We start from the raw sequence: 56418 nt of genomic DNA, 5'->3' as shown, positions 1-56418 counted from the left end.
GCTTGTTTTCCCGTTCCATTCAAGAGATGACACAGGGGCAAAGTCAAGGGAAAGCGTGGAATTATAGCCCTACATCAGCTGTCTCAGCCCCAGACAGCCTGCGCCAGAGCAATCCACATTGCCAGCGTCAGAGCGGAGGCTGCCGTTGCCAGTACCATCGAGGTCGAAGACAGTCCCTGCCCGACACCGAATCGCGTGGCAATCAAATAGGAATTGACGCCGGACGGCAGTGCCGCAGCTGTAATGGCCACCTTAGCACTCAATGGCGGCAGACCGAGGAACCAAGCCATCACAAAGACCACGGCAGGCATCAGCAGCAGTTTGAAAGACGCATTGACACCAGCAGCGATAACATTGCCGGAAATGCCGAATTTCTTCAGCCCCATTCCCATAGCGAACAAAGCCAGAGGCCCCGAAACATCGGCGAGCATCGAAATCAACTGCATCGGCAATTGCGGGATGGAAAAGCCGGAGAGCCGCACCAGCCAGCCGGTAAGAATACCAATCACCAGCGGATTACGCAGCAAGGCGGAGAAGAACTTGATGACCGTATCAGCTTTACCGGTTTCCCCGCTGATAACGCCGTCTTTACGCAATGCCCATTCATTCAACATCAGGGATGCAGCCATCATCAGCGGCATATGAATGGAGATAATCAGCGAGATGATCACCAGCCCCTCTTGTCCGTAGACGCCAAGCATCAACGGCATACCAAGAAAGACCAGATTAGAGAAAGCGCCGGTCACACCGGCAACCACGCCTGCCCGCCGGTCGCGGCCGAACATCAGGCGGATACCGCAATGTGCAGCCGTCCAGGCCACAATCACACCGGTAAAATAGACCAGCCATAATGCCCACGGGTTTCCTGTGCTAAAATCGGCTGTCAGCATCGTGCGGAATAGCAGCAGCGGTGTAGACACCACAAAAACAAAATCAGCGAGACCGTCGCCGGTCGTATCACTCAGAATTTTAAGCTTAGCGAATATGTAACCAAGCATAATGATGCTGAAGATGATTGTAATTGTGGCCGCGAGACCCATATTTCACCATACTTATCTGTAATGCCGCATGAAAACTGCGCTATACATCATCTGTGATTCTCGTAGTGATGTATAAATAAAGTGCGGATACGCCGGTGACTGCATCACCGGCCCGCTCTGATTATTTGTTTTACGCATTACCAAACTCTTACTGATTTCTTCATAAATTTGCGCAATATGAAAAATCAACCGGAGCATTTGAGCCTAAAGCCTGATGTTTCGACACCTGACCGGTTTTTCTGAAACTGCTTTCAGAGACGGTAAGAACAGTTTTTAAGAATAGATTCTGACGGTCTCAAATACGGGATCAGCTCAGGTTCTGTGTAAAATCGCTCATCGCGCTTATCTTTTGCTGTTGCAAAATAGTATAAGACGGAGAGCTTCATATTCTCAGGGTCTTACTCAGAGGGGGAATATATCTTTCCCTTTTGAGCGAAAAACGCTAGACACGCCCTGATTAAACAACGATGCCTGCTGGTTCGGGCCTGATACAAGGATTATCAAATTGTCCTCAACATTTGACAAAGTAGCTGATATTATTGCTGAAACCAGCGAAATTGACCGCGCTTCCATCACTCCTGAAAGCCACACAATCGACGATCTGGGCATCGACAGCCTCGATTTCCTCGATATCGTTTTCGCGATTGATAAAGCTTTCGGCATCAAAATTCCTCTGGAACAGTGGACTCAGGAAGTTAACGAAGGCAAAGCTGATACCGAAGCTTACTTCGTTCTCAAGAATCTCTGCGCCAAAATCGACGAACTCGTCGCTGCCAAGCAGGCTTAATTTAAGTTAAATTGACGCGCAGTGTGGTAAAAAACCATGCCGCGCGTCTTTTTACAGGCAGTGGCTTATATAATTGTGATTACAATCACAAAACATTGATCGCCGCTTGATGCGGCTTTTGTCATTGATAAGTATGTTTCAGGGATAAATCTGTCCCTGTCATAATTACACCACTGTAAGATTCTGCCTTCGGGTAAGTTACGACCGGAAATCAAGCGAGCAGCTCATGCACAGCAAAAAAGTTCTCATCACCGGCATCGGCCTCATCACCTCTCTGGGTGAAGGTGTGGATGCCCATTGGTCTGCCCTCACATCAGCAGGGACGCAGCCGAAGCTCGATACAGAGAATTTCGCTCCTTACACAGTTCACCCGTTGGGCGAAGTTGACTGGTCTCAGCAAATTCCGAAGCGCTCCGACCAGCGCCAGATGGAAACATGGCAGCGTCTCGGCACCTATGCGGCAGGTCTTGCCCTGCAGGATGCCGGTATCAAAGAAAATGAAGCGCTTTGCTCGACGATGGATATGATTGTGAGCGCCGGTGGCGGCGAACGCGATATCAGCGTCGACACACAAATTCTCGATGCAGGCCGCGGCAACAATCAACCGGGTCTGATGCTCAACGAAAAGCTTTCCACAGAACTGCGTCCGACGCTGTTTCTGGCGCAGCTTTCCAATCTGCTTGCCGGTAATATTTCGATTGTTCATAAAGTTACCGGATCATCACGCACATTCATGGGTGAAGAAGGCTCCGGCATCTCCGCTGTGGAAACTGCAGCGGCCCGCATCCGTACCGGTCAGAGCACCCATGCGCTCGTTGGCGGTTCATACAATGCGGAACATTTCGACATGTTGCTCGGCCATGAGCTCGGCGGTTTCCTGAAGTCTGACGGCTGGGCTCCGGTCTGGGCACGTGAAGGCTCGCAGGGCGGTGGCATGATCACCGGTTCCGGCGGCATCTTCCTCGTTCTCGAAGAAGCAGAACATGCCAAAGCCCGTGGTGCCCGCGCCTATGGTGAGATTGCATCTATCTCCAGCGGCCAAATCCGTCGCGGCAAAGAAGACCTTACCGCAACTGTTTCCGCGTTGATTGAAGACAACAGTTTTGTTGTGTCTGGTGCATCCGGTGCCCATCAGCCGACAGCTGCAGAAAAGGCAGCTTTAAGCGCTAAAGGCGCCAGCTATCGTGGCGTATCCGGCCTGTTCGGCCATATGCGTGAAGCACAGTTCCCGCTGGCACTCGCACTCGCCGCGCTCAGCGTCTGGAAAGGCGAAGCTTTTGCTCCGCTTTCCGGTGATGAAACAGCACGCAGCGGTGCGCTTGACCGCGCCACAGCACTCACTGTCGGAGCCACCCGCTCCGAGGGTGCAGCCATTATTGTAAAAGCCTGATCGGAGGTCTCCATGTCAAAATTTACCGATCATCTCGGCCGCCCGTTGGTTGCCATTACCGGTGCCGGTGTTGTTTCCCCGCTGGGAACCGGCAAGGAAGATAACTGGAACGCCCTGACCGGCGGTCAGTCCGGTATTCACGAAATCAACCGCTTCCCGACCGAAAATCTCAAGACCCGCATTGCCGGTACAGTAGATTTCCTGCCGGAAAGCACAATCGGCGCATCTGCTCTGTCTGAAAAACTGGCACGTCTTGCCGGTGAAGAAGCCATTGCCCAGTCTGGTCTGTCGGTCACAGACTTCGGCGGCCCGCTGTTTCTGGCGGCGCCACCGGTTGAACTCGATTGGAAAAGCCGCTTTGCTCTGGATGCACTGGTGAAAAATCAGGGTGAACCAAGCTATCAGCTGCTGCTCGAAGCCTGCCGCAACAATCCACGTATGGACGAATTCAACACCACACAGTTTGGCTACATCGCCGAGCGTCTGGCAGATATTTTCGGTACACGCGGCCTGCCGGTGACGATGTCCACCGCTTGCGCATCGGGTGCGACCGCTATTCAGTCCGGCGTTGAAGCTATTCGCCGTGGTGAAAGCGACCGTGTTCTGGCCATTGGTACAGACGGTTCTGTTTCCGCTGAAGCGCTGATCCGCTTCTCGTTGCTCTCCGCTCTCTCCACGCAGAATGACCAGCCGCACAAGGCTTCCAAGCCTTTCAGCAAAGACCGTGACGGTTTTGCGATGGCTGAAGGTTCCGGCGCTCTGGTAATGGAATCGCTGGAAAGCGCCATTGCCCGCGGCGCAAAAATTCTCGGTATTCTCAAAGGCTGCGGCGAAAAAGCGGATGATTTCCACCGCACCCGTTCAAGCCCTGACGCTTCACCGGCTATTGCTACTGTGCGCGCAGCCTTGGATGATGCCGGTCTGACCATTGACGATATCAGCTATGTCAACGCGCATGGTACCTCAACCCCAGAAAACGACAAGATGGAGTATCACACTCTGTCCTCCGTCTTCGGTGAACGCATCAGCTCAATTCCGGTCTCTTCCAACAAGTCGATGATCGGTCATACACTGACGGCTGCCGGTGCAATTGAAGCCGTGTTCTCGCTGCTGACCATTCAGACAGGCACACTGCCGCCGACCATCAATTACGACAATCCTGATCCGGCTATCGCGCTCGACGTGGTGCCGAATGTGAAACGGGATGCCAATGTCACTGCCATTCTGTCGAACTCGTTCGGCTTTGGCGGTCAGAATGCCAGCCTCGTGGTTGCAGCGCATCAATAAGCGCGCAACTCCGTACAGGCACTCAAATTTAATAAGGATAGAACTCAAACATGCGCGCATTACAGCTCCTCGATGACCGCCGCTTGGAAATCACCGACATTCCGGCTCCTGAAAAGCCGGGCTTTGGTGAAGTTACCGTCAATATCAAAGCGGTTGCCCTCAACCATATCGACGTATGGGGCTGGCGCGGCATGGCTTTTGCCAAACGCAAAATGCCGCTGGTGATCGGCGCGGAAGCATCGGGCGTCGTCACCGCAATCGGTGAAGGCGTATCCAATGTGCTGCCGGGTCAGCTGGTGTCGATCTACGGCGCCCGCACCTGTGGTCTGTGTAAAGCCTGTCGCGAAGGCCGCGACAATCTTTGCGAACATGTTTCCGGCGTTCATGGTTTCCACCTTGACGGTTTCGCCTGTGAAGCTGTTAATCTGCCTGCACGTCTGCTGGTCGCAGCACCTCCGGGTGTTGATGCAATCGGTGCGGCTGTTGCTCCGGTAACTTTTGGTACCGTAGAACACATGCTCTTCGACAATGCCAAACTGCAGCCGGGTGAAAGCATCCTCATTCAGGCCGGTGGCTCTGGTATTGGTACCGCTGCTATTCAGCTGGCCAAGAGAATGGGTTGCACCGTCTACACCACTGTCGGCTCCAACGATAAAATCGAAAAAGCGAAAGCCCTCGGTGCAGATCATGTGATCAACTACCGCGAAGACCGCTTTGAAGGCGTAATGCGTAAGCTCACCAAGAAAAAAGGCGTCGACGTGGTATTCGAGCATGTTGGTGCGGATACATGGGCTGGCTCGATGCTGTCGCTGAAGTGCGGCGGCCGTCTGGTCACTTGCGGTTCTACCTCCGGTGTTTCAACAAACATGAACCTGATGATGCTGTTCCAGCAGCAGCTCAAACTGCTCGGCTCCTTCGGTTGCCGCATGGAAAACATGGCCGATGCCATGCAGAAAATGGCGCAGGGTCAGGTCTCTCCGGTGATTGATACTGTGGTTGGTTTTGATCAGATCGACACTGTTTTGAAGCGCATGGAAAGCCGTGACGTCTTCGGAAAAATCATTCTGACAATTGACTGATCTTCAGTTTATCAATGCGGATTATCTTGCAGCGCCCTGTGTTTTGATGCACAGGACGCTGTAACTTTTTAAAGCGAAAGCTCTCTTGATGTTCAAACTGAAACTCCTTGCGTTCAAATATTGGCAGAAGCTGAAAATTGCCAATTACTGGCTGTGGGCGCAGGCAGTCTTCATTCTGCTGGCATTTTTACGTTTACTGCCTGCCAAAGCCGCTATCCGTTTTTCCGCGTGGGTTGCCCGCAAAATCGGCCCGCTGTCGTCGCGTCATAAAGTGGCAACACGCAATCTCGCCAATGCCTATCCGGAAAAATCTCCTCAGGAGATTGAGGAAATCGCGCTGGAAATGTGGGACAGCATGGCGCGCCTGCTGGCTGAATATGTGTTTCTCGATGCGATCTTCGACTTTGATCCGGACGCGAAAGAAAAAGGTCTGATCGAAGTCGAGGGCGAAGAGATTTTCCGTCGCCTGCTCGATGAGAAAAAGCCGCATATTTTCTTCACCGCCCATACCGGTAATTTTGAATTGCTGCCGATTTGCGCGGCAACTTTCGGTCTCAATGTTACAGCTCTCTTCCGCCCGCCGAATAATCCGTTTATCGCCCGCAAAGTGCTGAAAGCCCGCCGTACCAATATGGGGCATCTGGTGCCGTCCAAAGCCGGTGCTGCATGGTCGCTCGCTGCGGTGCTCGGTCAGGATGACAATGTGGGCATGCTGGTTGACCAGAAATTCGCCCGAGGCGTGCCAAGCACATTCTTCAATCAGCCGGTTAAGACCAATCCGCTTTTGGCCAAACTCGCCCGTCAATATGATTGCGATGTGTATCCGGCCCGTTGTATCCGCCTGCCCGGCGGTCGCTATCGTCTGGAGTTGTCGGAACGCATGGAATTACCACGCGATGCAAGCGGTCAGGTTGATATTGCCGCCACAGCTCAATTGCTCAATGATACAGTTGAGGGCTGGGTGCGCGAATATCCGGGTCAATGGATGTGGTTCCACAAACGCTGGGGCTAATCTGTGCTGTTTTAACAGGCGCGGCTTCACGTAAACTTGTATGCTGACGCCGGACATGCTAACCGCCTGCAAACGGAACAGAGCCTCGCTCAAGGCTTAGAAACAAGGATCTCCTCATGTCCCGCCCGATTATCATTGCACCTTCTATTCTCGCCTCTGACTTTTCCAAGCTTGGTCAGGAAATCAAAGATGTTGTGACCGCCGGTGCGGACTGGATTCATATTGATGTGATGGACGGCCATTTCGTACCGAACATCACTTTCGGTCCGGACGTGGTAAAGGCAATCCGCCCGCATACAGATGCTTTCTTTGATACGCATCTGATGATTGCACCCGCTGACCCTTATCTGGAAGCATTTGCCAAAGCCGGTTCAGACCAGATCACAGTTCATGCAGAAGCAGGCCCCCACCTGCATCGCTCACTGCAAGCAATCAAAGGTCTTGGCAAAAAAACCGGTGTTGCAATCAATCCTGCAACATCTGCCTCCTGTCTTGAATATATCCTTGATGATATTGATCTCATTCTGGTTATGACAATCAATCCGGGTTTTGGCGGACAAAAGCTTATCCCTTCAATTATTGAAAAGATCAAAGCCGTTCGTGCCATGATCGGTGAGCGTCCAATTGATATTCAGGTAGACGGCGGCGTGACGGTTGAGACGATCGGTTCCCTTGCCAAAGCAGGTGCAAACTCTTTCGTCGCCGGTACCGCTATCTACAAAGCAGGCAATGTTGATGGTTACCGCACCAATATAGACGCCTTGCGCAAAGCTGCCGAACAAGGCCGCGCTTAATTGAATTCTGACAGGCGGATAGCAATATCCGCCTGAAATTTTTAAAACGACCGGTTCACCGGTTCTCCCGTCTAATACACTTTAGGAAACGCACATGATCCCGCGCTATTCCCGCCCTGAAATGGTTGCCATCTGGTCGCCGGAAACCAAGTTCCGCATCTGGTTTGAGATTGAAGCTCACGCCTGTGATGCGCTGGCTGAAATCGGCGTTATCCCGAAAGAATCCGCAAAAACCATTTGGGAAAAAGGCGGCGCGGCTAAGTTTGATGTTGCCCGTATTGATGAGATCGAAGCCGTCACCAAACATGACGTCATCGCATTCCTCACCCATCTGGCCGAATTTGTTGGTCCTGACAGCCGTTTCATCCATCAGGGCATGACTTCGTCGGACGTTCTCGACACCTGCTTCAACGTACAGCTGATGCGCGCAAGCGATCTGTTGCTCGCCGATCTCGACAAACTGCTGGCAGCGCTGAAAACCCGCGCTTACGAGCATAAAGACACCATCACCATCGGCCGCAGCCATGGTATCCACGCTGAACCGATCACTTTCGGCGTTAAAATGGCACTGGCCTATGCAGAATTCGAACGCTGCCGCGCCCGTCTGGTTGCAGCCCGTGAAGAAATCGCAACCTGCGCCATCTCCGGTGCGGTCGGCACATTCGCCAATATTGACCCGCGCGTTGAAGAACATGTTGCCAAGTCGCTCGGCATGAAAGCCGAACCGGTTTCCACACAGGTTATCCCGCGCGACCGTCATGCGATGTATTTCTCGGTTCTGGCGGTTATCGCTTCTTCGGTTGAGCGTCTGGCTGTTGAAATTCGTCATCTGCAGCGCACAGAGGTGCTGGAAGCGGAAGAGTATTTCTCACCGGGTCAGAAGGGTTCATCGGCAATGCCGCATAAGCGCAATCCTGTGCTGACAGAAAACCTGACCGGTCTTGCCCGCATGGTTCGCTCCATGGCGCTACCTGCAATGGAAAACGTGGCTCTGTGGCATGAGCGCGATATTTCGCACTCCTCCGTTGAGCGCATGATCGGCCCTGATGCAACGATCACGCTCGACTTCGCCCTCGCCCGCCTGACCGGCGTGATCGAAAAGCTGCTTGTTTATCCTGAAAACATGATGAACAACCTGAACAAGTTCCGTGGTCTGGTGCATTCGCAGCGCGTGCTGCTGGCTCTCACGCAGGCTGGTGTATCCCGTGAAGATTCCTACCGCCTAGTTCAGCGCAATGCGATGAAGGTATGGGAACAGGGCAAAGACTTCCTCGAAGAACTGCTGGCCGATGCGGAAGTCCGCGCAGCACTCTCCGAAGAGCAGATCCGCGAGAAGTTCGACCTCGGCTATCATACCAAACACGTTGATACGATTTTCAACCGCGTGTTTAACACGCAAGTGAAATAATCCCGTGTTTAACATGCAAAAATAGAAATGCGTGTTTAAGTAAGATTACGCGTTTTAAACCAATAAAAAAGCCCCGTCTGAAGTTTCAGGCGGGGCTTTTGTCTTATACTTTATTGATGCGGATCTCATTCCCCCACGGATCATCAACAACACGGGTTTTCACGTCCCGCGTATCATTGATCTGCACAAAAGACAGACCGCTGCGATCAAGATCACGTTTGCCAGCACTATTACTCTGCCAGATATTATTGGCAATGTGGTGATGATAGCCGCCGGAAGACAGAAACACAGCTTTTGATCCGTATTTTGCGACTGTGTCGAATGCCAGTTCATCATGCCACCAGTCATCCGCGGGCTGAATTTGCCCGACACGCAGATGCACATGACCGACAACTGTGCCTTCCGGTGCTTTTGTCCATTCAGACGGCGCATTGTTAAGCTCCTGCAAAAGACCATTCACGTCCATTGCATCAGTTACCATATGCACCTGATCGCCGTTCCACTGCCATGTATCCGGCGCACGATCGGTATAAATCTCAATACCATTGCCATCCGGATCAGTCAGGTAAACGGCTTCACTCACCGCATGGTCGGATGCACCGGCAACCGGCAGCTGTTTATCAATTGCGCGTCTGATCCAGCGCGCCAGATCAGCACGTTCCGGTAGCAAAAATGCGGTATGAAACAGACCGGCACTGCGCGGATCATCCTGTTTCAGTGCCGAAGATTGTTCAATTTCCAGCAATTCCCGTCCGCCTGCGCCAAGAACAATCGAAGAGCCGCGACGTGCCATTTCACGCAGGCCGACAATTTCCTCGTAGTATTGCGCCAGCGTTTCAGCATCACGCGATTTCAGACCGACACGTTCAACATAGGCAGGACGTGTAACTGCAAACGGTAATTTGCTCATAATTCTTATTCCTATTCCTGTAGCCGCATCAAATTTGCCGGCAATAACAGGGTAGCGGTTACTTTCAGATAACCTATAAATCGCGCGTCGCCAGATAAGTTGCAATACATAGAGCTGCAAACACGCTGTTCATATTTTAAGATACAATGGCCGAATTAAACACAAAACTGTCCACGGAGAATAAACAGTCTGCACATGGTCTTTAAATCAGCACCCTGAAGAATAATATGAAAGACAACAAAAATTGCGCCTTCTCTACAACTGAGATGCGCAGAACCAATATTGAATAAACGCTTCAGGCAGAGTAAATCAGGCATATGAAAGTTAAAGACGCAGATATCCTCATCATCCCCGGTTACACCAATTCCGGCCCTGACCACTGGCAGACACGCTGGGAGCATAAACTCTCCACCGCCCGCCGTGTGCAGCAGGCTGAATGGTCAAAACCTGTTCGCGAAGACTGGGTTGCCTCCCTCATCAAGCATGTTGAGGAAGCCACCAAGCCGGTCGTGCTGGTCGCGCATTCGCTGGGTGTGCCAACAGCTGTGCATGCTATTCCGCATATTAAAGACAAGGTTGTCGGTGGCTTTTTCGTTGCTCCGCCGGATGTACTGGATGAAACCATCCGCCCGAAACACCTGATGACTTTCGGCCCCTATCCGCGTGAGCGTCTGCCTTTTCCGGCCATTACCATTGCCAGCCGCAACGATCCGTTCTCGAAATTTGAGTCGGCGGAAGATATTGCAGCGGCTTGGGGTTCACTGCTGATTGATGCCGGTGAAGCCGGACATATCAATGCAGAATCCGGACACGGCCCTTGGCCGGAAGGCACCATGGTCTTCACACAGTTTTTGTCCAAACTCTGAAACAAAAAAGCCGTTCATACTCTGAACGGCTTTTTTATTATCTCGTCACTCATCCCACGCTTTCAGCATCGCTGCCGCACCTGCAACCAGATAGCCGCTATCAGATGCAAGGGTAATAAAGCGATAGCCCAAGGCGTGATAGCGTTTGGCAAAAGCACTGTTGGGAGCATAAATACCAGCCAGCTTATTATGCGCTGCGGCGCGTCGGGCAATATGCGTGAGCGGCTCGACAATATCTTCCGAATGTGGATTGGCTTCTAAACCATTGCTCCATGCGATTGAGAAATCCGCAGGCCCGACAAACACGCCATCAATACCGTCAACAGCGAGAATCGCATCCAGAGCTTCATAGGCTGCTCGGGTCTCAATCATGGCAAAGCTCAGTGTCTGCTGATTGGCAGCGGTCAGATAAGCATTCGATCCGGGCTGACCGTATCCGTCTCTGCCGCGCAGAGGCCCCCATGAGCGCTCACCAAGCGGCGGATATTTCATAGCACCGGCAAATGCTTTTGCCTCTTCTGCTGAATTAATCATCGGTGCAATCACGGCATGAGCACCAAAATCCAGAGCGCGGCTGGCCGTATCGAACCGGCCGACCGGTATGCGCACAATCACTGGCTTTCCCGATGCTTTGACGGTACCGATCCCCTGACAAATCCCCTGCTCTGTATGGGAACCATGCTGCATATCCAGCGTGATTGCATCAAAACCCAGCGCGCTGATGCTTTCCAGCAAGAGCGGGTCAGAAATTGTACTCCACGCGGAGCGGATGGTTTCGCCAGAGCGCAAACGCTCAGCCAGAGAAAGTGATGTTGTCATGAATGCACCTTGTATGTGTCTTATATTTCAGATCGTTCCCGAAACCCGATCTTAAAGCGCAATAAAAACAACGTCCATGCCTTCCTGTTCATTGCCAAATAAAAAACCGCACGGAATGTTCCGTGCGGCTTGTCAAAGATTCTATGCAGGCTGCTTATTCAGCGCTGACCTGTTTTGCTGCTTCTTCAAGGAAATTCAGCAATTGCAGACGCAGTTCATCATCGCTCACATTGACAGATGCCGCGCTGAAATCACCGGAAACCTTACGGATAACGTCTTCATCGCCGGCCTCTTCAAAGTCTGCACGCACGACTTCTGTCGCATAAGCTTGTGCGTCTGCACCGGTTTTACCGAGTTTTTCTGCAGCCCAGAGACCGAGCAACTTGTTGCGTCGTGCAATCGCACGGAAACGCAAATCTTCGTCATGGGCAAATTTATTCTCGAAAGTATTACGACGTTCGTCCATTCCGCTCATAAGATCCCTCACATAACAGTTATTTTGGCCGATCATGGCTGCAGTTTTAGCTTTTGTCAGCAGCAAAATCACACCAAAGTGTATTAGTACATCAGGCATATAGGGTTGACACAATGGCACAACCAGAGGCCACGCACAGAAAAAGCATAAAACAATCGCTGAAAAACAACATCGCGGCATAAAGGATGATTGTTTAAATGCATCATTTGCGCTAGGGAACGCAGACATTGCGGCTGCAGTGGCCGCTTCCTGAAACATCGGGATGAGACGGGACGTCTCAAAACGGTCTCAGCAAACCCCAGAGGTTCCTAAACCCCATGAATCGACGCCGCCGTATTTACGAAGGCAAGGCCAAGATCCTTTACGAAGGACCGGAGCCAGGCACTCTCATTCAGTTTTTCAAAGATGACGCCACCGCTTTCAATGCTAAGAAGCATGAAGTGATTGATGGCAAGGGAGTGCTGAACAATCGCATCTCCGAATACATCTTTACACAGTTGAACAAGATCGGCATTCCGACCCACTTCATCCGCCGCGTCAACATGCGCGAGCAGCTGATTAAAGAAGTCGAAATCATTCCGCTTGAAGTTGTCGTGCGCAATGTTGCTGCCGGCTCGCTTGCCAAGCGTCTGGGGATTGAAGAAGGCACCGTTCTGCCGCGTTCAATCATTGAATTTTATTACAAAGCCGATGCGCTCGATGACCCGATGGTCTCTGAAGAGCACATCACTGCATTTGGCTGGGCCAGCCCTGCGGAGCTCGATGATATTATGGCACTTGCCATTCGTATCAACGACTTCCTCACCGGTCTGTTCCTCGGCGTCGGCATTCAGCTGGTCGATTTCAAAATCGAATGCGGCCGTCTGTTCGAAGGCGACATGATGCGCGTGGTTCTGGCCGATGAAATTTCGCCGGACTCAGCTCGCCTCTGGGACGTTGCGACCAATGAGAAAATGGATAAAGACCGTTTCCGCCGCGATATGGGTGGTCTGGTTGAAGCCTATCAAGAAGTGGCACGTCGTCTCGGCATTATGAACGAGAACGAGCCGCCGCGTCCTTCCGGCCCGACACTGGTCAAGTAAGTCAATTTCAGCCCGGGAAGTCTGCCGCTTTCCGGGCTGTGTGTTTCAGGCAGTATCTCAACCGGATACTGCACATTTCCTCTTCTAAAATACAGGATAACAAAGTGATTAAGGCACGCGTCACCGTCACACTGAAAAACGGCGTTCTTGACCCTCAGGGTAAAGCTATTGTCGGCGCTCTCGGCAGCCTCGGCTTTGATGGCGTCAACTCTGTCCGTCAGGGCAAGGTTTTTGATGTTGTTCTTGAGACCACAGACAAAGCACAGGCTGAAACAGAGCTGAAAGCTATGTGCGAAAAGCTTCTCGCCAATACGGTTATCGAAGATTACAGCTTCGACATCGCCTGATCTCTTTATTTTGGCGTTAATAAGCGCCATATTTTAAAGAGATATTGCAGCAGTTCAGGGCAGAATGCCTTACCGCTTTTGCCTGAAATGCGTTGGATTTAAAGAGAGTAATCTGCATTATGAAATCAGCAGTTATCCTTCTTCCGGGTCTGAACCGCGACCGCGATATGATCGCCGCGCTGACCAAAATCGGTGGCAAGGCTCCGCAGACCGTGTGGCAGACCGATACCGAAATTCCTGATGTTGACCTGATCGTCATTCCGGGCGGCTTTTCCTATGGCGACTATCTGCGCTGCGGCGCGATTGCTGCCCGTATGCCGGTTATGCAGGCTCTGCGCAAAAAAGCGGAAGCCGGTGTGCGCGTGATTGGCGTCTGCAACGGCTTCCAGATTCTGCTTGAAGCTGGCTTGCTGCCGGGTGCGCTGATGCGCAACACTTCGCTGAAGTTTGTCTGCCGTGAAGTGAAGCTCGAAGTTGCCAACAATCAGAGCATTTTCACCCGCGGTTACGAACAAGGCCAGATCATCCGCTGCCCTGTTGCCCATCATGACGGCAACTATTTTGCGGAAAGCGATGTTCTGAAGTCCATTGAAGACAATGGTCAGGTTGTATTCCGTTATGCGGAAGGCACCAATCCGAATGGCTCGATGAATGACATTGCAGGCATTACCAATGCTGCAGGCAATGTGCTTGGCATGATGCCGCATCCGGAAAACCTGATCGAACAGGCGCATGGCGGCACTGACGGCCGTGCATTATTTGCATCCGCTCTGGATCGCCTTGCATCGTAGAATGAAACTTGCCCGCTTGCAGCATTAATGCTGCGCGGGCATTTTCTGCATGACATGACAACAGCATAACGGGAGGAAGTACTATGAAGCTCTATAATAAGCCTTTATCACCTTACTGCGCCTTTATCCGCATTATTGCTGAGGTCAAAGACCTGCCGCTAAAACTGGTCGACGCACCTGCGGGACCACCGCTGCCGGAAGAGTTTCGGGAAATTTCACCGATGCGCCGTATTCCGGTTCTGATCACCGGCTCGGGCGAAACCCTGTTTGAAGCTTCCGTTATTGCTGAATATCTGGAAGAGCGTTTTCCTGAAAAACCGATGCTGCCTGCCGATCCGAAAGACCGTGCACAGATTCGCATCATCATGCGCCTGCTCGATCTGGATGTGCTGCCGTCGATCATTCCGGTTTTGCTGGCTGGCCCTGCCAATCCGTTTCCTGCTGAAAAAACCGCCAAGATTTTCGACCACGTACGTCATGCACTGAAAACCGTTGAAGACCGTATTTCTTCAGGCCCTTATGCGCTTGGTGAACAGGTTACTCTGGCCGATGCATGGCTGGCACCTACCCGTTATCTGCTGGAAAGTCTGCGTCGCTTCCCGAGCTTTGAAGCTATTCTGGAAGATTGCCCGAAGATTGAAGGCTATCAGACCAATGCACAGGGCATTCCGGAAATCGCATCCGTACTAGGTGAAATGCACGACGCCAGAAAAGCGATAGCGAAAGCTGCAAGCTGATCAAACCAATCCGCAGAGCCTGCTCAAGACAGTCAGGCTCTGCCCAACTATAATTCTCATATCATTCCTCTGCGGAGCTTAGTCTTTAATGAAATTGGCGCATGGTATTGTAATGGCTTTGTCCGCAGTTGCTTTAAGCGGATGTCTCGCGTCTAAAAAAGCACCGCCTCCGGCAACAGGTAATGTTAGTCATACAGCCTTGGCAACCATGGAACGCGTGGCGCTTGGTGCTAAGCAATGCTGGTTTAAATCCGGCGATTCTGAGTTTCGTCAATATACCCTTGCACCGGAACTGGTTTCCTATACCGGCCGCCCGCGTATTCTCGTAGTTCCGGCAAAGAACCCGAATGACCGGCCTTTGCTGGTTGTGCAGGCAGAAGGCAATCCGGGACGTATGGAGCGTTTCGGCCCGTTAATGCAAAGTCCGCTTGCGGAACGCATCGAGCGCGATACAGCGCGCTGGGCGTCCGGCCAGCGAAGCTGCTAACGAAAACAAAGTCAGCGAAGCTGCTAATATTTTAAATAAGCATCACACCAATCACATATCCGAGCTCCGGCTCATAGATCAAAGAAGACAGCGACACCGATATGGACAGCAAAAAGTCAATCCGTAATGATTACCCGATCACACCGGAACTGATTGCCGCACACGGCCTCAAGCCCGATGAATACCAGCGCATTCTTGACCTGATCGGTCGTGAGCCAAGCTTTACGGAGCTGGGTATTTTCTCGGCAATGTGGAACGAGCATTGCTCGTATAAATCCTCCAAAAAATGGCTGCGCACGCTGCCAACAACCGGCCCGCGCGTTATTCAGGGTCCGGGTGAAAATGCCGGTGTTGTCGATATTGATGACGGCGATTGCGTTGTTTTCAAAATGGAAAGTCACAACCACCCGTCTTACATCGAGCCTTATCAGGGCGCGGCAACCGGCGTTGGCGGCATCCTGCGTGACGTGTTCACCATGGGCGCCCGTCCTGTTGCGGCCATGAATGCACTGCGTTTTGGTGCACCTGAGCATCCAAAAACCCGCCACCTCGTTTCCGGTGTTGTCTCCGGCGTTGGCGGTTACGGCAATGCATTCGGCGTGCCGACTGTTGGCGGTGAAGTGGAATTCGACGCCCGTTATAACGGCAACATCCTCGTCAATGCTTTTGCAGCCGGTCTCGCAAAATCCGATGCGATTTTCTATTCCAAAGCGGAAGGTGTTGGCCTGCCGGTCGTTTATCTCGGCGCTAAAACCGGTCGTGACGGTGTTGGCGGTGCGACAATGGCATCGGCTGAATTTGATGAATCGATCGATGAAAAGCGCCCGACCGTTCAGGTTGGTGATCCGTTCACTGAAAAATGCCTGCTTGAAGCCTGCCTTGAGCTGATGGCTTCCGGTGCGGTTATCGCCATTCAGGATATGGGCGCTGCCGGTCTCACCTGCTCCGCCGTTGAAATGGGCGCCAAAGGCGATCTAGGCATTGAACTGAACCTCGACACTGTACCGGTGCGCGAAGAGCAGATGTCTGCCTATGAAATGATGCTCTCGGAAAGTCAGGAACGCATGCTGATGGTGCTGCGTCCTGAACAAGAAGCAGAAGCACAGGCGATCTTCAAAAAATGGGGCCTGGATTTTGCAATCGTTGGTAAAACCACTGACGACCTGCGTTTCCGCGTCTTCCATCAGGGTGAACAGGTTGCCGATCTGCCGATTAAAGAACTCGGTGATGAGGCTCCGGAATATGATCGTCCGTGGACACCGGCTGTTGCGCCAAAAGCGCTTGCTGCCGATGATGTACCTTCTGCCGATATTGCAGACAGCCTGATCAAGCTGCTCAACTCCGCCAATGGTTCATCCCGCCGCTGGGTCTATGAACAATATGACACGCTGATTCAGGGGAACTCCCTGCAATTGCCGGGTGGCGATGCCGGTGTGATCCGCGTTGACGGCCATGAAACCAAAGCTCTGGCTTTCTCGTCCGATGTAACACCGCGTTATGTAGAAGCAGATCCGTTTGAAGGCGGCAAGCAGGCTGTTGCCGAATGCTGGCGCAACCTGACAGCAACCGGTGCAACACCGCTTGCTTCAACCGACAACCTCAATTTCGGCAATCCTGAGCGTCCTGAGATCATGAGTCAGCTGGTTCATGCGATCAAGGGTATCGGCGAAGCCTGCCGCGTGCTGGAATTCCCGATCGTTTCCGGTAACGTCTCGCTCTACAACGAAACCAATGGTCAGGGCATTCTGCCAACACCGACAATCGGCGGCGTTGGTCTGATCAAAGACTGGTCGAAAATGGCACGCATCCGTTTTGCGGGTGAAGGCGAAGCCATTCTGCTCGCCGGCGCACCGGAAGGCTGGGGCACACATATTGCACAGTCTGCCTATATGCGTGACGTTCACAACCGCATCGACGGCCCTGCTCCCCATGTTGATCTGGCGCATGAAAAAGCGACCGGTGACTTCGTTCGCGGTCTGATCGAAGATGGTCTGGTGACAGCTGTTCACGATTGCTCATCGGGTGGTCTGGCGCAGGCAGTTGCTGAAATGGCCATCAAAGGCGAAATCGGCGCAACCATCAATGAACCAGCGGCACATAATCCGGTTCTCTCTTTCTTCGGTGAAGATCAGGGACGCTATGTCCTGACAGTGACCGAAGGCAATCTGTCGCAGGTACAGAGCCGCGCAGAAAAAGCCGGTATTTCAACACCTTTGATCGGTCGTACCGGCGGTAAATCTGTTATTCTCGGTTCAGCAAAGCCTGTATCTGTTGAACAGTTGCATCAGGCCTATGAATCATGGTTCCCTGACTATATGAACGGCGAAATCTAATACTAAATTTTAGTACCCGTTAATAACGGAGCCTGCGTCTTGAAACACCGAGACGCAGGCTCCAATTTAAATACGTATCCCCAAACGGTAAAACCATTTTGGACAAGATACGCGCTCAAACAAAAACAGAGCGGGCGCGGCTGAACACATTGACCGCGATACGCTCTGATCAGAAAAAATGCTCTCGGAGGATTTTAATATGGCTATGGCACCTGGTGATATTGAAGACATGATCAAGGCAGGCATTCCCGGCGCTGTTGTCAGCATCCGCGACCTTGCCGGAGACGGTGATCATTACGCTGCCGAAGTCGTAGCGGAAGCCTTTCGCGGTAAGACCCGCGTTCAGCAGCATCAGATGGTTTATGACGCGCTCGGCGGCAATATGGGCGGCGTTTTGCACGCACTCGCTCTGCAGACCCGCGCACCGGAATAAGAAAACTGCTTCGCGTTCTGGAAAATCACTTCCGTTTCGTTCATAAAGCAGTAAAATCTAAGACAAATTTACTTCAAGTCTAAACCGGCGGAATTTGTCCCGCCGGTAATGAAAGGATCCTTCCATGAGCGGCATCACTGCGCTTATCGATAATGAAGTCAAAAACAACGATGTTGTACTTTTTCTGAAAGGCACACCGGATTTCCCGCAATGCGGTTTCTCCGGTCAGGTTGTTCAGGTTCTGGACTATATCGGCGTTGACTACAAAGGTATCAATGTTCTGGCGTCCGACGAAATGCGTCAGGGCATCAAGGAATATTCCAACTGGCCGACTATTCCTCAGCTTTACGTAAAAGGTGAGTTCATCGGCGGCTGCGATATCGTGCGTGAAATGTTTCAGGCCGGTGAATTGCAGGCTCTGCTGACTGAAAAAGGCATTGCTACCAAAGCAGCCTGATCAAAGATCAGAACGTCACAAAATCGTGATACTAAAAAACGGCAGAGTTTCTGCCGTTTTTTTTCATTTAAACTATTAAATAGAATTTATCATTCCGGCCAGATTGCGCTCTGCGCAAATCCCTATATGTTGGAATATACCGGTTTATAAGACTGCTTCGCAGAAAATCCGGGTTTACAGCCCACGGATACAGCGGACAGTTTGTCCGGATCAAACATTTTCAAACAGTATTTATCTGCAGCGCCGCCTTTACAAGGGTGCGTCGTAAAACTGCGAATAAATGCCTCCCTGATTTTTCAGGCAACAAGATTGCGAACGCCCCTGCAGCTATTTTGAGGCTGCACGGCTTTCGCCCCCGTTCCGTTCAGCTGATTGCGGGCTGTTTCTGCCCGTGCGCTGTTCAAATATTCCTGTTTCGTTATCACTCCGGCATTTTGCCTGTGTACGGAACATCGCTTCAGCCTCCGGCTCAGACAATATCGCAGCAGATATTGCCATAATCATTCCGCCGGTTCCTGATCCGCAATCGATTTATCCGACCGCATTTCCGGCCGGACAAGGCATGTCAAAGATGAAAAGTGAACTCCCCGCAGGTGTAGCATCTGCATCCGGCAAACAGGCTGCTGACGGATTTAAACTATCCAAAGTAGAATTTATTGCCCTTATTGCGGCGCTGATGGCCATCAATGCTCTGGCAATTGATGTCATGCTGCCCGCTCTGTCCGAAATCGGCTCTTCCCTTGGTGTTCTCACACCAAACCACCACCAATATGTCGTAACAGTTTATCTGTTCGGCTTTGCAATCTCGCAGCTGTTCTACGGCCCAATCAGTGATCGTTTTGGCCGCAAAAAACCGCTATTGATCGGTATTGGTATTTATATCACCACTGCCCTTGCCTGCGTCTGGGTGCCGGAATTCAATATGTTGCTGGCCTTGCGCTTTCTGCAGGGTATTGGTGCTGCAGCAACCCGCGTGATGACTGTTTCTATTGTCCGCGACCGCTATTCCGGTCGTGCAATGGCGGAAATCATGTCGCTGGCAATGATGGTTTTCATGATTGTGCCGGTGATTGCACCAGCGACCGGTGAAGTCATTCTGTTCTTCTCCGAATGGCATATGATTTTCGGTTTCATGGCCTTTTTTGCCTGTGCGATCGGTTTCTGGGCTTATGCCCGTATGCCGGAAACCCTTGCACCGGAAAACCGCCGCCCTTTCACAGCCAAGTCCGTTATCAATGGTTTTGGCATCGTGATCGGTAACCGCGTGGCATTCTGCTACACGCTGGCTGCATCCTTTATGCTCGGCTCGCTGTTCGGTTTTATCAACTCAGCCCAGCAGATTTATGTCGACATTTATGATCTGGGTCGCGGCTTTCCGCTGGCATTTGCAGCGGTTGCAGCATTCATGGCGCTGTCGGCCTTCCTCAACTCACGGATGGTCGGTCGCTTCGGTATGCGTCGTATTTCGCAAACCCTGCTGATTACATTTATCAGCCTCAGCCTGTTGCTGTTCCTGCTTTCGGTATTTTTTGATGGTCCCGTACCGTTTCCGATCTATATCGTGATCTTCGCACTGATCATGTTCTGCTTCGGCTCAATCGGCGGTAACTTCAATGCTTTGGCAATGGAGCCGCTTGGTCAGGTTGCAGGTACAGCTTCTTCTGTTCTTGGCTTTGTACAGTCACTGACCGGTGCAGCCATCGGCATGCTGATAGGTCAGTCCTTCAATGGTACAACCGTGCCGATGGCGCTCGGCTATTTTATTGTCGGTGCTATCGCGATGGTGTTTGTGCTGATTGCGGAACAGGGCAAACTGTTCCGTGCGGTTTCTCCGTCACCACAGCATGTGATTGAGAAATGATACGAATAAAAAAGCCCGCTCTTCAGCGGGCTTTTTAGTGTCTCATATTACTTCTGCCACAGCGCCTGCTTGATCGCCTGCCAGCTATCTGCATCCGGTGCGATAATCAAACCACCATCCACATGACCCGGCTTATAGGCACTACCGTCAAGCCGTGCGGTATAGCCACCCGCTTCCTGATGGATCAGATTGCCCGGCAGATGATCCCAAGGCATCAGCTTGTTATAAACCGCGAAATGCGCAGAACCGGTGGCAATCACGCGATATTCATGCGCTGCACAGCGATAGCCGAGATGCGAGAGAAATTTCGCCTGATTACCGGCAACCAGCGTACGATCCGGCTCCGGCAAATATTGCCACGACACACAACCAGTCATTTGGTTCAATGGCGGCGCATCAGCAACGCGCACTTTGTGTTCACTGCCATCGGCACGGCGGACATAACTGCCTGCCCCTTTAACACCGATCAGCCAGTCACGCCCCATCGGATCATAGATGATACCGGCAACGGTTTCACCCTTGATATTGACCGAGAGCATGACACCAAACAGCGGCACACCGGATGCGAAATTGAACGTACCATCCACCGGATCAATGGTGAAAGCCAGATCAGCCGTGCTCAATCCGTTCAGTAAAGCCGGATTTTCACTGCAAGCCTCTTCACCCACGATCACGGCATCAGCAAAACGCTCACGCAGAGCAGCTGTAATAACCTTCTCCGAATTGACATCGGCCTCAGTTACCAGATCAGCAGCCGAGGTTTTCTGGCGAATTTCACTGCTGTCCAGCCGGCGAAATCGCGGCAGAATTTCCGTATCAGCGGTCGAGCCGAGCAAATCAGCCAGCCAGTTAATCTCGTGATGATCAAACATAGTCTGCTTCCGTTATTCTTCTGAGGGAGATGTGAGTTCCGGCGCCATCAGCGACGCAAAATCAAAAATCTTACGATCCAGCAAATGGCTCGGGCGCACATTGGCCAGTGCGCGGATCATCGTATCTTTACGACCCGGCATACGCTTTTCGATATCGGTCAGCATGGCCTTCATCATATTACGCTGCAAGCCGTCCTGACTGCCGCACAGATCACAAGGAATGATCGGGAATTCCATAGCTGTGGCAAATTTTGCCAGATCATCTTCCGCTGCATAGGCCAACGGGCGCAAGACCAGCAAATCGCCCTCATCATTCAGCAGTTTCGGCGGCATCGATGCCAGACGGCCACCGTGGAACAGGTTCATGAAGAAGGTCTCGAGAATATCTTCGCGGTGGTGGCCAAGCACCAGCGCCGAACAGCCCTCTTCTCGTGCAACACGGTACAGGTTGCCACGGCGCAAACGCGAACAAAGCGCGCAATAAGTCTGGGTTTCCGGCACCTTATCCGTCACGATCGAATAAGTGTCCTGATATTCAATACGATGGGTAATCTGATTTTTGGTCAGGTAATCCGGCAAAATATGTTTCGGAAAATTCGGCTGTCCCTGATCGAGATTGCAGGCAATCAGATCGACCGGCAACACACCGCGCCATTTCAGATCAAGCAGCAGCGCCAAGAGGCCGTATGAATCCTTGCCGCCGGAAAGCGCCACCAGCCAGCGATCCCCAGGACGCACCATGGCGAAATCATCCATCGCCTGACGGGTCTGGCGCAACAAACGCTTACGCAACTTGTTGAAGCCCACCGAGGACGGCACATTACGGAACAGCGGGTGACAACCGTCTCCGCCCATATCCTCATCACTCATGGATGCATAATCATCCAGTTCCTGACTGATATCGGAAACCGGCATAGGCTTGGCCAATTTGTCCTGCAAATCTGAAGCTGTATCGCCGTTCAGGGCTGTGTCGTGAATATTCATAGATATCTCTGCTGCAAAAACTGCTGTTAGAGCAACCTTTGTGTGTCACAAGTCTGGCACACGGCGCTCGATAGCATCGAATAAAGCGAACCGTCCCTGTTCGCAACAAAGAAGCGGCTTTTCAGCCGCCTCTTCAATCAGAAATCGTTATTTCCTAAACCTGTTATATTTTTTCATCACTTCAACCAGCCGGTCATGCGGAAGCGCGTAAGAGATATTATCGTCCCGCCCCTTCATTGTTTCAGCCGCAATCATCGTATTGATAATCGCTTCTTCTGTAGCCAAGGCAGTGGCATGAATAAGCGGGTCCATTTTATGATTGGAAACCATCTCCAACTGGCTATTGGCTTCACGGCTATAAGCATCAGGATTGGCCGTTGAGAAGGCAATGAAAATATCCCCGCTGCCATTGGCGCCAAAACCACCGACACGACCCAGCCCGACAGAGACACGGCGGGTCAGCCGCTTAAGCTGATGCGGCAGCAGCGGAGCGTCCGTTGCCACGACAACAATAATCGAACCGCTCTCCTCACGCGTCCACGAGGTATCCTGCATCAGCTCGGTGATTTCCTCACCAACCGGCACACCGGCAATCATTAGATCCTGCCGTCTGCCGAAATTGCCCTGCACCAACACACCAACAGTATAATCGCCTTCATCTTCATTCAACTTGCGCGATGAAGTACCGGTACCACCTTTAAAGTGAAACAGGTTCATGCCGGTGCCGCCGCCGACATTCCCCTCGGCAATTTTGCCGCCCGCAGCATTATCCAGCGCGGCATAGACATGCTCTTTCTTCACATGCATACCGTTGATATCGTTCAGAATACCGTCCCATGTTTCCGCAACCACCGGCAATAACCAGTACAGGTCCTTGAAATGAGGCCCTGTCAGATCATTATCAATCAGCCAAGACACCACGGAATCCCGTACCACACCCACACTATGCGTATTGGTGATCGCTATCGGCCCTTCTAGGAAACCGCTCTCCTCAAGCCATGTTGTACCGGTCATCTCGCCATTACCATTGAAAGATGTCCAGCCGGCAAAAACCGGATTAAAAGTCTTTCCGCGCGGCAAAATAGCCGTGACACCAGTTCGCGCAGGGCCCTTGCCGGTTTCAAGCTTACCCTCACCCTCGATAATCGTCGAATAACCAACGGTCACGCCTTCAACATCGGTAATGGCATTATTCGGACCTGTTGTTCCTGTAAACGGAATACCGAGATCACGTGCGCGCGGTTTATGCGATGTGCTTGTCATTAAAAATTTCCATATTCTGCAATCAAACAACTTCGCAAAAGGCAGGAGCCACCTCAGCACGAAACTGCTTCAGACAAAACAGCGTTTTGTCCTGATTTTCGAGAACCCTCCGTGGCGGTATATCGTCATGCTCCCCGATACCGCCGCGGGCATATAAGCACCGCAAATTTATCCGCGCAATTGCTTTCATCCCGCCGTTACCGGCAGGTTATGTCATCATCAGAATTTTGGGGAGAAGATAAATCAGGGCAGAGGTACATCCGCCAGCGTAATTAGAGCGCCGTGTGCCAGACTTGGCACACAAAGGTCGCTCTAACACTTTAAAATGAGAGCATAATTTCATCTTAAACTGATTCAAGTTTAGAGAATTATGCTCTAATTTACGCGCATACAAAAATGCCCTGCCGCTCACTTATTTTGGCGCGCAGGGCTTTTGATTGGGGTTCATCCCATTTTGCCGGTAGTCATTCGCCGACAAGATTTCAAATATCCGCCATGAAGGCAGTTTATTTGCAGTAGAGATAAATTGTTGCTCTTTCAGTAAAACCACACTTCAACTTTCATTTGTGACAGTTTGGTTCCAAACCGCAGATATAGCATTCAGCCATATTTTCAGAACCGTACCACTTTCATCAAATCCGTAACTGCATCATCGGTTGCCGAAGCATTCAGACAGGTAAGTTGCGTTATTGACCATTCTATTCAAACTATTTTTCAGATAGCTTTCATAAAAATCCGGTAGTTTCAGAAAAAACATTAGTTTCCGACGATATAATATCGTCATGCATGGTCAGGTGGACTCATCCTTATATTCCTCCTGTTTGCGCGCAGAACAGAATAGTTCCTGTCTGGCTTATGCCCGTCTTCAGCATGTCGGGACTTGTAGTCCCTTTCCTCCGCTGGAGCTGAAGACAATTTCAGTGTGCTCTCCGCAAGCCCGACCGTCAACTCACAGCTTTTCACATTATATTACACCATTATTTGATGAGCTTAGATGAGAAACACCCGCACTCTGACGTGTATTTCAGAATCTGACTGGACTTAGGTTCATATTTTGTTCTATAAATCAGATCAAAGCAAAGAGTAGTCTGCATGAGTCCTCTTACAGGTCAGTGCACATCATTCTTCTGTAAATCCGGCCAATATTGAGTTTAAGCAGAGCCCACCTATATAAATGTCTGAGTTTCGGCTGCGGACAGAGTAATCTCTGCTTGTCTGATTTAACCGGCCAAATGTTATGCATCCAACGCAGGCACAATGCTGATGAGCGATCAAAAATTTATCTCCATTCGCGGCGCCCGCGAACATAATCTGAAAAATATTGATATTGACCTGCCCCGTGACAAGCTGATTGTCATGACCGGCCTGTCCGGCTCGGGCAAGTCGTCGCTTGCTTTCGATACAATCTATGCGGAAGGTCAGCGTCGTTATGTCGAGAGTCTTTCAGCCTATGCGCGCCAGTTTCTGGAAATGATGCAAAAGCCGGATGTCGACCAGATTGATGGTCTGTCTCCTGCCATTTCTATTGAACAGAAAACCACCAGCCGCAACCCGCGCTCAACGGTCGGTACTGTCACCGAGATTTACGATTATCTGCGCCTGCTCTATGCGCGTGTCGGTATTCCTTACTCCCCTGCAACCGGCCTGCCGATTGAGAGCCAGACTGTCAGCCAGATGGTTGACCGCGTAATGGCTTTTGAAGAAGGCACACGGCTCTATATCATGGCGCCGATTGTGCGTGGCCGTAAGGGTGAATACCGCAAAGAACTGGCCGAACTGCAGAAAAAAGGCTTCCAGCGCGTCAAAATTGACGGCGAATTCTATGAAATCGCCGATGCACCGGCACTGGACAAAAAATACAAGCACGACATTGATGTTGTGGTTGACCGCGTTGTGGTGCGCCCTGACCTCGCTTCGCGTCTGGCCGACAGTCTGGAAACCTGCTTGCAACTCGCAGAAGGTCTGGCGATTGCCGAATTTGCAGACAAGCCGCTGCCCCCGGAAGCAACAGCAGCAGACAGTGTCAATAAATCCAAGAACGAGACCCATGAGCGTGTGTTATTCTCGGAAAAATTCGCCTGCCCTGTCTCCGGTTTTACAATTGCCGAGATCGAACCGCGCCTGTTCTCCTTTAACAACCCGTTTGGTGCCTGCCCGACCTGTGATGGTCTGGGTTCACAACAGGCAATTGATCCCAACCTGATTGTGCCGGATGAAACTCTGCGCATGAAAGACGGTGCAATTGCGCCTTGGGCAAAGTCCTCATCACCATATTACAATCAGACATTGGAAGCCTTGGGTAAAGCCTATGGTTTCAAGCTGACCGATAAATGGCAGGATCTGAGCGAAGACGCTAAGAAGGCTGTGCTTCATGGCACGAAGGGCAAAGAAATTACCTTTGTCTATAAGGACGGCTCACGTTCTTACGAAACCACCAAGACATTTGAAGGCGTTATCCCTAATCTGCAGCGCCGCTGGAAAGAAACCGACTCCAACTGGTCGCGTGAAGAGATCGAACGCTATATGTCGGCCACCCCTTGTCCGGCTTGCGCAGGCTATCGCCTGAAACCGGAAGCACTGGCCGTTAAAGTCGGCAAGATGCATATCGGCCAGCTGACCGAAATGTCGATCCGCAATGCTGACCAATGGTTCAGCACGATTGATCAGCAGTTCAATGATAAGCAGAATGAAATCGCTGCCCGTATTCTGAAAGAAATCCGTGAGCGCCTGCGCTTCCTCAACGATGTCGGGCTGGATTATCTCTCGCTGTCGCGTAACTCCGGCACACTGTCCGGTGGTGAAAGCCAGCGTATTCGTCTCGCCTCGCAGATCGGCTCCGGCCTCACCGGCGTACTCTATGTGCTTGACGAACCATCCATCGGTTTGCACCAGCGCGACAATGCCCGCCTGCTCGACACGCTGCGTCATCTGCGCGATCTCGGCAATACTGTGATCGTGGTTGAGCATGATGAAGATGCCATCCTCACTGCAGACTATGTGGTCGATATCGGCCCTGCGGCAGGTATTCATGGTGGTCAGGTTATTGCTGAAGGCAAACCAGCGGAGATCATGAGTAACCCGAACTCGCTCACCGGCAAATATCTCTCCGGCGCAATGCAGGTTATGGTTCCTGCAGAACGCCGTAAGATCACAAAATCCAAGCGTATTAAAGTTGTCGGCGCCCGTGCCAATAATCTTAAAAACGTAACCGGTGAAATTCCGCTCGGCACCTTTACCGCAGTAACCGGCGTGTCCGGCGGTGGCAAGTCCACATTCCTGATTGAAACCCTGTTCAAAGCCGCATCGCGCAAGATTATGGGTTCGCGCGAACATCCGGCAGAACATGACCGGATTGAAGGTCTGGAACTACTGGATAAAGTGATTGATATTGATCAGTCACCGATTGGCCGCACCCCGCGTTCCAATCCGGCCACTTATACCGGTGCCTTCACACCAATCCGCGACTGGTTCGCCGGTCTGCCGGAAGCCAAAGCACGCGGCTATCAGCCAGGACGCTTCTCTTTCAACGTCAAAGGCGGACGCTGCGAAGCCTGTCAGGGTGACGGTGTTATCAAGATTGAAATGCACTTCCTGCCGGATGTTTATGTGACTTGCGATGTCTGTAACGGTAAACGCTATAATCGCGAAACATTGGAAGTTCTGTTTAAAGGCAAAAGCATCGCTGATGTTCTTGATATGACGGTTGAAGAAGGCGTGGAGTTTTTCTCTGCTGTACCGAGTATCCGTGACAAGATGGAAACCCTGCATCGTGTCGGCCTCGGCTATATCAAAATCGGCCAGCAGGCGACCACCCTCTCCGGAGGTGAAGCCCAGCGCGTTAAGCTCGCCAAAGAACTCTCCCGCCGCGCAACCGGCAAGACATTGTATATTCTTGATGAGCCGACAACCGGTTTGCATTTCCACGACGTTGCCAAGCTTCTGGAAGTGCTGCACGAACTGGTTGATCAGGGCAATACGGTTGCCGTGATTGAGCACAATCTCGAGGTCATCAAAACCGCGGACTGGGTGCTGGATCTGGGACCTGAAGGCGGTGACGGTGGCGGTGAAATCGTTGCAGTCGGTCGTCCGGAAGATATCGTTGCCGAGCCGCGCTCCTATACCGGTCATTTCCTCAAAGAGTTGCTGGAACGCCGTCCGGACGGAAAAACATTGGCTGCGGAATAAAAGGCAGCGCAATACATGCATACGAAAACGCCGCGTAACAATTTACGCGGCGTTTTTATTAGAAACGCAGGAATAGAAGCGGGGTCGACAACACCTCTGCAGTCTCCCCAAAAAATCAGGTGCTAATCAGCTAAACGCGCCCAGATTTGAGGTATCAATGCTGGCATATCCTCGGCAATCATGCCCTTTGGTGCGGCTTCCGCATAATAATTCGCCGTTTCCGCATGAATCCAGACAGCGGCACATGCCGCTTCAAATGCTGGCATTCCCTGCGCCGACAAGCTGGCAATAATACCGGTCAGCACATCGCCGGAACCGGCCGTAGCCAGCAATGCATTGCCATTGATGTTAATCGCAGCACGGCCATCCGGTGCTGCAATCACTGTATCTGCGCCCTTGTAAATCACCACAGCATTGCTCAGAGAGGAAGCCTGTCTCGCACGGGTGACTTTATCGGCCTGCATATTCACAACAGCGCCGAACAAGCGGTGAAACTCCCCCTCATGCGGCGTGACGATCAGTGAAGGTTTAGAGGTTTTTGCAGCATCAAATAATCTTTGTGGCTGATCTTTAAACGCAGTCAAACCGTCCGCGTCCAGCACCAGCGCGCCAAGATCACCACTTTGCAACATTGACAAGGTAAGCTCAGATGCGCGTTGTAAATCGCCAAATGCAGGGCCCAGAACGGCTGCCCGCACTTGACGTTGCTTGAAAAACTCCACCACAGTTGCATCATCCTGCAATGGTCGCAACATCACACTCGTCAGTTGTGCAGCATGTACAGGCAGAGCTTCATCAGGCGCAATAACAGTTACCAGTCCTGCACCTGCACGCGCAGCCGCCGCCGCACTCAGCCGTGCTGCACCTGTAGCCGTCAACCCGCCTGAGAACACAGCCACATGCCCGCGACTGAATTTATGACTGTTCACATCAGCCCAAGGCAGCAGCTTTTCCCATAGTTCAGTATCGTTTTCATAAAGCTGCGGATGAATGTCCTGCAAAACGGAAGTTTCAATGCCAATATTATAAAGGCTGAGCCAGCCGCAATGCTCCCGCCCCGGCTGCAACAAATGGCCGGGCTTTTTGCGGAAAAAGCTGACTGTCAGGTCGGCCTTAACAGCTGTTCCCATGATTTGTCCGCTGTCACCTGAAATACCGCTGGGCAAATCGACTGCACAAACCGGCGTACCGGATTGATTGAGCTGATTAATACAGTCCGCAATCTCACCCGTAATATTGCGTGACAATCCGGCACCGTAAAAAGCATCAATCACCAGATCAAATTGCTTTGGATCGAATACCGACAAAGGCAGTATTTCACCCCCCTCTGTGGTGTAGGCATGCTGTGCTTGCCACGCATCAGTAATATCGTACGGAGGTAAATCACTAAAGCAATAAACATGCTTGCCACCCTGCCGGTAGTGTCGGGCGACAACATAACCATCACCGCCATTATTGCCATGCCCGCAGAGAACGGCAATCCGCAGAGCATCCGGCCAAAAGCTGCTGGCTTGCTGATAAACCGCCTCGCCCGCATTACACATCAGCGCATAACTGTCTGTACCAGCTGCAATCGTCAGCTGATCAGCACGAGACATCTGATCCGGCGTTAACAGCTCCATGATTACCCCTCACAAGCCAATCTCAAGGCAACTGCCTAATATTTAGGCAGCTTGAATAAATATTAATCAGAAACAAAATCTTGCCCGCTTAATCTCACACCATATGCGGCTTCGCCAGATGAATGTTTAAAAAATAAGCATATCTAAAACACAAATATTTGAACATTTAGGATTGATCGCATTTTATTAAAACGAGCCATATTCAATTGTATCAATGACTTAATAGCAGCAGCGATTAAGAGCACCGGACTAGCACTGCTAAAAATACAAAATTCTCACTTTATTTCACACCAGATCAACACTTTGGCATGATTTATGCTTATAGTCATTCAACACGTGTGTAATATCGGATTAAAGCATTTCCAGCAAAAGTGCGAAGCGGTTTTGCGTCGGATAATGCGTAAAACAAACAGTTACAGCGGTTCCAACGCTTTAGTCTTAACTGGAACCGCTGTAAAAACTCAGGAGGCAGCATTCTGATGAAAAAAATCGAAGCTATCATTAAGCCGTTCAAACTTGATGAAGTCAAAGAAGCACTTCAGGACGTCGGCCTGCAAGGTATCACTGTTCTTGAAGCCAAAGGCTTTGGCCGTCAGAAAGGCCATACCGAGCTTTACCGCGGTGCGGAATATGTTGTTGATTTTCTGCCTAAGGTAAAAATCGAAGTCGTGCTTGCTGATGATGCTGTGGATGCCGCTGTTGAAGCCATCCGCAAAGCCGCGCAAACCGGCCGTATCGGCGATGGTAAAATCTTCATCTCCAATATTGAAGAAGTGATCCGTATCCGCACCGGTGAAACCGGTCCTGACGCCATTTAAAGCGTACGCGTAAAAGTGTGAAACGGTTTTCGGATAAGATACGCGTAGAAACAAATAGATAGAGCATTTTCTATATTTGAAAATAAAATGAAAATGCTCTGACCTTATAAATTTCGCCGGTTTTCCGGCCAGACACAATCTGCTTAACGTCGTTCAATAGGAAACACGCATATGACGACTGCTCACGATATTCTGAAACTGATCTCTGACAACGACGTTAAATTCGTTGACCTGCGCTTTACCGATCCTAAAGGCAAGCTGCACCACGTCACTATGGATGTGGGTATGGTTGATGAAGAAATGTTTGCTGACGGCGTGATGTTCGACGCATCCTCCATCGGCGGCTGGAAAGCCATCAATGAATCCGACATGGTTCTGATGCCGGATCCGGCTTCTGCGCATATGGATCCGTTCTTTGCAGCTTCCACACTGGTTCTGCTCTGCGACATTCTTGATCCGGTTACCGGTGAGACCTACAACCGCGATCCGCGCGGCACTGCCAAAAAAGCAGAAGCCTATGTGAAATCACTCGGTATCGGCGATACTGTTTTCATCGGCCCTGAAGCTGAATTCTTCATCTTCGACGATGTGAAATATAAGAACGATCCTTACAACACAGGCTTCAAGCTGGATTCCAATGAGCTGCCATCGAATGATGACACCGATTACGAAACCGGCAATATGGGCCACCGCCCGCGCGTAAAAGGTGGTTATTTCCCTGTACCTCCAATCGATAGCTGTCAGGATATGCGCTCGGAAATGCTCACAGTACTGTCCGAAATGGGCGTAACTGTTGAAAAGCATCACCATGAAGTTGCTGCTGCCCAGCATGAACTCGGCGTTAAATTCGACACACTCGTCGCCAATGCCGACAAGATGCAGCTCTTCAAATACGTGGTTCACCAGACTGCAAACGCCTATGGCAAAACTGCAACCTTCATGCCTAAGCCGATCTTCGGCGACAACGGCTCGGGTATGCATGTTCACGTCTCCATCTGGAAAGACGGCAAACCAACTTTCGCCGGTAACGAATATGCCGGTCTGTCGGAAAGCTGCCTGTTCTTCATCGGCGGCGTGATCAAACATGCCAAAGCACTGAATGCCTTCTGCAACCCGTCAACCAACTCCTATAAGCGTCTGGTTCCGGGCTATGAAGCACCTGTTCTGCTGGCCTATTCCGCCCGTAACCGTTCAGCTTCCTGCCGCATTCCGCTTGGCAATTCGCCAAAAGCAAAACGTCTGGAAGTCCGCTTCCCGGATCCGACAGCAAACCCTTACTACTGCTTTGCCGCTATCCTGATGGCCGGTCTTGACGGCATCAAGAACAAGATCCATCCGGGTCAGGCAATGGATAAAGATCTCTATGATCTGCCAGCTAAAGAACTGAAAAAAATCCCGACTGTTTGCGGTAGCTTGCGTGAAGCGCTGCAGAGCCTCGACAAAGACCGCGCCTTCCTTAAAGCAGGCGATGTGTTCAGCGACGATCAGATCGACAGCTTCATTGAGCTGAAAATGCAGGAAGTCATGCGCTTTGAAATGGCTCCGCATCCGATCGAATTCGACATGTACTATTCCTGCTAAGTTTCCAGCAGAAAAAGAACCCCGCCAATAGCGGGGTTTTTTATTGCAAAATTCCAAGTGAATCTAATTACCAGGCAATCCATGTAAGGCACTGGTTATTTTATATTTCACATAATAAAAAGCCGCTTCAGAAAATACTGAAGCGGCTTTCTTTTAATGTTTTCAAGGCGTGTTATACAGCGCTTTGGCGATCATAACAGCAGCGCGGATTTCCTTCTCGCGCCATGCACGGCGTGCCTGCGCCTCTTCATCCTCGCCCCACTGTTCAATTGTCCAGTCTTCATCGACATGGGCAGCTTTCCATGCGGCATCCAGATCAACGGCACCTTTAAACAGCGCCAGACCGGTTACAGCCGAACCGCACAGCGTTGTCATCACATGCAATGTGGCGAGTGCAATCGGGTCTGTCACCATACGCAGATGCGCACCAAAGGCGGCCAGTGCTTCACGCGGCTGCGCGATATGCATCAGCCCTTCGGTCACTTCAAAATTAGCGCCAAGTGTTGCCGCCCAATCCAGCAGCGGATCCCAGTTTTCGCGCTGACGCTCAACCAGTTCCTTCGGACTGTCTGCACGGTAGCACAGCAGATCAGTACCGGCGAAACGCAGAATTTCTTCCTGCACCGCCTGCATTTCTGCCGCCACACCATCAATTGCCGTATTCACCAGACGCGTAGCCGGCATATCCTTCGGATCAATATGTGTATCCTGACGGGCGAATTCATCTGCCAAAATTTGTGCGGCAGCCTCAGTCGGCACCACCAGTTTGTTACGCAGCGGCGTATTCACCAGCTTACCGTCTAACAGTACGGCAAAGCCGCTCGCTTCATAGGCACCTACTGATACATCCTTGTAAAAACGCTTTGGCAGCGGTGTCAGCATCTGTTTCTGTGCCCGGATAACCGGATCAGGATCAGACAGCATCGATTCATGATCGAGCCGCGCCTGTTCGATATCTTCAAGAATATTGCGCATAAAATTTCCTAAATATTCCGGCTCAAAACTCTTCCGCATAATCAGCGGGCAAGCTGAACCAACAAATCCGACGGATGATGCAAAATCGCACTGGCACCCGCTTCACTCAATCTCTCAGGCTTATGATAGCCCCAGTTCACACCAATTGCGGTGGCACCGGCGCTGCCTGCCATCATCATATCGTAAGTCGTGTCACCGATTACAAAGGTCTGCGACACATCGCAACCCGTCTCGTGGCAACATTCCAGCACCATTGCCGGATGCGGCTTGGACGGGCAATCATCTGCGCAACGTGATACAAGAAAATGCGGTTCAAAGCCATGGCGCTCCATCACCGAGACCACACCACGACGGGATTTGCCTGTGACCATACCCAGCAAAATATCATCTTGCTGCGCCAAACCGTCAATTAAATCCGCAATACCATCATACAAAGGTTCATCAAAATCCGCTTCCAGCCGGATTTTGCGAAATTGCAGCTTATATTGCTCGGTCAGATGATCGACCTCAGCACCCATCGGAATGCCGGAGACCTGAGAAATCGCCAGATTAAGCGTCAGCCCGATTATTTCCTGTGTTTCATTGAGTTCCGGAATACGCAAACCCGCATTGGCAAAAGTCTCAGCCATACACCGGTGAATCACGCCGCCGCTATTGACCAGCGTTCCGTCACAATCAAACAGCACCAGTTTCATGTTGTCGCTTTTTCCTGCAATGTTTTTGCCAGCTCGGCATTTTGCGCATCAAATTGCTGTGCAGCTTTTCGCACTGCAATACGTTGCGCATAATTGGCAATGAATAATCCGCCCGCGATCAGACCTAGTGCCGCGAATAATTTCCAGCTCATCGGCTCGCCAAGCACCAAGCCACTCATAATAACGCCGAAAGCCGGAATAAGCAGAGCGAAATTTGAAAGCGCCGAAGCCGGATAGCGGCGGATCATCCAGAACCACAGTGGATAGGTAAAGGCAACAATAAAGGCCGCCTGAAAGATGAAGGCAACATAAGTCAGTATCGTCGGATTGCGCACCACGTCGCCCATCAGCGGGCCAAAAGCAATCGGCACGATAGCGGCAATAACCAGCTGATAGAGCAATGTCTTTTCCGGTGCTGCGTCACTCAGTGTGGTCTTCTTGATCACCAGCGTTGTCGCTGCCCAGAAAATACTGGCCACAAGGCAAAGCAGATCGCCATAGATCGCATTCTCGCCCGGCATGGATAATTCATCGGACAGAACCAGCACCACGCCGCCAAAGGCGATAATCATCCCCACAATCGTCAGCGGGCGAATACGCTCTCCGAGCAGAAAATGCGCCCCGATCGCCACCCAGAACGGCATTGTATTGATCATCAGCGTCGAACGCCCCGCACTGGTAAAATCCAGTCCGGCAAAAATCAGCACAAATTCGAGACCGAACAGAAGACCAATCGCCAGCCCTGGTATCAGCGTTTTATCACGCTGAAACAAGGTGATGCCGCGATACTGACACCAGAGAAAAACCAGCAGGCCACCAACAAAAGAACGCGCCGCCGCCATATACATCGGATTGAAGCCCTGATTGCCGATTTTAATAGCAACCTGATTCATCCCCCAACTCACACAGATGAATAACATCAGCGCCACGCCCATTGTATCAATGGTTGCGCGGCGCTCATACCCTGTTGCCACCTGCGCCGTTACCGGCACTGCGTTCCCTGCGACCTTACCCATTTCATCCCCGTATCAAGCGCAATCCGGCCGGTTTACCGGCTCTGTTATTGAAGCTTAGCTTTCTCAGTCCTGTTCAGCATCCGCGTCGAAACCAAGCAGGTTCCACGACTGCACCATATGCGGCGGAATTGGTGCAGAAACATCAATCATGCCGCCACCCGGATTAGGAATACGGATACGACGCGCATGAAGATGCAAACGGTTCTGAACGCCGCCTGGGAAATCCCAGTTGATATCAGCTTCAAAATACTTCGGATCACCAATGATCGGGTGCCCGATATGCAGCGCATGCACACGCAACTGGTGGGTACGGCCGGTGTAAGGCTCCATCTCCAGCCATGACAGGTTCTGACCGGCTGTTTCCAGCACACGATAGAATGATACCGCGTGATCGGAATCCGGCTCACCATGCTGGCAAACGCGCATACGGTCGCCATCCGGTGTGCTGTCTTTCACCAGCCATGTGGAGATTTTATTCTCACGCTTGCGCGGCACACCTTTAACCAGAGCCCAATAGGTCTTCTTGGTATCGCGCTCACGGAATGCCTTGGTCAGCGCCTGTGCAGCACCACGGGTTTTCGCCACTACCAGAACACCGGATGTATCACGGTCAAGACGATGTACCAGACGCGGTTTTTCGCCTTTTTTATTGCGCCATGCTTCCAGCATCGAATCGACACTGCGCACCACGCCGGAACCACCCTGCACGGCCAGACCGGAAGGCTTATTGAACACATAGACTTTCTCATTCTCAAAAATCAGCATTTTCTTGAGAACATCACCATCATTCTGATTACGGATAGTCTTACCGGTCAGCGGCGTATTATCTTCTTTTTCATCAAGGCCAAGCGGCGGAATACGCACAGACTGACCGACCTGCAAGCGGCTGTCCGCTTTCACACGGCCACCATCGACACGGATCTGGCCGGAACGCAGCAATTTCTGCAAATGTCCGAAGCCAAGCCCCGGAAAATGGATTTTAAACCAGCGATCAAGGCGCATGCCTGTTTCGTCTGCATCTACAGTTTTAAGTTCTACGCCAGCCATATTTATTTAATTCCGCTAAAATTCGAGAGGCACATCACAGCGGCAAAATCTGATGCCAGCCATACAGCCTGTATAATCTGAAATAAGCTCCTAGAGCATTTCGTCGCCAAATGGAAACATTAGATGACATTACAACCGTGCAGAACATCTTTTCTGTAACAGCGTGTCCTGCCTGCAAGTAAAACCGACAAACACACAGTTTTTGATTCAATGCAGGAATTTATCGCCACAAACGCTTAAAAACACAGGATTTTCACCGATTGTTAAACGCAATTAAATTTCCTGACCACAAGCAAAAATTCAGCTTTATCAGTCAGTTACTGTAAACTATCACAGTAGGTTACAAATAGTTGTAATTTATGGTCAGTTTCGCACTTAAATTGCCACTTATGGACACCAATTTTCATTGCAGTTTCCGGCAATCAGGATCATGTTCCCGCTGCCGCTAAACATTTGTTTTTCTGACCGCAATCTGACTGGCGGATATAATTCGGTCAGGCATTATACCGGAGTGGCCCGTGTCTATTGTGCGCATTTACTGGAGATCCCTGCAATATCTCTCTGCGGAGAGAACAGCGACAGCACTTATCGTGCTGGCGAATATTGCGCTTGGCGTGATCACCATTTTTGAGCCTGTCCTTTTTGGTCGGGTCATTGATGCGATTTCACAAAAAACCGTGATCATTCCGACACTCGCTCTCTGGGCGGCTCTCGGCGTGTTCAACATTATCGCCGTGGTGCTGGTCGCCCGTGGTGCCGACCGGTTGGCACATAAGCGCCGCCTTGGTGTTCTGACCAAGAGCTATGAAGGTATCATCACCATGCCCTTAGCTTGGCATCAGCAGCGCGGCACGTCCAACGCATTACACACACTGATCCGTGCGACCGACACGCTGTTTACGCTGTGGCTGGAATTCATGCGCAACCACCTGACCACTGTTGTGGCGCTGGCTGTGCTGATCCCGACTGCGCTGAGCATGGATGCACGCCTGACGCTCGTCCTGATGGTGCTGGGTGCAATTTATGTGATGATCGGCCAGCTGGTTATTCAGAAAACCAAAGATGGTCAGGCAGCCGTTGAGCGCCACCATCACAAAGTCTTTGAGCATATCAGCGATACAATCAGCAATATTTCCGTACTGCAGAGCTATAACCGTATCAATGCGGAAGCCTCAGCGCTGCGTGACTACGCAGCAACTCTGGAAAAAACCCAGCGTCCGGTGCTGAACTGGTGGGCTCTCGCCAGCGGCCTGAACCGCATGGCCTCCACCATTTCCATGGTGATTGTACTGCTGATCGGTGCCTATCTGGTATCAAAAGGCCAGCTGCGCGTTGGTGAAGTGATTACCTTTATCGGCTTTGCGCAGCTGATGATCGGTCGTCTTGACCAGATCAGCAACTTCATCAACCAGACCGCCTCCTCCCGCGCGAAACTTGAAGAATTCTTCGCTATGGAAGATGCTGTGGCAACCCATGAAGAACCGGAAGCTGCCAATGACCTGAAAAACGTGCAGGGTGAAGTTGTCTTCGACAAAGTGACCTATGAGTTCCGCAATTCCGGTCAGGGCATCTACGACATTTCCTTTACAGCCAAGGCTGGTCAGACTGTGGCTATTGTCGGCCCGACAGGTGCCGGTAAGACCACACTGATCAACCTGTTGCAGCGCGTATATGATCCTGTTGCCGGTCAGATTTCCATTGACGGTACAGACACACGCAATGTCAGCCGCTCGTCGCTGCGTAAAGCTATGGCAACGGTGTTTCAGGATGCCGGTATGTTCAACCGCTCGATTGAGGATAATATCCGTATCGGTGCGGATGATGCGACCAATGAAGAAGTTCATGCTGCTGCAAAAGCTGCCGCTGCCCATGAGTTTATTCTGGCGAAAAGCGAAGGTTATGACACGGTTGCCGGTGAGCGTGGTTCACAGCTTTCCGGCGGTGAGCGTCAGCGTCTGGCGATTGCCCGTGCGATCCTTAAAGATGCGCCTATTCTGGTGCTCGATGAGGCAACCTCCGCGCTCGACGTGGAAACCGAAGGCATGGTCAAGCAGGCTATTGATGACCTGAGTTCTGACCGCACAACCTTTATCATTGCTCACCGTCTTTCCACCGTGCGCAATGCTGATCTGGTGCTATTCCTTGATAAAGGTCACATCGTTGAAAGCGGCAGCTTCAATGAACTCGCAGCCAAGGGCGGTCGCTTTGCCTCGCTGCTGCGTGCAGGCGGCCTGATGGCTGAACAGGCAGAGCTGACCGATGATATTGAAGAAAACAGCAATGTCACACGGTTCCCGTCCAAAGCGACAGCATAAGCGCTCTGAATCTAAAAATGATAAAACCCGGCTAACCACCGGTTTTTATTGTATTTATACGAGATTATTTCTGGTTGCGCTCAATCCGTAATTTCGCCCAATAATCAAGGCGCTTACGAATATCCCGTTCAAAACCGCGTTCCGGCGGATCGTAATATTGCTGCCGCCCCATTTTTTCGGGGAAATAATTCTGCCCTGAAAACGCATCCGGTTCATCATGATCATACCGGTAGCCCTCGTTGTAGCCCTCATCACGCATCAGCTTGGTTGGTGCGTTGAGAATGTGCTTCGGCGGCAGCAAGGAGCCATTTTCTTTGGCAGCGCGTCTGGCGGCTTTATAGGCCATATAAACGCCATTGGATTTCGGGGCGGTCGCCAGATAGACGCAGGCCTGCGCCAGTGCCAGCTCCCCTTCCGGAGAGCCTAGATAATCATAGGCATCTTTGGCAGCATTACAGATGACAAGCGCCTGCGGATCGGCAAGGCCGATATCCTCCACCGCCATTCGTACCAGACGGCGCCCGAGATAGAGCGGGTCTTCCCCCGCATCAAACATGCGGCTTAAGTAATACAGTGCTGCATCAGGGTCTGATCCGCGTACAGACTTATGTAGTGCCGAGATCAGATTGTAATGCCCGTCCTGCCCTTTGTCATAGACCGGCGCACGACGCTGAACGATGTCCTGCAATTGTTCAGCGGTAAACACTTCTTCCGGCCTTGCCGCACGCCAGACTTCCTCAGCCAGTGTCAGCGCCGCACGGCCATCACCGTCTGCCATACGCACCAGACTGGCACGGGCATCCGCATCCAGCGGCAATGGCTTCTGCTCCACCTCTTCGGCTCTGGCGAGCAAAGTGGTGATGCTGTTCTCATCATGTGGTTTGAAGGTCAGAACCCGCGCACGGGACAACAGAGCGGCATTGAGTTCAAAAGATGGGTTCTCAGTCGTCGCACCAATCAACACGACTGTACCGTCTTCCATCACCGGCAGAAAACTATCCTGCTGCGCACGGTTGAAGCGATGTATCTCATCGACAAACAGCAATGTCTGGCGACCGGACATGCGCCGCGCCCGTGCGGTTTCAAAAACCTTCTTGAGATCCGCAACACCGGAGAAAATTGCCGAGATTTGCTCAAAAGCTAAATCTGTATGACCAGCCAGCAAACGTGCAATGGTCGTCTTGCCGGTTCCGGGTGGCCCCCAGAAGATCATTGAGCCGAGACTGCCTGCAGCAATCATACGGGAGAGTATTCCCTGCTCACCGGTCAGATGCTCCTGCCCTGTAACCTCGCTTAAAGATCGCGGGCGCAAACGATCGGCCAGCGGACGGTTACGATCAGCCAATGGATCCGGCGCAGAAGAAAATAAATCACTCATAGCAACAGGCCGGATTGCTTTCGCAAACCGGCCTCCCCGTTTCAGTTATACACAAACAGCTTCAGAGGAGCCGTTGTTATAAAAATCAGCGAACAAACTGACGGTAAATTACACCATCCCGCTCAATATCCAAACGCCATAATGCATTGCGTCCGGCAGAAAGAACAGTCTGCAGATCATCCACATTGCCAATCGCCGTACCGTTCACGCCGCGCACAATATCACCTGCACGCAAATTCATCGCCTGCGCCGGTGTATTATCTTTAACGCCGCTGATCATAACACCACGTGTTGTCGGTGCCACACGGGCTTTACGGGCGAGCTCCGGCGTGATGTCCTGCACCTGCGCACCAGCCAGCGGGTTACGGCCCGTAATTTCGCGTGCCGGAACTTCCTTTGGCGGCTGGGCAAGCTTAACAGCAACATCACGGGATTTGCCGTCATTCAGCACAGTCATCTGTACAGTCTTGCCAATACCGGCAGTCGACACACGATAGGCCAGCGCATCCGGATTATCGACTTTGACGCCATCGATGGCAGTAATCACCTCACCGACCTTGATGCCGGCCTCTGCAACAGGGCCTTTTTCAACAATCTCTGTAATTAAGGCGCCAGAAGGCTGTCTCAAACCAAGACCGGCAGCAATATCCGGTGTAATCGCCTGAAATGTTGCGCCAACATAAGGACGTTCAAACTTGTCACTGCCGCTTTCCGCAGATTTGACCACCGCGGCAACCATATTGGACGGGATAGCAAAGCCAATACCGACGGAACCGCCGCTACGGGAATAGATCGCAGTATTAATCCCGATCAGATTACCCTGCATATCAATCAGCGCACCGCCGGAGTTACCGGGATTGATCGCCGCATCCGTCTGGATAAAGAAGTCGAAGTCCGAAACACCGACCTGCGTACGCGACTGGGCAGAAACGATACCACTGGTCACGGTCTGTCCGACACCGAACGGATTACCGATAGCCAGCACCAGATCACCAACCTCAACCTTATCGGAGTCGGCCAGCTTTACAGTCGGAAGCTGTTCTTTGGCATCAATTTTGAGAATGGCCAGATCAGTCGTCACATCATTCAGCAGCAGCTTAGAGGAGAATTCACGTCCGTCAGCCAGCGCGACCTTAATATCGTCAGCACCATCAATCACGTGATTATTGGTTACGATCAGGCCGGAACCATCCACGATCACGCCGGAACCGAGCGATTGCTCAAAGCGCGGCTTATTAGGGCGCATCTGGCCGCCGAAGAACTGTTCAAAAAACGGATCACCGGCAAATGGCGAGCGCTGTTGTACTTTGCGTCCGGCATAGACATTCACAACCGCACCGGAAGTCGATTTCACCAAAGGTGCATAGGATAGCTGAATATCACTATGGGACTGCGGAACCTGCTTTTCAGCAACCGCAGGAGTGCTCACAGCCGGAGCAAAAACAGAAATTGTACCTGCCGCAATAACACCGGTCAGTAAAATAGCCAGACCGGCCTTGTAAATTTTGCCAAGACGCCCTGACGCATTGGCCGGATCATTCTGCAGATGTGCACTCATATTTTTTATCCCACTTTTCGGAAACCGACTGATTAAGAAGAATATAGGCTGCAAAACAGGACGGAAAAGAGGCTGATCCACAAACATAAAATTAAATAATTGTAACAAAACAGAAGCTTATGAAAAAATCATAAGATGCCGCAATATTTTAAATTTATTACCAAAGAACACTCACGCAATTGCAAACAGAAAAAAATGAAATAAGTTAAATTTTAAACAAATATTTTTTTGGAACTAAAAGTAAGAATATGTTCAAAACACTCATAATAAGCATAATAATTATTTCCAGCTCAAACATCCCTACCATAAAAAAACATAATCAAAGCCTGGATGAAAAATACAAAAATCACGCTCAATATAAACAAACACATGAAATTTGTGAGAAAAATACATATGGTCTCGGCCTGATATATGGCGATACAACTTATTACACGAGGAGAACTGCAAGCACGCAGGCACTCACTCTAGGTCGAAAACTGTACAAAACGCACACGGAAGCTGAGTACATCAGGCAATGGGCACAAACACAGATTGATTTCCTGTCATGTATGGAAAAAGCAGGCTTCTCAATCTCCAAATAAACCAACCAATAAAAAAGGGGCCGTGAGGCCCCTTAATTTATACAATCTGTTTGAAACAGATTATGCAGCTTCTGCTTCAGCAGCTTCTGCTTCAACGCGTGCACGATCAGCAGCGCCTTTAGCAGTGATGTCGCGTTCTACGAACTCAACAACTGCCAGAGGAGCGTTATCACCGAAGCGATAGCCTGCCTTCATGATACGGATGTAGCCGCCGTGACGGTCAGCATAACGGGTTGCCAGAACGTCAAACAGTTTCTGAACCAGCTGTACATCGCGGATAGCCGAAATGGCCTGACGACGTGCATGCAGATCACCGCGCTTGCCGAGAGTGATGAGCTTCTCAACGATCGGACGGATTTCCTTTGCCTTAGGCAAAGTTGTTACGATCTGTTCGTGTTCAATCAGCGAAGCAGCCATGTTGGCGAACATTGCCTTACGGTGGCTTGCAGTCCGGTTCAGCTTACGGAGTGTTTTTCCGTGGCGCATGAGCCTTCTCCTTTAAAATCTATCTTCCGGTCGCAACCGGTCTCAATATTGATCTTCGTAGCGCTTAGCGAGATCTTCGATATTTTCCGGCGGCCAGGTCGGGATTTCCATACCAAGATGGAGTCCCATCGACGCCAGAACTTCTTTGATTTCGTTCAGCGACTTGCGGCCGAAATTCGGAGTCCGCAGCATTTCGGCTTCTGTCTTTTGGATCAGATCGCCGATATAAACGATGTTGTCGTTCTTCAGGCAGTTTGCCGAACGTACAGACAGTTCCAGTTCATCCACTTTCTTGAGGAGAGCCGGATTGAATGCCAGTTCTGCAACCTGTTCCTGCGGAGCTTCCTTCTGCGGCTCGTCAAAGTTGACGAAGATCGCAAGCTGGTCCTGAAGAATACGAGCTGCATAAGCAACTGCATCTTCACCACTGACAGAGCCGTTGGTCTCAACATTGAGGATCAGCTTGTCATAATCGAGAACCTGTCCCTCACGGGTGTTTTCGATTTTGTAGGAAACTTTACGTACCGGTGAATAGAGGCTGTCAACCGGAATAAGACCGATCGGAGCATCTTCAGCGCGGTTACGGTCAGCAGGCACATAGCCCTTGCCCGTATTGACAGTGAATTCCATGCGGATTTCAGCGCCCTCATCGAGGGTGCAGATGACGTGATCCGGATTAAGGATTTCAACATCACCAACCGTCTGGATATCACCAGCCGTTACGACGCCTGGTCCTTCCTTGCGGACAACCATGCGCTTAGGTCCATCGCCTTCCATACGGATAGCGATTTCTTTAACATTCAGTACGATATCGGTTACGTCTTCGCGCACGCCGTTGATCGACGAGAATTCATGCAGAACGCCGTCAATCTGAACAGCGGTCACCGCAGCACCGCGCAGCGAAGAAAGAAGAACGCGACGCAGCGCGTTACCCAATGTCAGACCATAACCGCGTTCAAGCGGTTCAGCCACGACAGTGATCTTGTTCTTCGAGCCCTGGGTAAGAAAATCAACCTTGTTAGGCTTGATCAGTTCCTGCCAGTTTTTCTGAATCATGTGCTTTCCTTTAATCTAGCTTTGCCACTATCCAATCGTGGCAACAGAGAGTGGAAACCACGAAAGACCTGAACAAATGTTCGGGCCCTTGCGGCGATGAACTGATTAGACGCGACGCTTCTTGCGTGGACGGCAACCATTGTGCGGGATCGGGGTCACATCACGGATCGAAGTGATTGTGAAACCGGCAGCCTGCAGAGCGCGAAGTGCTGATTCACGGCCGGAACCCGGACCGCAAACTTCAACTTCCAGCGAACGCATGCCGTGTTCCTGAGCCTTCTTGGCGCAATCTTCAGCAGCGATCTGAGCAGCAAAAGGAGTCGATTTACGCGAACCCTTGAAGCCCTGTGCGCCAGCTGACGACCAGGCAATCGCATTGCCCTGTGCGTCTGTGATGGTGATCAGTGTGTTGTTGAATGACGAATTAACGTGTGCAACACCCGAGGAAATATTTTTACGTTCGCGACGACGAACGCGACCGGCTTCTTTAGCCATAACTAGTCCTTCCAATTGATCTCTACACCGCCGTAGTACCAGCGGCTACACCGACATGTTTCAGGTTTTAAGGCCTGTTCATGTCTGGATCTGTTTATTGGCTCCTTACGGAACCAAACCTTTAAGATGCTTCATAAATGAAGCAAAATCTGCACTGCATTTTCGCCCAAACGCTAAGGCTTGAGAGAAGACGAGCAAATGCCGGAGCTGTTTTAAAAAACAGTTCCGGCACCAGCAGATTATTTCTTCTTACCGGCGATTGCCTTTGCAGGACCCTTACGGGTACGAGCATTGGTATGGGTACGCTGACCGCGAACCGGCAGGGAGCGACGATGACGCAGACCGCGGTAGCAGCCCAGATCCATCAGACGCTTGATGTTCATGGAAACTTCACGACGCAGATCACCTTCAACCTGGTAATCACGGTCAATAGTTTCACGGATCTGCAGTACTTCAGCATCTGTCAGCTGGTTTACACGGCGATCAAGCGCAATGCCGACCTTTTCCATGATTTCAGCAGCAAATTTAGGGCCAATACCGTGAATATACTGAAGTGCAATGATTGCACGCTTATTCGTTGGAATGTTTACGCCAGCAATACGTGCCATGCGCTTTCTCCTGTATGAACCGCACAATAGCAGCCACGCGGGCTGTTTTATTGATCATGCGGTAGTTTTAAATATTACAGCACCGGAAAACCGGCTCATTGCTGTAATGAGCTCTACCGTACGCTATCTGCCGTTGCTGCTCACAAAAAATGCAAGTGAATGACGAATAACACGTACGAAATCCAAGAGATCCACCAGTTATTCTATCTAACCGGATCTGTTCTCTATGCCTGCACCGAACCACCGGATACAGACAGCATAAAAATGAACGCAACCGGAGTGCGGCCGCATTCATCGAATTAAGCGAATTGTCGCTGTCTTTGACGGAATCGAAAGGAAAAGTCAACCTCTATCACCAGAGCGCTGCAAATCCTTACCGTTTCATTAATACCGTAATGCAACTGACAGTCAAAAACAAAAGCCGGCCTGAAACATCAGACCGGCTTTTTGTATTTATCCAAACCAGAGAAACTGATCAGGCAGGAAGCAGAAGCTTTTCAATTTCTGCTGTCACATCAGCCATAGCGGCCATGCCATCTACCAGCTTCAATTCACCGGTGCCTGTATAATAGTCAGACAAAGGTGCGGTTTTTTCACGATACTCGACGAGACGCTTGCGGAAAGCTTCCGGATTATCGTCTGAACGAACAGTACCACCTGCAGCGATGGTTTCCGCAACGCGGCTTTCCATACGCTTGATCAGAGCAGTCTCATCCACTTTCAGCTCAATAACCGCATCCAGCTCAGCATGCTTGTCTTTCAGCATACCTGTCAGCGCCTGTGCCTGAGGTACGGTACGCGGATAACCATCAAGGATAAATCCGTTCGCGCAATCCGGCTGGTCGATGCGATCAGAAACAATCGCATTAACAATCTCATCGGAAACTAACTGACCTGCATCCATAACTGCTTTGGCGCGTTTACCAACTTCAGTCTGTGCGGCAACAGCTGCACGGAGCATGTCACCGGTCGAAAGCTGCGGGATAGCATATTTCTCGGTGAGAATTTTTGCCTGTGTGCCCTTACCTGCGCCCGGAGGTCCTAAAAGTATAAGTCTCATCTCGCCCGTCTTCCCCCACGAAGTTTGGATTTTTTGATAAGCCCTTCATATTGATGAGCAATGAGATGACCCTGAATCTGAGCAACTGTATCAAGTGTTACGTTGACAACAATAAGCAGGGACGTACCACCGAGATAGAAAGGAACACCAGCTGCTGAAATCAGAAACTCAGGTATAAGACAGACCATCACGATATAGATAGCGCCGATCACAGTGATACGTGTCAGAACATAATCAATATATTCTGCGGTACGTTCGCCCGGACGGATACCCGGAATAAAGCCCGAATGTTTCTTCAGCTGGTCAGCAGTGTCCTTAGGATTAAAGACAATCGCTGTATAGAAGAAGCAGAAGAATGCCATCAGCGCTGCATAAAGGAACATATAGATCGGCTGACCGTGACCGAGAGCTGACAGAAGCGTGCTTCCCCATGCCGGCATGCTTTCTGTGTTTGCGAAACCGGCAACAGTTGCAGGCAGCAGCAGCAGAGAAGATGCAAAGATCGGAGGAATAACACCAGCTGTATTCAGCTTAAGCGGCAAGTGCGAGGTTTCGCCCTGTGCCATACGGTTACCGACCTGACGCTTCGGATACTGGATCAGCAGACGGCGCTGTGCGCGTTCTACGAAAACGATGACAGCAATCAGAGCGATCGCCAGTACGATAACAGCAAGAATCAAAGCTGTGGACAACGCGCCTGTACGGCCGAGTTCAAGCGTACCCGAGATCGCCTGAGGCAGGTTCGCCACGATACCCGCAAAGATAATCAGCGAAATACCGTTACCGATACCACGTGCAGTGATCTGCTCACCGAGCCACATCAGGAACATTGTACCGCCAACAAGCGTAATGACCGAAGTGATACGGAAGAATAGTCCCGGTTCGGTGACAATACCGCTGCCTGATTCAAGCCCAACAGAGATTGCATAGGCCTGCACAAGCGCCAGAAGCACTGTACCATAACGCGTATACTGATTAATGACCTTACGTCCGGCTTCGCCCTCTTTTTTCAGCGCTTCAAGAGAAGGCACCACAGAGGTCATAAGCTGTACGATAATGGATGCCGAAATATACGGCATAATCCCCAGCGCAAAGATCGCCATACGTGCAACAGCACCACCGGCGAACATATTGAACAGCCCCAGCACACCCTGGCTGTGCTGCTGGAACGACTGGGCCAGCGCGTCAGGATTAATGCCCGGCAGAGGAATATATGTACCAAAACGATACACAAGCAGAGCCCCGAGCGTAAACCATATACGCTTCTTGAGCTCAGTCGCCTTCGAGAAGGCTGAAAAATTCAAATTGGATGCAAGCTGTTCAGCAGCCGATGCCATGAGATTACTCCGGTCTGTCGTACGTCAGAATCTGACGCCCCTCCCCAGATATGCCCATAGACATCAAGACGCAAGTAGGCACATGAAATCAATAGGCATAAAGTTGAAAACGGCGGCACTAAGGCCGCCGTCTTGAAGGTATTTCTGAGGCCTTATTCGGCAGAAGCAGCATCAGGTAATTTTACCGAACCGCCTGCTTTTTCGATCTTTTCGATCGCAACCTTAGAAGCACCGGCGGCTTCAATCACCAGCTTAGCTGTGATTTCACCATCGGAAACAACGCGGAAACCATCCAGAGCGCGACGGATAACACCGGCAGCGATAAGTGCTTCAGCGGTAACAGATGCTTTTGCATCCAGCTTACCCGCATCAACAGCCTCCTGAATGCGACCAACCGACACAACATTGAACTTCTTAGCGAAGATGTTGGTAAAACCGCGCTTAGGCAAGCGACGGTAGATTGGCATCTGACCGCCTTCAAAACCGTTGATGGACACGCCGGAACGGGACTTCTGACCCTTCACACCGCGACCACCGGTTTTGCCGGAGCCGGAACCGATACCACGACCAACGCGTTTGCGGGCCTTGGTTGCACCTGGGTTTTCACGCAGATCATTAAGTTTCATGATAATTCTCCTGCGCTTGATTAAGCTTCGTCCACAACGCGGACGAGGTGCGCAACCTTGGCAATCATACCACGAACGGAAGGTGTATCTTCCAGTGTGCTGCGGCGGCGCATTTTGTTAAGACCGAGACCAACGAGCGTAGCGCGCTGTTCTTTCGGACGACGAATTGGGCTACCAATCTGTTCAACGGTAACCGTTTTGCCTTTAGTCGAAGACATAACTTTGTTCCTTAAGTCCTTGCGGGGCTAACGCCCCTCACCCAATGGTTATTCTTCACCGGCAACTACGTCATGACGACGAGCCTGCAGTGTGGAATACTTGATACCGCGCTGTGCAGCGATATCTTTCGGGTGCATCTGATGCTTCAGAGCATCAAAGGTTGCACGCACCATGTTGTACGGATTGGATGAGCCAAGGGACTTGGCTACAACGTCCTGTACGCCGAGCGTTTCGAAAACCGCACGCATTGGACCACCAGCGATGATACCCTTACCGGCAGGAGCCGAACGCAAGAGAACTTTACCGGCGCCATGACGACCCTGAACATCGTGATGCAGAGTACGGCCTGAACGCAGCGGAACAAAAATCATATCACGCTTAGCAGCTTCAGTTGCCTTACGAATTGCTTCAGGCACTTCGCGGGCTTTACCATGACCAAAGCCTACGCGGCCTTTCTGATCGCCAACAACAACCAGAGCAGCAAAGCCGAAGCGACGACCGCCCTTAACAACTTTAGCAACGCGGTTGATGTGAACCAGTTTATCTACGAATTCGCTATCGCGCTCTTCGCGACCGCGGTCATCGCGATTACGTTTTTCCTGTGCCATTTCCTAATTCCTTTTTCTTTTCCGGAAGCACAATTGAAACATTAACAAGACATTAAGTCTGAAAATGCACAAACAGGCACCCATAGCTCGGATTTCTGATAAATCAGAACCGATACCAGAGCGCCTTACCATCAATGCAATCAACGTAAAACGTATCAGGCAACTATGATGAGTAGTTTAGCTTACAGCGTCTATTGTGAGTCACTTGTGAACCACGAGGCTGTAATACATAAAAAATGTCGTCAAATGCAAGCACCTGACGACATTTTTCATATTTTTTTAGAAGCTGAGACCAGCTTCACGCGCTGCGTCAGCAAGAGCTTTCACACGACCGTGGAAAATATATGCGCCACGATCGAAGACAACTTCTGCTACACCGGCTTTAGCGGCACGTTCTGCAACCAGCTTGCCAACTGCAGCAGCAGCTGCAGTGTCTGCACCGGTTTTCAGGGCCTTTTTCAGGTCACCGTCAAGGGTGGAAGCAGCAGCAACAGTGTGACCACGTACATCATCGATAATCTGTGCATAGATATTCTTGGATGTACGATGTACGCTCAAGCGCAGGCGGCCATTCGAAACAGCTTTGAGCTGACGACGAACGCGTGCAGCACGGCGCTGAATAGTTTGTTTCGGCGATGCCATAACACGTGTTCCTTATTTCTTCTTACCGGCCTTGCGGACGATAACTTCACCGGCATAACGAACGCCCTTGCCTTTATAAGGCTCAGGTGAACGGTATTCACGGATCTCGGCAGCAACTTGACCTACAACCTGCTTGTCAATACCGGAGACAACGATTTCCGTTGGCTTTGGTGTTGCAACAGTGATGCCGGCCGGAACATCGTAGATGACTTCATGGCTGAAACCCAGCGAAAGCTGAAGATTCTTGCCCTGCATAGCAGCACGATAACCAACACCGGAAATTTCAAGCTTCTTTTCGAAGCCGTCTTTAACACCGGTGAAGATGTTGCTGATCATGGTACGGGCCATGCCCCATTTAGCGCGCGCGTCTTTCGACTGGGACAAAGGAGTAACGCTAACAGCGCCCTCTTCCATCTTAACGCTTACTTCTTGACTTACAACGAACTGAAGTTCGCCTTTAGTGCCTTTGGCAATAACAGTCTGACCATCAACGCTGGCGGTCACGCCTGCCGGAACCGGCACGGGTTTTTTACCGATACGAGACATTGTTAACCCTGTCCGTTTCTATGTTCACCACTCAGCCACATCAGAAGATGCGGCAGAGCAGCTCACCACCAACGTTTTGCTCACGAGCCTGATGATCTGCCATCACACCCTTAGGGGTGGAAAGGATGGAGATACCCAGGCCGTTAGCGACTTGAGGAATCGACTTTACCGAAACGTAAACGCGACGGCCCGGCTTTGAAACACGGGTCAATTCACGGATGACTGGTGCACCCTCGTAATATTTCAGTTCGATTTCGATTTCGGATTTACCGTTGTCGAAGTCGGTCTGTGTGTATCCGCGGATGTAGCCTTCAGCCTGCAGTACATCCAGCACGCGAGCACGCAGCTTGGAAGCAGGTGTTGTGAGCTTGGACTTCTTACGTCCAAGCGCATTGCGGATGCGGGTCAGCATATCGCCGATAGGATCTGACATAGTCATGTAATAACTCCCTTACCAGCTCGACTTTACGATGCCTGGAACCTGGCCGAGCGAACCCAGCTGGCGCAAAGCAATACGCGACATACGAAGCTTGCGGTAGAAACCGCGTGGACGTCCGGAAACTTCGCAACGGTTGCGAATGCGAACTTTGGAGGAGTTACGTGGCATCTCAGCCAGCTGGATTGTAGCGCGGAAACGCTCATCCAGAGGCAGGGACTGATCCATAACAATTGCCTTCAAACGTGCACGCTTAGCAGCATGACGCTTAACCAACTTTTCGCGGCGCTTGTTGTTTTCGACTGCGCTAGTCTTGGCCATTTTTGATTACCTCGCTACGCTTGCCGTTACTGGCGGAACGGGAAGTTGAAGGCGCGCAGAAGAGCGCGAGCTTCATCATCCGTTGGTGCAGTCGTGCAAACGATGATGTCCATGCCCCAGATCTGATCAACTTTATCGTAGTTGATTTCTGGAAACACGATGTGTTCCTTGATACCCATGGCGAAGTTGCCACGACCGTCAAAGCTTTTAGGATTCAGACCACGGAAGTCGCGAACGCGCGGCAGCGCAATCGTAACCAGACGGTCCAAAAATTCGTACATACGCTCGCCACGCAGAGTGACTTTCGTACCAATCGGCATATCTTCACGGAGTTTGAAGGTCGCGATTGAATTACGTGCGCGGGTAATGACAGCTTTCTGACCGGCGATCTGACCCAGATCTTCAGCAGCACGTGCAGGCTTTTTGGAGTCTGCTGTGGCTTCGCCAACGCCCATATTGATTACAACTTTAGAAACGCGTGGAATCTGCATTTCGTTGCTGTATTTGAACTCTTCAAGAAGAGCTTTACGGATTGTATCCTTATAAAGCGTCTTGAAGCGTGGTTCACTCTTTGCTTCAGCCATCGATCGACTCTCCGGAACGTTTTGCTACGCGTACCTTCTTGCCGTCCTTTTCAACGAAACCAACGCGGGTTGGTTTACCGTCTTTAGGATCAGCAATCGCCAGGTTTGACAGATGGATTGCGGCTTCTTTGGAAATAATGCCGGCTTCCTGTGTCTGTGTCTGGCGCTGATGGCGCTTAACAATATTGATACCGCTTACGAAAGCCTGATCTTCTTTTGGCAAGACCTTGATCACTTCACCGGTACGGCCCTTGTCCTTACCGGCAAGCACTACAACGCGGTCGCCTTTGCGAATCTTTTGCATCGTCGAACTTCCCTTACAGAACTTCAGGAGCCAGCGAGATGATCTTCATGTGGCTCTTAGCGCGAAGTTCGCGTGGAACCGGTCCGAAGATACGAGTGCCGATAGGCTCTTTTTTATTGTCAATCAAAACAGCGGCATTGTTATCAAAACGGATAACGCTACCATCTGCGCGACGAATGTCCTTGGCTGTGCGAACCACAACCGCCTTCATTACGTCACCTTTTTTTACGCGGCCACGAGGAATCGCTTCCTTGATGGACACCACAATGATGTCACCAACGGAAGCGTATTTCCGTTTCGAGCCGCCCAGCACCTTGATGCACATGACACGACGTGCGCCGGAATTATCCGCCACGTCGAGGTTTGTTTGCATCTGAATCATGACTGGCCGCCTTCTTATCTCTCAGCTGGTTAAGGGCTCATGCCCTACCTAAGCTGCGTGTTTATGTTAGCCCGTTAATTAGTTCGCGAGAACTACCCAACGTTTGTCTTTCGAAATCGGAGCAGATTCCTGAATGGAAACCTGATCACCAACCTTGAACTGGTTGTTCGCGTCGTGAGCTTTGTACTTCTTGGACTGACGAATAATCTTCTGAAGCAGTGGATGCGCGTAACGGCGCTCCACTTTAACAACGACAGTTTTGTCGTTCTTGTCGCTAACGACAACGCCCTGCAGAATGCGTTTAGGCATTATTAGATTCCTTATGCCTTGCTTTCGGCCGCCTTCTGGCGGGCAATAGTCTTGATACGTGCGATGTCGCGGCGAACCTGCTTCACACGTGCGGTTTTTTCTAACTGACCGGTGGCTTTCTGAAAGCGCATGTTAAACTGCTCTTTCTTCAATCCACCCAACTGATCAGTCAGCTGGTCGAGGCTTTTGGCCCGGATGTCTGCGGCTTTCATAGCTGTCTCTCTTATTCAGCGATGCGTTGAATAAAACGCGTCTTAATCGGCAGCTTCGCAGCTCCGAGTCGGAGAGCTTCACGTGCCACATCTTCTGATACGCCGTCAAGCTCAAACATAACACGACCTGGTGCTACGCGGCATGCCCAGTAGTCTACTGAACCCTTACCTTTACCCATACGGACTTCGGTAGGTTTAGAAGTTACTGGCAGATCCGGGAAGATCCGGATCCATACACGACCGGCACGTTTCATGTGACGGGTAATGGCACGGCGAGCGGCTTCGATCTGACGTGCGGTAACGCGTTCAGGCTCGACTGCCTTCAGGCCGAAAGCACCGAAGTTAAGGTCCGTACCGCCCTTGGATTCACCGTGAATACGGCCCTTGAACTGCTTACGGAACTTTGTGCGCTTAGGCTGCAACATTGTTCTCTACTCCAATATTCTAACCGAAAACGCTTAAAATTAAGCGTTTTCGCGGCGGCGGTTTGACTGCGGACCCTGTGCGTCGGCTTCAATCGCACGACGTTCAGAAGCCATTGGGTCATGCTCAAGGATTTCGCCTTTGAATACCCAAACTTTCACGCCGCAGATACCGTAAGCGGTCTGTGCTTCAGCTGTACCGTAGTCAATATCAGCGCGCAGAGTGTGAAGCGGAACGCGACCTTCACGGTACCATTCCATACGTGCGATTTCCGCACCGCCAAGACGACCCGAACAATTGATACGGATGCCTTCTGCGCCGAGACGCATTGCGGACTGAACAGCACGCTTCATAGCGCGACGGAATGCCACACGGCGTTCCAGCTGCTGAGTGATCGACTGAGCAATCAGGGTAGCATCAACTTCTGGCTTGCGAACTTCAACAATGTTGAGAACTGCATCAGAGTTGGTCATGTCGGAAAGCTTCTTACGGAGCTTTTCGATATCTGCACCCTTCTTACCGATGATAATGCCCGGACGAGCCGAGTGAATGGTCACACGGCACTTCTTGTGCGGACGTTCAATCACGATTTTAGAGATCGCGGCCTGCTTGAGTTCTTCAGTCAGGTATTTGCGGATCTTCAGATCTTCATGAAGGAGCTTACCGTATTCGCCGGTATTCGCGTACCAACGCGAATCCCAGGTACGGTTGATGCCCAGACGAAAACCGATCGGATTAATCTTCTGGCCCATTATGCGGCCTCCCCTTTTTCGGCGACTTCGCGGACAACGATGGTCAGGTGCGAAAACGGACGTTCAATCCGGCTTGCTTTACCGCGACCACGTACATGAAAGCGCTTCATGACGATCGACTTGCCAACAGAAGCTTCCGCAACGATCAAAGCATCAACATCGAGGTCGTGATTGTTTTCTGCGTTGGCGATTGCCGATTCGAGCGTCTTCTTAACTGTCTCTGCGATACGCTTGCGCGAGAACGACAGATCAGCAAGAGCCGCGTTGACTTTCTTGCCGCGGATCAGAGCCGCGACAAGGTTAAGTTTCTGCGGGCTAACGCGAATCGTGCGGGCGACGGCTTTCGCCTCGTTATCCTTAAGCTGGCGCGGAGCCTTGGCCTTGCCCATACTTACTTCCTCTTCGCTTTCTTGTCCGCACCGTGACCGTAATAGGTACGGGTTGGAGCGAATTCACCGAACTTGTGTCCGACCATTTCTTCGGAGATAGACACAGGAATGTGCTTATTACCGTTGTATACACCAAAGGTCAGGCCAACAAACTGTGGCAGGATCGTGGAGCGACGGCTCCAGATCTTGATAACCTCATTACGACCGCCGGAGCGTACCTTCTCAGCCTTCTTGAGAAGATAGCCGTCAATAAACGGTCCTTTCCAAACTGAACGAGCCACTTTAGACTACCTCTCTTATTTCTTACGCTGATGACGCGAACGCATGATGAATTTGTCCGTCGCCTTGTTCGAGCGTGTCTTCTTGCCCTTCGTAGGTTTGCCCCACGGAGTAACAGGATGACGACCACCCGAGGTACGACCTTCACCACCACCGTGTGGGTGATCAACCGGGTTCATGGCAACGCCGCGAACGTGTGGACGCTTACCGCGCCATACGGAACGACCGGCTTTACCGTCGTTGGTGTTGCCGTGATCCGGATTGGATACAGCGCCAACAGTAGCGAGACAACCGGAGTGCACCAGACGCTGTTCACCGGAGTTCAGGCGAAGGATCGCCATACCCTGGTCACGACCAACGAGCTGAGCATAGGTACCGGCGGAACGAGCGATCTGACCGCCCTTGCCTGGCTTCATTTCCACGTTGTGGATGATTGTACCAACCGGCATCGCACCGAGTGGCATCGCGTTACCTGGCTTAACGTCAACCTGTGCGCCGGAGATAACCTTGTCGCCAACAGCAAGACGCTGTGGTGCAATGATGTAGCTCAGCTCACCGTCTTCGTAGCGGATCAGCGCGATGAATGCGGTACGGTTTGGATCGTATTCCAAACGCTCTACAGTAGCGGACACATCGTGTTTCGTACGCTTGAAATCAATGAAGCGATACGTACGCTTGTGACCACCGCCCTGATAGCGAACAGTGATACGACCAGTGTTATTACGACCGCCCTTTTTGGTCAAACCCTGTGTCAAAGCCTTGACTGGTTTGCCCTTGAAGAGCTCCGAACGATCCACAATGACCAGCTGACGCTGGCCAGGAGTGATCGGGTTAAAGTGCTTGAGTGCCATTGTCTTTACTCCACGGCCTCTCAGAGACCAGTCGAAACGTCGATGCTCTGGCCTTCAGCCAAAGTTACGATCGCTTTCTTGACATCGCTCTGGCGCCCAACAATACCGCGGAAACGCTTCACTTTGCCTTTACGCACAGTGGTGTTCACAGCTGTAACTTTCACGCCGAAGAGCGCTTCTACTGCAGCTTTGATCTCAGGTTTCGTGGCCTTGCGGGCTACGTTAAAGACGATCTGGTTAAATTCAGAAACCATGGTCGACTTTTCGGTAATGACCGGGCTAACGATCACATCATAATGACGAAGGTCTGTCATTTGAAACGCTCCTCGAGGGCTTCGACAGCTGCCTTGGAAAGGACGAGCTTGCCACGGCGAAGAATGTCGTAAACGTTGATGCCCTGTACCGGCAGTACATCAATATTTGGAATATTGGATGCAGCCAGCTTGAAGTTGGCGTCGATTTCCGAACCGCCGATCAACAGTGCATTTTCCAGACCGAGATTAGCAAACTGGCTTACCAGCAGCTTGGTCTTGGCTTCTGCAGCTGCCAGATCATCAATGATGATCAGATCAGAGGCTTTAACCTTAGCCGAAAGGGCATGACGCAGAGCCAAAGCGCGAACCTTCTTAGGAAGATCGTGCGCATGGCTACGGGATACAGGACCATGAGCCTTACCACCGCCACGGAACTGTGGTGCACGTGCGGAATGGTGACGGGCGCGGCCGGTACCTTTCTGCTTGTACATTTTTGCACCGGTACGTGCAACTTCACCACGGGTCAGAGTCTGGTGGGTACCCTGCTGACGGCGAGCGAGCTGCCAAAGGACAACGCGCTGAAGGATGTCATCGCGCGGCTCCAGACCGAAGATTTCTTCGGAAAGCTGCACTTTACCGGCATCCTTGCCTTCAAGTGTTGTAATTGTGAGATCCATTATTCGGCTCCCTCAGTCGCTGCAGGTTCTGCAACCGCAGCAGCTTCACCTTTAGCTTGGCGCAGGCCAGCTGGCTTAGGAGCATTTTCTGGCAGCGATACTTTTACAGCATCGCGAACATAGATCCATGCACCCTTGGAACCAGGAACCGCACCGCGAACAAGGATCAGACCGCGATCGAGGTCGGTAGAAACGACTTCGATATTCTGCGTGGTTACACGGGTCTGACCCATGTGACCGGCCATTTTCTTGCCTTTAAATACTTTACCTGGATCCTGACGCTGACCGGTCGAACCATGGGAACGGTGGGATACCGAGTTACCATGAGTTGCGCGGCCGCCGCCGAAGTTGTGACGTTTCATAACACCGGCAAAACCTTTACCGATTGTTGTACCTGTAACGTCAACTTTTTGACCGGCTACAAAATGCTCAGCAGTGATTTCTGCGCCTACATCCAGAAGATTGTCTTCTGAAACGCGGAACTCAGCTACTTTCGCTTTCGGTTCAACTTCAGCCTTCGCGAAGTGACCGCGCAGAGCCTTGGTCGTGTTTTTCACCTTGGCCAATCCTACGCCAAGCTGTACGGCTGTGTAGCCGTTCTTCTCTACTGTGCGCTGAGCTACCACGTGGCAGTTCTCCATGCGGAGTACTGTCACCGGTACATGCTCGCCTGCGTCTGTATAAACGCGGGTCATGCCCAGCTTTTGTGCAATAACACCTGAACGCATCGGTTCGTTCCTTCCGTCCTCAAGCCTTACAGCTTGATCTCGACATCAACACCAGCCGACAGATCCAGCTTCATAAGAGCATCAACTGTCTGAGGGGTTGGGTCAACGATATCGAGAAGACGCTTATGAGTGCGCATCTCGAACTGCTCGCGGCTCTTCTTATCGATGTGCGGCGACCGGTTTACTGTGAACTTTTCGATCCGTGTTGGCAGAGGGATCGGTCCGCGCACATTGGCACCGGTACGCTTGGCAGTCGACACGATTTCGCGGGTCGAAGCGTCAAGGATCCGATGGTCAAACGCCTTAAGGCGAATGCGGATGTTTTGACCGTTCATTTGATTTGTTCCTTTTTACGCGGGACGTTTGGCTATTCAGATAATCAAAGATCACCTAACCAAACGCCCTGCACAAATCTATTATTCGATGATCGAAGCGACGATACCTGCACCAACAGTGCGGCCACCTTCACGGATCGCGAAACGGAGCTTTTCTTCCATAGCGATTGGCACGATCAGCGCAACATCAACAGTTACGTTGTCGCCCGGCATA

Annotated in this window: 62 protein-coding genes and 1 pseudogene; 21 read left to right on the top strand and 42 right to left on the bottom strand. The window is 51.3% G+C overall.

Annotated elements, in window-relative coordinates; translation table 11 throughout:
• Positions 1 to 83: 83 nt before the first annotated feature.
• The gene (locus DFR47_RS13710) at positions 84 to 1040 is read right to left on the bottom strand and encodes an AEC family transporter (protein WP_113944950.1); all 957 of its coding nucleotides are present in this window, start codon (positions 1038 to 1040) and stop codon (positions 84 to 86) included.
• 505 nt (positions 1041 to 1545) lie between these two features.
• Here DFR47_RS13710 and DFR47_RS13700 point away from each other — a divergent pair.
• From DFR47_RS13700 to purB, 7 genes are all read left to right on the top strand, one after another.
• On the top strand, positions 1546 to 1827 hold the full coding sequence (locus DFR47_RS13700; protein WP_113944948.1) for an acyl carrier protein: 282 nt from the start codon (positions 1546 to 1548) through the stop codon (positions 1825 to 1827).
• Positions 1828 to 2053: 226 nt separating this feature from the next.
• Positions 2054 to 3217, top strand: coding sequence for a beta-ketoacyl-ACP synthase (locus tag DFR47_RS13695; protein WP_113944947.1), 1164 nt, complete (start codon positions 2054 to 2056; stop codon positions 3215 to 3217).
• 12 nt (positions 3218 to 3229) lie between these two features.
• Positions 3230 to 4504, top strand: coding sequence for a beta-ketoacyl-ACP synthase (locus DFR47_RS13690; RefSeq protein WP_113944946.1), 1275 nt, complete (start codon positions 3230 to 3232; stop codon positions 4502 to 4504).
• Positions 4505 to 4554: 50 nt separating this feature from the next.
• Positions 4555 to 5583 carry a zinc-binding dehydrogenase gene (locus DFR47_RS13685; protein ID WP_113944945.1) on the top strand — a complete coding sequence of 343 codons (1029 nt, stop codon included), beginning with the start codon at positions 4555 to 4557 and terminating at the stop codon, positions 5581 to 5583.
• 85 nt (positions 5584 to 5668) lie between these two features.
• Positions 5669 to 6595 (top strand): lipid A biosynthesis lauroyl acyltransferase, encoded by a 927-nt coding sequence (locus tag DFR47_RS13680; protein ID WP_113944944.1) that lies wholly within the window; start codon positions 5669 to 5671, stop codon positions 6593 to 6595.
• Positions 6596 to 6711: 116 nt separating this feature from the next.
• Positions 6712 to 7389: a ribulose-phosphate 3-epimerase gene (gene rpe, locus DFR47_RS13675; RefSeq protein ID WP_113944943.1), complete on the top strand. Its 678-nt coding sequence runs from the start codon at positions 6712 to 6714 to the stop codon at positions 7387 to 7389.
• Positions 7390 to 7483: 94 nt separating this feature from the next.
• Positions 7484 to 8797 (top strand): adenylosuccinate lyase, encoded by a 1314-nt coding sequence (gene purB / locus DFR47_RS13670; RefSeq protein WP_113944942.1) that lies wholly within the window; start codon positions 7484 to 7486, stop codon positions 8795 to 8797.
• Between the two features lie 103 nt (positions 8798 to 8900).
• Here purB and DFR47_RS13665 read toward each other — a convergent pair whose 3' ends face one another.
• On the bottom strand, positions 8901 to 9707 hold the full coding sequence (locus DFR47_RS13665; protein ID WP_113944941.1) for a VOC family protein: 807 nt from the start codon (positions 9705 to 9707) through the stop codon (positions 8901 to 8903).
• A 317-nt stretch (positions 9708 to 10024) separates the two neighbouring features.
• On the opposite strand from DFR47_RS13665, the gene DFR47_RS13660 reads away from it, so the two are divergent.
• Entirely contained in the window at positions 10025 to 10573 is a 549-nt protein-coding gene (locus DFR47_RS13660; protein WP_113944940.1) for an alpha/beta hydrolase, read from the top strand.
• A 45-nt stretch (positions 10574 to 10618) separates the two neighbouring features.
• On the opposite strand, the gene DFR47_RS13655 is transcribed toward DFR47_RS13660, so the two are convergent.
• The gene (locus DFR47_RS13655; RefSeq protein ID WP_113944939.1) at positions 10619 to 11392 is read right to left on the bottom strand and encodes an HpcH/HpaI aldolase family protein; all 774 of its coding nucleotides are present in this window, start codon (positions 11390 to 11392) and stop codon (positions 10619 to 10621) included.
• 154 nt (positions 11393 to 11546) lie between these two features.
• Entirely contained in the window at positions 11547 to 11867 is a 321-nt protein-coding gene (locus DFR47_RS13650; RefSeq protein ID WP_113945022.1) for a DUF1476 domain-containing protein, read from the bottom strand.
• Between the two features lie 317 nt (positions 11868 to 12184).
• On the opposite strand from DFR47_RS13650, the gene purC reads away from it, so the two are divergent.
• The 9 genes from purC to DFR47_RS13605 all read left to right on the top strand — a co-directional run bounded on the left by purC (position 12185) and on the right by DFR47_RS13605 (position 20395).
• The gene (gene purC / locus DFR47_RS13645; protein WP_113944938.1) at positions 12185 to 12949 is read left to right on the top strand and encodes a phosphoribosylaminoimidazolesuccinocarboxamide synthase; all 765 of its coding nucleotides are present in this window, start codon (positions 12185 to 12187) and stop codon (positions 12947 to 12949) included.
• 104 nt (positions 12950 to 13053) lie between these two features.
• Entirely contained in the window at positions 13054 to 13296 is a 243-nt protein-coding gene (gene purS / locus DFR47_RS13640; RefSeq protein ID WP_113944937.1) for a phosphoribosylformylglycinamidine synthase subunit PurS, read from the top strand.
• Positions 13297 to 13415: 119 nt separating this feature from the next.
• On the top strand, positions 13416 to 14087 hold the full coding sequence (gene purQ, locus DFR47_RS13635) for a phosphoribosylformylglycinamidine synthase subunit PurQ (protein WP_113944936.1): 672 nt from the start codon (positions 13416 to 13418) through the stop codon (positions 14085 to 14087).
• A gap of 83 nt (positions 14088 to 14170) precedes the next feature.
• On the top strand, positions 14171 to 14824 hold the full coding sequence (locus DFR47_RS13630) for a glutathione S-transferase family protein (protein WP_113944935.1): 654 nt from the start codon (positions 14171 to 14173) through the stop codon (positions 14822 to 14824).
• An 88-nt stretch (positions 14825 to 14912) separates the two neighbouring features.
• Positions 14913 to 15311, top strand: a complete 399-nt coding sequence (locus DFR47_RS13625; RefSeq protein ID WP_113944934.1) for a hypothetical protein — start codon at positions 14913 to 14915, stop codon at positions 15309 to 15311.
• Between the two features lie 101 nt (positions 15312 to 15412).
• Positions 15413 to 17644 (top strand): phosphoribosylformylglycinamidine synthase subunit PurL, encoded by a 2232-nt coding sequence (purL, locus tag DFR47_RS13620; protein ID WP_113944933.1) that lies wholly within the window; start codon positions 15413 to 15415, stop codon positions 17642 to 17644.
• Between the two features lie 199 nt (positions 17645 to 17843).
• Positions 17844 to 18077 carry a BolA/IbaG family iron-sulfur metabolism protein gene (locus DFR47_RS13615; RefSeq protein WP_022711527.1) on the top strand — a complete coding sequence of 78 codons (234 nt, stop codon included), beginning with the start codon at positions 17844 to 17846 and terminating at the stop codon, positions 18075 to 18077.
• Positions 18078 to 18201: 124 nt separating this feature from the next.
• Entirely contained in the window at positions 18202 to 18534 is a 333-nt protein-coding gene (gene grxD, locus DFR47_RS13610) for a Grx4 family monothiol glutaredoxin (protein ID WP_113944932.1), read from the top strand.
• Between the two features lie 562 nt (positions 18535 to 19096).
• Positions 19097 to 20395 carry a multidrug effflux MFS transporter gene (locus DFR47_RS13605; protein WP_281011641.1) on the top strand — a complete coding sequence of 433 codons (1299 nt, stop codon included), beginning with the start codon at positions 19097 to 19099 and terminating at the stop codon, positions 20393 to 20395.
• A 47-nt stretch (positions 20396 to 20442) separates the two neighbouring features.
• Here DFR47_RS13605 and DFR47_RS13600 read toward each other — a convergent pair whose 3' ends face one another.
• The 3 genes from DFR47_RS13600 to DFR47_RS13590 all read right to left on the bottom strand — a co-directional run bounded on the left by DFR47_RS13600 (position 20443) and on the right by DFR47_RS13590 (position 23514).
• Entirely contained in the window at positions 20443 to 21267 is an 825-nt protein-coding gene (locus tag DFR47_RS13600; protein WP_113944931.1) for an inositol monophosphatase family protein, read from the bottom strand.
• A gap of 12 nt (positions 21268 to 21279) precedes the next feature.
• Positions 21280 to 22137: a tRNA 2-thiocytidine(32) synthetase TtcA gene (gene ttcA, locus DFR47_RS13595; protein ID WP_113945020.1), complete on the bottom strand. Its 858-nt coding sequence runs from the start codon at positions 22135 to 22137 to the stop codon at positions 21280 to 21282.
• Positions 22138 to 22398: 261 nt separating this feature from the next.
• Entirely contained in the window at positions 22399 to 23514 is a 1116-nt protein-coding gene (locus tag DFR47_RS13590) for a DmpA family aminopeptidase (RefSeq protein WP_113944930.1), read from the bottom strand.
• A gap of 1263 nt (positions 23515 to 24777) precedes the next feature.
• On the opposite strand from DFR47_RS13590, the gene uvrA reads away from it, so the two are divergent.
• Positions 24778 to 27699, top strand: a complete 2922-nt coding sequence (gene uvrA / locus DFR47_RS13585) for an excinuclease ABC subunit UvrA (RefSeq protein WP_113945019.1) — start codon at positions 24778 to 24780, stop codon at positions 27697 to 27699.
• A gap of 122 nt (positions 27700 to 27821) precedes the next feature.
• Here the strand turns inward: uvrA and DFR47_RS13580 are convergent, their stop codons facing one another.
• Positions 27822 to 29324, bottom strand: coding sequence for an NAD(P)H-hydrate dehydratase (locus DFR47_RS13580; protein ID WP_113944929.1), 1503 nt, complete (start codon positions 29322 to 29324; stop codon positions 27822 to 27824).
• Positions 29325 to 29800: 476 nt separating this feature from the next.
• Here DFR47_RS13580 and DFR47_RS13575 point away from each other — a divergent pair, with 476 nt between their 5' ends.
• Both DFR47_RS13575 and glnA read left to right on the top strand, forming a co-directional pair.
• Positions 29801 to 30139, top strand: coding sequence for a P-II family nitrogen regulator (locus DFR47_RS13575; protein ID WP_113944928.1), 339 nt, complete (start codon positions 29801 to 29803; stop codon positions 30137 to 30139).
• Positions 30140 to 30310: 171 nt separating this feature from the next.
• Positions 30311 to 31720 carry a type I glutamate--ammonia ligase gene (gene glnA / locus DFR47_RS13570; RefSeq protein WP_113944927.1) on the top strand — a complete coding sequence of 470 codons (1410 nt, stop codon included), beginning with the start codon at positions 30311 to 30313 and terminating at the stop codon, positions 31718 to 31720.
• A 162-nt stretch (positions 31721 to 31882) separates the two neighbouring features.
• Here the strand turns inward: glnA and DFR47_RS13565 are convergent, their stop codons facing one another.
• The 4 genes and pseudogenes from DFR47_RS13565 to DFR47_RS13550 form a co-directional block, all read right to left on the bottom strand.
• Positions 31883 to 32695 carry an ATP12 family chaperone protein gene (locus DFR47_RS13565; RefSeq protein ID WP_113944926.1) on the bottom strand — a complete coding sequence of 271 codons (813 nt, stop codon included), beginning with the start codon at positions 32693 to 32695 and terminating at the stop codon, positions 31883 to 31885.
• Positions 32696 to 32736: 41 nt separating this feature from the next.
• On the bottom strand, positions 32737 to 33390 hold the full coding sequence (locus tag DFR47_RS13560; RefSeq protein ID WP_113944925.1) for an HAD-IA family hydrolase: 654 nt from the start codon (positions 33388 to 33390) through the stop codon (positions 32737 to 32739).
• A gap of 74 nt (positions 33391 to 33464) precedes the next feature.
• Positions 33465 to 34325, bottom strand: a pseudogene (locus tag DFR47_RS13555) (DMT family transporter); the annotation flags it as partial.
• 144 nt (positions 34326 to 34469) lie between these two features.
• Entirely contained in the window at positions 34470 to 35453 is a 984-nt protein-coding gene (locus DFR47_RS13550) for an RluA family pseudouridine synthase (protein ID WP_113944923.1), read from the bottom strand.
• 518 nt (positions 35454 to 35971) lie between these two features.
• On the opposite strand from DFR47_RS13550, the gene DFR47_RS13545 reads away from it, so the two are divergent.
• Complete coding sequence (locus DFR47_RS13545; protein WP_113944922.1) at positions 35972 to 37768, top strand: glucan ABC transporter ATP-binding protein/ permease; 1797 nt, start codon at positions 35972 to 35974, stop codon at positions 37766 to 37768.
• Between the two features lie 64 nt (positions 37769 to 37832).
• Here DFR47_RS13545 and DFR47_RS13540 read toward each other — a convergent pair whose 3' ends face one another.
• The 30 genes from DFR47_RS13540 to DFR47_RS13390 form a co-directional block, all read right to left on the bottom strand.
• Positions 37833 to 39146: a replication-associated recombination protein A gene (locus tag DFR47_RS13540; RefSeq protein WP_113944921.1), complete on the bottom strand. Its 1314-nt coding sequence runs from the start codon at positions 39144 to 39146 to the stop codon at positions 37833 to 37835.
• Between the two features lie 85 nt (positions 39147 to 39231).
• Positions 39232 to 40704 (bottom strand): DegQ family serine endoprotease, encoded by a 1473-nt coding sequence (locus DFR47_RS13535; RefSeq protein WP_113944920.1) that lies wholly within the window; start codon positions 40702 to 40704, stop codon positions 39232 to 39234.
• A gap of 641 nt (positions 40705 to 41345) precedes the next feature.
• The gene (gene rplQ / locus DFR47_RS13525; RefSeq protein WP_113944918.1) at positions 41346 to 41771 is read right to left on the bottom strand and encodes a 50S ribosomal protein L17; all 426 of its coding nucleotides are present in this window, start codon (positions 41769 to 41771) and stop codon (positions 41346 to 41348) included.
• Positions 41772 to 41813: 42 nt separating this feature from the next.
• On the bottom strand, positions 41814 to 42827 hold the full coding sequence (locus DFR47_RS13520; RefSeq protein ID WP_113944917.1) for a DNA-directed RNA polymerase subunit alpha: 1014 nt from the start codon (positions 42825 to 42827) through the stop codon (positions 41814 to 41816).
• 105 nt (positions 42828 to 42932) lie between these two features.
• On the bottom strand, positions 42933 to 43322 hold the full coding sequence (gene rpsK / locus DFR47_RS13515; RefSeq protein ID WP_113944916.1) for a 30S ribosomal protein S11: 390 nt from the start codon (positions 43320 to 43322) through the stop codon (positions 42933 to 42935).
• A gap of 239 nt (positions 43323 to 43561) precedes the next feature.
• Complete coding sequence (rpsM, locus tag DFR47_RS13510) at positions 43562 to 43930, bottom strand: 30S ribosomal protein S13 (protein WP_075654838.1); 369 nt, start codon at positions 43928 to 43930, stop codon at positions 43562 to 43564.
• Positions 43931 to 44405: 475 nt separating this feature from the next.
• The gene (locus DFR47_RS13505) at positions 44406 to 44990 is read right to left on the bottom strand and encodes an adenylate kinase (protein ID WP_113944915.1); all 585 of its coding nucleotides are present in this window, start codon (positions 44988 to 44990) and stop codon (positions 44406 to 44408) included.
• Positions 44987 to 46327, bottom strand: coding sequence for a preprotein translocase subunit SecY (gene secY, locus DFR47_RS13500; RefSeq protein WP_113944914.1), 1341 nt, complete (start codon positions 46325 to 46327; stop codon positions 44987 to 44989). Before secY ends, DFR47_RS13505 begins: the two co-directional genes overlap by 4 nt.
• Before the next feature lie 152 nt (positions 46328 to 46479).
• Positions 46480 to 46953, bottom strand: a complete 474-nt coding sequence (gene rplO / locus DFR47_RS13495; RefSeq protein ID WP_113944913.1) for a 50S ribosomal protein L15 — start codon at positions 46951 to 46953, stop codon at positions 46480 to 46482.
• Positions 46954 to 46973: 20 nt separating this feature from the next.
• Entirely contained in the window at positions 46974 to 47171 is a 198-nt protein-coding gene (gene rpmD, locus DFR47_RS13490) for a 50S ribosomal protein L30 (RefSeq protein WP_022710956.1), read from the bottom strand.
• A gap of 48 nt (positions 47172 to 47219) precedes the next feature.
• A complete protein-coding gene (rpsE, locus tag DFR47_RS13485) occupies positions 47220 to 47780 on the bottom strand; it encodes a 30S ribosomal protein S5 (RefSeq protein ID WP_113944912.1) in 561 nt (186 codons plus the stop codon).
• Between the two features lie 279 nt (positions 47781 to 48059).
• The gene (rplR, locus tag DFR47_RS13480) at positions 48060 to 48422 is read right to left on the bottom strand and encodes a 50S ribosomal protein L18 (protein WP_113944911.1); all 363 of its coding nucleotides are present in this window, start codon (positions 48420 to 48422) and stop codon (positions 48060 to 48062) included.
• A gap of 12 nt (positions 48423 to 48434) precedes the next feature.
• On the bottom strand, positions 48435 to 48968 hold the full coding sequence (gene rplF, locus DFR47_RS13475; RefSeq protein ID WP_113944910.1) for a 50S ribosomal protein L6: 534 nt from the start codon (positions 48966 to 48968) through the stop codon (positions 48435 to 48437).
• A gap of 40 nt (positions 48969 to 49008) precedes the next feature.
• Positions 49009 to 49407 (bottom strand): 30S ribosomal protein S8, encoded by a 399-nt coding sequence (gene rpsH, locus DFR47_RS13470; RefSeq protein ID WP_113944909.1) that lies wholly within the window; start codon positions 49405 to 49407, stop codon positions 49009 to 49011.
• Positions 49408 to 49419: 12 nt separating this feature from the next.
• Positions 49420 to 49725 carry a 30S ribosomal protein S14 gene (gene rpsN / locus DFR47_RS13465; protein WP_113944908.1) on the bottom strand — a complete coding sequence of 102 codons (306 nt, stop codon included), beginning with the start codon at positions 49723 to 49725 and terminating at the stop codon, positions 49420 to 49422.
• Positions 49726 to 49751: 26 nt separating this feature from the next.
• Positions 49752 to 50309 (bottom strand): 50S ribosomal protein L5, encoded by a 558-nt coding sequence (gene rplE, locus DFR47_RS13460; protein ID WP_113944907.1) that lies wholly within the window; start codon positions 50307 to 50309, stop codon positions 49752 to 49754.
• A complete protein-coding gene (gene rplX / locus DFR47_RS13455) occupies positions 50302 to 50613 on the bottom strand; it encodes a 50S ribosomal protein L24 (protein ID WP_022710949.1) in 312 nt (103 codons plus the stop codon). Before rplX ends, rplE begins: the two co-directional genes overlap by 8 nt.
• 13 nt (positions 50614 to 50626) lie before the next feature.
• Positions 50627 to 50995: a 50S ribosomal protein L14 gene (gene rplN / locus DFR47_RS13450; protein ID WP_113944906.1), complete on the bottom strand. Its 369-nt coding sequence runs from the start codon at positions 50993 to 50995 to the stop codon at positions 50627 to 50629.
• A gap of 78 nt (positions 50996 to 51073) precedes the next feature.
• Positions 51074 to 51304, bottom strand: coding sequence for a 30S ribosomal protein S17 (gene rpsQ / locus DFR47_RS13445; protein ID WP_113944905.1), 231 nt, complete (start codon positions 51302 to 51304; stop codon positions 51074 to 51076).
• 11 nt (positions 51305 to 51315) lie between these two features.
• The gene (gene rpmC / locus DFR47_RS13440; RefSeq protein WP_113944904.1) at positions 51316 to 51516 is read right to left on the bottom strand and encodes a 50S ribosomal protein L29; all 201 of its coding nucleotides are present in this window, start codon (positions 51514 to 51516) and stop codon (positions 51316 to 51318) included.
• Positions 51517 to 51527: 11 nt separating this feature from the next.
• Positions 51528 to 51941 (bottom strand): 50S ribosomal protein L16, encoded by a 414-nt coding sequence (gene rplP, locus DFR47_RS13435; RefSeq protein ID WP_075654831.1) that lies wholly within the window; start codon positions 51939 to 51941, stop codon positions 51528 to 51530.
• Between the two features lie 39 nt (positions 51942 to 51980).
• The gene (rpsC, locus tag DFR47_RS13430) at positions 51981 to 52691 is read right to left on the bottom strand and encodes a 30S ribosomal protein S3 (RefSeq protein WP_113944903.1); all 711 of its coding nucleotides are present in this window, start codon (positions 52689 to 52691) and stop codon (positions 51981 to 51983) included.
• Complete coding sequence (rplV, locus tag DFR47_RS13425) at positions 52691 to 53080, bottom strand: 50S ribosomal protein L22 (RefSeq protein WP_022710943.1); 390 nt, start codon at positions 53078 to 53080, stop codon at positions 52691 to 52693. Before rplV ends, rpsC begins: the two co-directional genes overlap by 1 nt.
• 2 nt (positions 53081 to 53082) lie before the next feature.
• Complete coding sequence (rpsS, locus tag DFR47_RS13420; RefSeq protein ID WP_022710942.1) at positions 53083 to 53361, bottom strand: 30S ribosomal protein S19; 279 nt, start codon at positions 53359 to 53361, stop codon at positions 53083 to 53085.
• 15 nt (positions 53362 to 53376) lie between these two features.
• Positions 53377 to 54210, bottom strand: coding sequence for a 50S ribosomal protein L2 (rplB, locus tag DFR47_RS13415; RefSeq protein ID WP_113944902.1), 834 nt, complete (start codon positions 54208 to 54210; stop codon positions 53377 to 53379).
• A 20-nt stretch (positions 54211 to 54230) separates the two neighbouring features.
• Positions 54231 to 54524 (bottom strand): 50S ribosomal protein L23, encoded by a 294-nt coding sequence (locus DFR47_RS13410; RefSeq protein WP_022710940.1) that lies wholly within the window; start codon positions 54522 to 54524, stop codon positions 54231 to 54233.
• A complete protein-coding gene (gene rplD, locus DFR47_RS13405; RefSeq protein WP_113944901.1) occupies positions 54521 to 55141 on the bottom strand; it encodes a 50S ribosomal protein L4 in 621 nt (206 codons plus the stop codon). Before rplD ends, DFR47_RS13410 begins: the two co-directional genes overlap by 4 nt.
• Positions 55141 to 55869, bottom strand: a complete 729-nt coding sequence (gene rplC / locus DFR47_RS13400; protein WP_113944900.1) for a 50S ribosomal protein L3 — start codon at positions 55867 to 55869, stop codon at positions 55141 to 55143. The genes rplD and rplC overlap by 1 nt, the downstream gene beginning before the upstream one ends.
• A gap of 26 nt (positions 55870 to 55895) precedes the next feature.
• Entirely contained in the window at positions 55896 to 56204 is a 309-nt protein-coding gene (gene rpsJ, locus DFR47_RS13395) for a 30S ribosomal protein S10 (RefSeq protein ID WP_002964363.1), read from the bottom strand.
• Positions 56205 to 56285: 81 nt separating this feature from the next.
• The coding region (locus DFR47_RS13390) for an EF-Tu C-terminal domain-related protein (protein ID WP_483470856.1) at positions 56286 to 56418 on the bottom strand (133 nt) is incomplete at its 5' end.

It is taken from the genome of Pseudochrobactrum asaccharolyticum (assembly GCF_003314995.1).
GTDB classification, from domain to species: Bacteria; Pseudomonadota; Alphaproteobacteria; order Rhizobiales; family Rhizobiaceae; genus Pseudochrobactrum; species Pseudochrobactrum asaccharolyticum.
The sequence above is the reverse complement of the archived record's forward strand: the minus strand, read 5'-3'. Positions and strand labels throughout refer to the sequence as shown.

What these genes read in the sequence shown, in the direction of transcription:
- rplN (WP_113944906.1), bottom strand. Translation starts at nt 50,995, where the DNA reads ATGATTCAGATGCAAACAAACCTCGACGTGGCGGATAATTCCGGCGCA.
- secY (WP_113944914.1), bottom strand. Translation starts at nt 46,327, where the DNA reads ATGGCATCGGCTGCTGAACAGCTTGCATCCAATTTGAATTTTTCAGCC.
- DFR47_RS13665 (WP_113944941.1), bottom strand. Translation starts at nt 9,707, where the DNA reads ATGAGCAAATTACCGTTTGCAGTTACACGTCCTGCCTATGTTGAACGT.
- DFR47_RS13615 (WP_022711527.1), top strand. Translation starts at nt 17,844, where the DNA reads ATGGCTATGGCACCTGGTGATATTGAAGACATGATCAAGGCAGGCATT.
- uvrA (WP_113945019.1), top strand. Translation starts at nt 24,778, where the DNA reads ATGAGCGATCAAAAATTTATCTCCATTCGCGGCGCCCGCGAACATAAT.
- rpsJ (WP_002964363.1), bottom strand. Translation starts at nt 56,204, where the DNA reads ATGAACGGTCAAAACATCCGCATTCGCCTTAAGGCGTTTGACCATCGG.
- rplR (WP_113944911.1), bottom strand. Translation starts at nt 48,422, where the DNA reads ATGGCATCGCCGAAACAAACTATTCAGCGCCGTGCTGCACGCGTTCGT.
- rpsK (WP_113944916.1), bottom strand. Translation starts at nt 43,322, where the DNA reads ATGGCTAAAGAAGCCGGTCGCGTTCGTCGTCGCGAACGTAAAAATATT.
- DFR47_RS13565 (WP_113944926.1), bottom strand. Translation starts at nt 32,695, where the DNA reads ATGCGCAATATTCTTGAAGATATCGAACAGGCGCGGCTCGATCATGAA.
- rplX (WP_022710949.1), bottom strand. Translation starts at nt 50,613, where the DNA reads ATGCAAAAGATTCGCAAAGGCGACCGCGTTGTAGTGCTTGCCGGTAAG.
- rpsE (WP_113944912.1), bottom strand. Translation starts at nt 47,780, where the DNA reads ATGGCACAGGAAAAACGTAATCGCGATGACCGCGGTCGCGAAGAGCGC.
- purL (WP_113944933.1), top strand. Translation starts at nt 15,413, where the DNA reads ATGGACAGCAAAAAGTCAATCCGTAATGATTACCCGATCACACCGGAA.
- DFR47_RS13695 (WP_113944947.1), top strand. Translation starts at nt 2,054, where the DNA reads ATGCACAGCAAAAAAGTTCTCATCACCGGCATCGGCCTCATCACCTCT.
- rplC (WP_113944900.1), bottom strand. Translation starts at nt 55,869, where the DNA reads ATGCGTTCAGGTGTTATTGCACAAAAGCTGGGCATGACCCGCGTTTAT.
- rpsM (WP_075654838.1), bottom strand. Translation starts at nt 43,930, where the DNA reads ATGGCACGTATTGCTGGCGTAAACATTCCAACGAATAAGCGTGCAATC.
- DFR47_RS13625 (WP_113944934.1), top strand. Translation starts at nt 14,913, where the DNA reads ATGAAATTGGCGCATGGTATTGTAATGGCTTTGTCCGCAGTTGCTTTA.
- rplE (WP_113944907.1), bottom strand. Translation starts at nt 50,309, where the DNA reads ATGGCTGAAGCAAAGAGTGAACCACGCTTCAAGACGCTTTATAAGGAT.
- rpmC (WP_113944904.1), bottom strand. Translation starts at nt 51,516, where the DNA reads ATGAAAGCCGCAGACATCCGGGCCAAAAGCCTCGACCAGCTGACTGAT.
- rplB (WP_113944902.1), bottom strand. Translation starts at nt 54,210, where the DNA reads ATGGCACTCAAGCACTTTAACCCGATCACTCCTGGCCAGCGTCAGCTG.
- rpsH (WP_113944909.1), bottom strand. Translation starts at nt 49,407, where the DNA reads ATGACTATGTCAGATCCTATCGGCGATATGCTGACCCGCATCCGCAAT.
- DFR47_RS13590 (WP_113944930.1), bottom strand. Translation starts at nt 23,514, where the DNA reads ATGACAAGCACATCGCATAAACCGCGCGCACGTGATCTCGGTATTCCG.
- rpmD (WP_022710956.1), bottom strand. Translation starts at nt 47,171, where the DNA reads ATGTCTTCGACTAAAGGCAAAACGGTTACCGTTGAACAGATTGGTAGC.
- rpsC (WP_113944903.1), bottom strand. Translation starts at nt 52,691, where the DNA reads ATGGGCCAGAAGATTAATCCGATCGGTTTTCGTCTGGGCATCAACCGT.
- rplV (WP_022710943.1), bottom strand. Translation starts at nt 53,080, where the DNA reads ATGGGCAAGGCCAAGGCTCCGCGCCAGCTTAAGGATAACGAGGCGAAA.
- rpe (WP_113944943.1), top strand. Translation starts at nt 6,712, where the DNA reads ATGTCCCGCCCGATTATCATTGCACCTTCTATTCTCGCCTCTGACTTT.
- rplD (WP_113944901.1), bottom strand. Translation starts at nt 55,141, where the DNA reads ATGGATCTCACAATTACAACACTTGAAGGCAAGGATGCCGGTAAAGTG.
- glnA (WP_113944927.1), top strand. Translation starts at nt 30,311, where the DNA reads ATGACGACTGCTCACGATATTCTGAAACTGATCTCTGACAACGACGTT.
- ttcA (WP_113945020.1), bottom strand. Translation starts at nt 22,137, where the DNA reads ATGAGTGATGAGGATATGGGCGGAGACGGTTGTCACCCGCTGTTCCGT.
- DFR47_RS13535 (WP_113944920.1), bottom strand. Translation starts at nt 40,704, where the DNA reads ATGAGTGCACATCTGCAGAATGATCCGGCCAATGCGTCAGGGCGTCTT.
- purC (WP_113944938.1), top strand. Translation starts at nt 12,185, where the DNA reads ATGAATCGACGCCGCCGTATTTACGAAGGCAAGGCCAAGATCCTTTAC.
- DFR47_RS13550 (WP_113944923.1), bottom strand. Translation starts at nt 35,453, where the DNA reads ATGGCTGGCGTAGAACTTAAAACTGTAGATGCAGACGAAACAGGCATG.
- DFR47_RS13600 (WP_113944931.1), bottom strand. Translation starts at nt 21,267, where the DNA reads ATGTTTGATCATCACGAGATTAACTGGCTGGCTGATTTGCTCGGCTCG.
- DFR47_RS13605 (WP_281011641.1), top strand. Translation starts at nt 19,097, where the DNA reads ATGTCAAAGATGAAAAGTGAACTCCCCGCAGGTGTAGCATCTGCATCC.
- DFR47_RS13710 (WP_113944950.1), bottom strand. Translation starts at nt 1,040, where the DNA reads ATGGGTCTCGCGGCCACAATTACAATCATCTTCAGCATCATTATGCTT.
- DFR47_RS13560 (WP_113944925.1), bottom strand. Translation starts at nt 33,390, where the DNA reads ATGAAACTGGTGCTGTTTGATTGTGACGGAACGCTGGTCAATAGCGGC.
- DFR47_RS13630 (WP_113944935.1), top strand. Translation starts at nt 14,171, where the DNA reads ATGAAGCTCTATAATAAGCCTTTATCACCTTACTGCGCCTTTATCCGC.
- rplQ (WP_113944918.1), bottom strand. Translation starts at nt 41,771, where the DNA reads ATGCGCCACGGAAAAACACTCCGTAAGCTGAACCGGACTGCAAGCCAC.
- DFR47_RS13505 (WP_113944915.1), bottom strand. Translation starts at nt 44,990, where the DNA reads ATGAGACTTATACTTTTAGGACCTCCGGGCGCAGGTAAGGGCACACAG.
- DFR47_RS13410 (WP_022710940.1), bottom strand. Translation starts at nt 54,524, where the DNA reads ATGACAGACCTTCGTCATTATGATGTGATCGTTAGCCCGGTCATTACC.
- rpsQ (WP_113944905.1), bottom strand. Translation starts at nt 51,304, where the DNA reads ATGCCTAAACGCATTCTGCAGGGCGTTGTCGTTAGCGACAAGAACGAC.
- DFR47_RS13575 (WP_113944928.1), top strand. Translation starts at nt 29,801, where the DNA reads ATGAAAAAAATCGAAGCTATCATTAAGCCGTTCAAACTTGATGAAGTC.
- DFR47_RS13520 (WP_113944917.1), bottom strand. Translation starts at nt 42,827, where the DNA reads ATGATTCAGAAAAACTGGCAGGAACTGATCAAGCCTAACAAGGTTGAT.
- rplP (WP_075654831.1), bottom strand. Translation starts at nt 51,941, where the DNA reads ATGTTGCAGCCTAAGCGCACAAAGTTCCGTAAGCAGTTCAAGGGCCGT.
- rpsN (WP_113944908.1), bottom strand. Translation starts at nt 49,725, where the DNA reads ATGGCCAAGACTAGCGCAGTCGAAAACAACAAGCGCCGCGAAAAGTTG.
- DFR47_RS13650 (WP_113945022.1), bottom strand. Translation starts at nt 11,867, where the DNA reads ATGAGCGGAATGGACGAACGTCGTAATACTTTCGAGAATAAATTTGCC.
- rplF (WP_113944910.1), bottom strand. Translation starts at nt 48,968, where the DNA reads ATGTCTCGTATCGGTAAAAAACCCGTGCCGGTTCCGGCAGGCGTGACC.
- DFR47_RS13655 (WP_113944939.1), bottom strand. Translation starts at nt 11,392, where the DNA reads ATGACAACATCACTTTCTCTGGCTGAGCGTTTGCGCTCTGGCGAAACC.
- DFR47_RS13660 (WP_113944940.1), top strand. Translation starts at nt 10,025, where the DNA reads ATGAAAGTTAAAGACGCAGATATCCTCATCATCCCCGGTTACACCAAT.
- rplO (WP_113944913.1), bottom strand. Translation starts at nt 46,953, where the DNA reads ATGAAACTTAATGATCTGCGTGAAAACCCAGGTGCAACCAAGGCCCGC.
- purB (WP_113944942.1), top strand. Translation starts at nt 7,484, where the DNA reads ATGATCCCGCGCTATTCCCGCCCTGAAATGGTTGCCATCTGGTCGCCG.
- grxD (WP_113944932.1), top strand. Translation starts at nt 18,202, where the DNA reads ATGAGCGGCATCACTGCGCTTATCGATAATGAAGTCAAAAACAACGAT.
- DFR47_RS13690 (WP_113944946.1), top strand. Translation starts at nt 3,230, where the DNA reads ATGTCAAAATTTACCGATCATCTCGGCCGCCCGTTGGTTGCCATTACC.
- purQ (WP_113944936.1), top strand. Translation starts at nt 13,416, where the DNA reads ATGAAATCAGCAGTTATCCTTCTTCCGGGTCTGAACCGCGACCGCGAT.
- DFR47_RS13540 (WP_113944921.1), bottom strand. Translation starts at nt 39,146, where the DNA reads ATGAGTGATTTATTTTCTTCTGCGCCGGATCCATTGGCTGATCGTAAC.
- DFR47_RS13685 (WP_113944945.1), top strand. Translation starts at nt 4,555, where the DNA reads ATGCGCGCATTACAGCTCCTCGATGACCGCCGCTTGGAAATCACCGAC.